53 protein-coding genes and 1 tRNA gene (2 of these 54 running past the window's edge) are annotated in these 56113 nt (G+C 60.5%); 25 read left to right on the top strand and 29 right to left on the bottom strand.

Going from position 1 to position 56113, the window contains the following annotated elements:
* Both BM413_RS13660 and BM413_RS13655 read right to left on the bottom strand, forming a co-directional pair.
* On the bottom strand, positions 1-913 hold the 5' portion of the coding sequence (locus tag BM413_RS13660; RefSeq protein ID WP_091913880.1) for a DNA-packaging protein. 371 nt of this gene lie to the left of the window's left edge; only the first 913 of its 1284 coding nucleotides appear in the window; the start codon lies at positions 911-913; its stop codon lies beyond the left edge, outside the window.
* A complete protein-coding gene (locus BM413_RS13655; protein ID WP_091913879.1) occupies positions 867-1343 on the bottom strand; it encodes a hypothetical protein in 477 nt (158 codons plus the stop codon). The genes BM413_RS13660 and BM413_RS13655 overlap by 47 nt, the downstream gene beginning before the upstream one ends.
* A gap of 289 nt (positions 1344-1632) precedes the next feature.
* On the opposite strand from BM413_RS13655, the gene BM413_RS13650 reads away from it, so the two are divergent.
* The 5 genes from BM413_RS13650 to BM413_RS13625 all read left to right on the top strand — a co-directional run bounded on the left by BM413_RS13650 (position 1633) and on the right by BM413_RS13625 (position 7167).
* Positions 1633-3792: a transglycosylase domain-containing protein gene (locus tag BM413_RS13650; protein WP_091913878.1), complete on the top strand. Its 2160-nt coding sequence runs from the start codon at positions 1633-1635 to the stop codon at positions 3790-3792.
* Positions 3793-3913: 121 nt separating this feature from the next.
* Positions 3914-4498: a DUF1214 domain-containing protein gene (locus BM413_RS13645; protein WP_091913877.1), complete on the top strand. Its 585-nt coding sequence runs from the start codon at positions 3914-3916 to the stop codon at positions 4496-4498.
* Positions 4491-5033, top strand: a complete 543-nt coding sequence (locus tag BM413_RS13640; protein ID WP_091913876.1) for a DUF1254 domain-containing protein — start codon at positions 4491-4493, stop codon at positions 5031-5033. The genes BM413_RS13645 and BM413_RS13640 overlap by 8 nt, the downstream gene beginning before the upstream one ends.
* Positions 5034-5460: 427 nt before the next feature.
* Positions 5461-5850 carry a tudor domain-containing protein gene (locus tag BM413_RS13630; RefSeq protein ID WP_244537863.1) on the top strand — a complete coding sequence of 130 codons (390 nt, stop codon included), beginning with the start codon at positions 5461-5463 and terminating at the stop codon, positions 5848-5850.
* A gap of 378 nt (positions 5851-6228) precedes the next feature.
* Entirely contained in the window at positions 6229-7167 is a 939-nt protein-coding gene (locus BM413_RS13625) for a DUF2336 domain-containing protein (protein WP_091913875.1), read from the top strand.
* Positions 7168-7187: 20 nt separating this feature from the next.
* Here the strand turns inward: BM413_RS13625 and BM413_RS13620 are convergent, their stop codons facing one another.
* The 3 genes from BM413_RS13620 to BM413_RS13610 form a co-directional block, all read right to left on the bottom strand.
* Positions 7188-7535, bottom strand: coding sequence for a DUF1491 family protein (locus BM413_RS13620; RefSeq protein ID WP_091913874.1), 348 nt, complete (start codon positions 7533-7535; stop codon positions 7188-7190).
* A 67-nt stretch (positions 7536-7602) separates the two neighbouring features.
* Positions 7603-8394 carry a peptidoglycan-binding domain-containing protein gene (locus BM413_RS13615; RefSeq protein WP_091913873.1) on the bottom strand — a complete coding sequence of 264 codons (792 nt, stop codon included), beginning with the start codon at positions 8392-8394 and terminating at the stop codon, positions 7603-7605.
* Positions 8369-10054, bottom strand: coding sequence for a sensor histidine kinase (locus BM413_RS13610; RefSeq protein ID WP_091914078.1), 1686 nt, complete (start codon positions 10052-10054; stop codon positions 8369-8371). The genes BM413_RS13615 and BM413_RS13610 overlap by 26 nt, the downstream gene beginning before the upstream one ends.
* Before the next feature lie 578 nt (positions 10055-10632).
* Between BM413_RS13610 and BM413_RS13605 the strand changes: the two genes are divergently transcribed.
* Together BM413_RS13605 and BM413_RS13600 are read left to right on the top strand one after the other, a co-directional pair.
* On the top strand, positions 10633-10968 hold the full coding sequence (locus BM413_RS13605; protein WP_091913872.1) for a DUF5330 domain-containing protein: 336 nt from the start codon (positions 10633-10635) through the stop codon (positions 10966-10968).
* A 117-nt stretch (positions 10969-11085) separates the two neighbouring features.
* Positions 11086-11511: a SufE family protein gene (locus BM413_RS13600; protein ID WP_091914076.1), complete on the top strand. Its 426-nt coding sequence runs from the start codon at positions 11086-11088 to the stop codon at positions 11509-11511.
* A 9-nt stretch (positions 11512-11520) separates the two neighbouring features.
* Here BM413_RS13600 and BM413_RS13595 read toward each other — a convergent pair whose 3' ends face one another.
* Positions 11521-12336 carry a DUF6456 domain-containing protein gene (locus tag BM413_RS13595; RefSeq protein WP_091913871.1) on the bottom strand — a complete coding sequence of 272 codons (816 nt, stop codon included), beginning with the start codon at positions 12334-12336 and terminating at the stop codon, positions 11521-11523.
* Position 12337: 1 nt separating this feature from the next.
* Positions 12338-12745 (bottom strand): helix-turn-helix domain-containing protein, encoded by a 408-nt coding sequence (locus tag BM413_RS13590; protein ID WP_244537862.1) that lies wholly within the window; start codon positions 12743-12745, stop codon positions 12338-12340.
* A gap of 218 nt (positions 12746-12963) precedes the next feature.
* Here BM413_RS13590 and BM413_RS13585 point away from each other — a divergent pair, with 218 nt between their 5' ends.
* Positions 12964-13323, top strand: a complete 360-nt coding sequence (locus BM413_RS13585) for a cytoplasmic protein (protein WP_244537861.1) — start codon at positions 12964-12966, stop codon at positions 13321-13323.
* A 7-nt stretch (positions 13324-13330) separates the two neighbouring features.
* Here the strand turns inward: BM413_RS13585 and BM413_RS13580 are convergent, their stop codons facing one another.
* The 8 genes from BM413_RS13580 to BM413_RS13545 all read right to left on the bottom strand — a co-directional run bounded on the left by BM413_RS13580 (position 13331) and on the right by BM413_RS13545 (position 19945).
* Entirely contained in the window at positions 13331-13762 is a 432-nt protein-coding gene (locus tag BM413_RS13580; protein WP_091913869.1) for a Ros/MucR family transcriptional regulator, read from the bottom strand.
* Between the two features lie 294 nt (positions 13763-14056).
* Positions 14057-14419: a monovalent cation/H(+) antiporter subunit G gene (gene mnhG, locus BM413_RS13575; RefSeq protein ID WP_091913868.1), complete on the bottom strand. Its 363-nt coding sequence runs from the start codon at positions 14417-14419 to the stop codon at positions 14057-14059.
* Positions 14416-14751: a cation:proton antiporter gene (locus BM413_RS13570; RefSeq protein ID WP_091913867.1), complete on the bottom strand. Its 336-nt coding sequence runs from the start codon at positions 14749-14751 to the stop codon at positions 14416-14418. The genes mnhG and BM413_RS13570 overlap by 4 nt, the downstream gene beginning before the upstream one ends.
* Entirely contained in the window at positions 14748-15221 is a 474-nt protein-coding gene (locus BM413_RS13565) for a Na+/H+ antiporter subunit E (protein WP_091913866.1), read from the bottom strand. Before BM413_RS13565 ends, BM413_RS13570 begins: the two co-directional genes overlap by 4 nt.
* Positions 15221-16792, bottom strand: coding sequence for a Na+/H+ antiporter subunit D (locus BM413_RS13560; protein ID WP_091913865.1), 1572 nt, complete (start codon positions 16790-16792; stop codon positions 15221-15223). Before BM413_RS13560 ends, BM413_RS13565 begins: the two co-directional genes overlap by 1 nt.
* A gap of 3 nt (positions 16793-16795) precedes the next feature.
* Positions 16796-17173, bottom strand: coding sequence for a Na+/H+ antiporter subunit C (locus BM413_RS13555; RefSeq protein WP_091913864.1), 378 nt, complete (start codon positions 17171-17173; stop codon positions 16796-16798).
* A complete protein-coding gene (locus BM413_RS13550; protein WP_091913863.1) occupies positions 17173-17592 on the bottom strand; it encodes a Na+/H+ antiporter subunit B in 420 nt (139 codons plus the stop codon). The genes BM413_RS13555 and BM413_RS13550 overlap by 1 nt, the downstream gene beginning before the upstream one ends.
* A 1-nt stretch (position 17593) precedes the next feature.
* The gene (locus BM413_RS13545) at positions 17594-19945 is read right to left on the bottom strand and encodes a putative monovalent cation/H+ antiporter subunit A (protein WP_091913862.1); all 2352 of its coding nucleotides are present in this window, start codon (positions 19943-19945) and stop codon (positions 17594-17596) included.
* 261 nt (positions 19946-20206) lie between these two features.
* On the opposite strand from BM413_RS13545, the gene BM413_RS13540 reads away from it, so the two are divergent.
* A complete protein-coding gene (locus BM413_RS13540) occupies positions 20207-22321 on the top strand; it encodes a S9 family peptidase (RefSeq protein ID WP_091913861.1) in 2115 nt (704 codons plus the stop codon).
* A gap of 26 nt (positions 22322-22347) precedes the next feature.
* On the opposite strand, the gene BM413_RS13535 is transcribed toward BM413_RS13540, so the two are convergent.
* The 4 genes from BM413_RS13535 to BM413_RS13520 all read right to left on the bottom strand — a co-directional run bounded on the left by BM413_RS13535 (position 22348) and on the right by BM413_RS13520 (position 25579).
* The gene (locus tag BM413_RS13535) at positions 22348-23295 is read right to left on the bottom strand and encodes a c-type cytochrome (RefSeq protein WP_091913860.1); all 948 of its coding nucleotides are present in this window, start codon (positions 23293-23295) and stop codon (positions 22348-22350) included.
* Between the two features lie 10 nt (positions 23296-23305).
* Positions 23306-23746, bottom strand: coding sequence for a c-type cytochrome (locus BM413_RS13530; protein ID WP_091913859.1), 441 nt, complete (start codon positions 23744-23746; stop codon positions 23306-23308).
* Positions 23747-23935: 189 nt separating this feature from the next.
* Entirely contained in the window at positions 23936-24532 is a 597-nt protein-coding gene (locus BM413_RS13525) for a superoxide dismutase (RefSeq protein ID WP_091913858.1), read from the bottom strand.
* A gap of 168 nt (positions 24533-24700) precedes the next feature.
* Positions 24701-25579 (bottom strand): branched-chain amino acid aminotransferase, encoded by an 879-nt coding sequence (locus BM413_RS13520; protein WP_091913857.1) that lies wholly within the window; start codon positions 25577-25579, stop codon positions 24701-24703.
* A 150-nt stretch (positions 25580-25729) separates the two neighbouring features.
* Between BM413_RS13520 and BM413_RS13515 the strand changes: the two genes are divergently transcribed.
* Positions 25730-26392, top strand: a complete 663-nt coding sequence (locus BM413_RS13515; RefSeq protein WP_091913856.1) for a haloacid dehalogenase type II — start codon at positions 25730-25732, stop codon at positions 26390-26392.
* 197 nt (positions 26393-26589) lie between these two features.
* Complete coding sequence (locus BM413_RS13510; RefSeq protein WP_091913855.1) at positions 26590-27327, top strand: L,D-transpeptidase; 738 nt, start codon at positions 26590-26592, stop codon at positions 27325-27327.
* A 60-nt stretch (positions 27328-27387) separates the two neighbouring features.
* Here the strand turns inward: BM413_RS13510 and BM413_RS13505 are convergent, their stop codons facing one another.
* A complete protein-coding gene (locus tag BM413_RS13505) occupies positions 27388-28920 on the bottom strand; it encodes a helicase HerA-like C-terminal domain-containing protein (RefSeq protein ID WP_091914074.1) in 1533 nt (510 codons plus the stop codon).
* Positions 28921-29165: 245 nt separating this feature from the next.
* On the opposite strand from BM413_RS13505, the gene BM413_RS13500 reads away from it, so the two are divergent.
* Positions 29166-30608 carry a methylmalonyl-CoA mutase subunit beta gene (locus BM413_RS13500; protein ID WP_091913854.1) on the top strand — a complete coding sequence of 481 codons (1443 nt, stop codon included), beginning with the start codon at positions 29166-29168 and terminating at the stop codon, positions 30606-30608.
* Complete coding sequence (gene scpA / locus BM413_RS13495) at positions 30605-32725, top strand: methylmalonyl-CoA mutase (RefSeq protein WP_091913853.1); 2121 nt, start codon at positions 30605-30607, stop codon at positions 32723-32725. The genes BM413_RS13500 and scpA overlap by 4 nt, the downstream gene beginning before the upstream one ends.
* 85 nt (positions 32726-32810) lie before the next feature.
* On the opposite strand, the gene greA is transcribed toward scpA, so the two are convergent.
* Positions 32811-33284 (bottom strand): transcription elongation factor GreA, encoded by a 474-nt coding sequence (gene greA / locus BM413_RS13490; protein WP_091914072.1) that lies wholly within the window; start codon positions 33282-33284, stop codon positions 32811-32813.
* A gap of 111 nt (positions 33285-33395) precedes the next feature.
* Here greA and BM413_RS13485 point away from each other — a divergent pair, with 111 nt between their 5' ends.
* On the top strand, positions 33396-34775 hold the full coding sequence (locus BM413_RS13485) for a TIGR03808 family TAT-translocated repetitive protein (protein ID WP_091913852.1): 1380 nt from the start codon (positions 33396-33398) through the stop codon (positions 34773-34775).
* A gap of 11 nt (positions 34776-34786) precedes the next feature.
* On the opposite strand, the gene BM413_RS13480 is transcribed toward BM413_RS13485, so the two are convergent.
* Positions 34787-35791: an asparaginase gene (locus tag BM413_RS13480; RefSeq protein WP_091913851.1), complete on the bottom strand. Its 1005-nt coding sequence runs from the start codon at positions 35789-35791 to the stop codon at positions 34787-34789.
* 78 nt (positions 35792-35869) lie between these two features.
* On the opposite strand from BM413_RS13480, the gene BM413_RS13475 reads away from it, so the two are divergent.
* A complete protein-coding gene (locus BM413_RS13475; RefSeq protein WP_091913850.1) occupies positions 35870-36658 on the top strand; it encodes a DUF3750 domain-containing protein in 789 nt (262 codons plus the stop codon).
* Positions 36659-36754: 96 nt separating this feature from the next.
* On the opposite strand, the gene BM413_RS13470 is transcribed toward BM413_RS13475, so the two are convergent.
* Entirely contained in the window at positions 36755-37498 is a 744-nt protein-coding gene (locus BM413_RS13470; protein ID WP_091913849.1) for an SDR family NAD(P)-dependent oxidoreductase, read from the bottom strand.
* Positions 37495-38661: an acetyl-CoA acetyltransferase gene (locus BM413_RS13465; protein ID WP_091913848.1), complete on the bottom strand. Its 1167-nt coding sequence runs from the start codon at positions 38659-38661 to the stop codon at positions 37495-37497. The genes BM413_RS13470 and BM413_RS13465 overlap by 4 nt, the downstream gene beginning before the upstream one ends.
* Before the next feature lie 185 nt (positions 38662-38846).
* On the opposite strand from BM413_RS13465, the gene betI reads away from it, so the two are divergent.
* The 5 genes from betI to betB are packed head-to-tail and all read left to right on the top strand — an operon-like array spanning position 38847 to position 45132.
* Positions 38847-39440, top strand: coding sequence for a choline-binding transcriptional repressor BetI (gene betI / locus BM413_RS13460; protein WP_091913847.1), 594 nt, complete (start codon positions 38847-38849; stop codon positions 39438-39440).
* Entirely contained in the window at positions 39437-40963 is a 1527-nt protein-coding gene (betC, locus tag BM413_RS13455; RefSeq protein ID WP_091913846.1) for a choline-sulfatase, read from the top strand. Before betI ends, betC begins: the two co-directional genes overlap by 4 nt.
* Positions 40963-41964, top strand: coding sequence for a threonine/serine dehydratase family protein (locus tag BM413_RS13450; RefSeq protein WP_091914070.1), 1002 nt, complete (start codon positions 40963-40965; stop codon positions 41962-41964). Before betC ends, BM413_RS13450 begins: the two co-directional genes overlap by 1 nt.
* Entirely contained in the window at positions 41957-43609 is a 1653-nt protein-coding gene (gene betA / locus BM413_RS13445) for a choline dehydrogenase (protein WP_091913845.1), read from the top strand. The genes BM413_RS13450 and betA overlap by 8 nt, the downstream gene beginning before the upstream one ends.
* Before the next feature lie 59 nt (positions 43610-43668).
* Complete coding sequence (gene betB, locus BM413_RS13440; protein ID WP_091913844.1) at positions 43669-45132, top strand: betaine-aldehyde dehydrogenase; 1464 nt, start codon at positions 43669-43671, stop codon at positions 45130-45132.
* A gap of 97 nt (positions 45133-45229) precedes the next feature.
* On the opposite strand, the gene BM413_RS13435 is transcribed toward betB, so the two are convergent.
* Positions 45230-47464, bottom strand: a complete 2235-nt coding sequence (locus tag BM413_RS13435; RefSeq protein ID WP_091913843.1) for a mannose-1-phosphate guanylyltransferase/mannose-6-phosphate isomerase — start codon at positions 47462-47464, stop codon at positions 45230-45232.
* Between the two features lie 250 nt (positions 47465-47714).
* On the opposite strand from BM413_RS13435, the gene BM413_RS13430 reads away from it, so the two are divergent.
* The 3 genes from BM413_RS13430 to BM413_RS13420 all read left to right on the top strand — a co-directional run bounded on the left by BM413_RS13430 (position 47715) and on the right by BM413_RS13420 (position 48990).
* Complete coding sequence (locus BM413_RS13430; RefSeq protein ID WP_091913842.1) at positions 47715-48050, top strand: YMGG-like glycine zipper-containing protein; 336 nt, start codon at positions 47715-47717, stop codon at positions 48048-48050.
* A 179-nt stretch (positions 48051-48229) separates the two neighbouring features.
* A tRNA-Pro gene (locus BM413_RS13425) sits at positions 48230-48306 on the top strand.
* 429 nt (positions 48307-48735) lie between these two features.
* Entirely contained in the window at positions 48736-48990 is a 255-nt protein-coding gene (locus BM413_RS13420) for a hypothetical protein (RefSeq protein ID WP_244537860.1), read from the top strand.
* A gap of 47 nt (positions 48991-49037) precedes the next feature.
* On the opposite strand, the gene BM413_RS13415 is transcribed toward BM413_RS13420, so the two are convergent.
* From BM413_RS13415 to BM413_RS13400, 4 genes are all read right to left on the bottom strand, one after another.
* A complete protein-coding gene (locus BM413_RS13415) occupies positions 49038-50657 on the bottom strand; it encodes an ABC transporter ATP-binding protein (RefSeq protein ID WP_091913841.1) in 1620 nt (539 codons plus the stop codon).
* A 4-nt stretch (positions 50658-50661) separates the two neighbouring features.
* Positions 50662-51786 (bottom strand): ABC transporter permease, encoded by a 1125-nt coding sequence (locus BM413_RS13410; protein WP_091913840.1) that lies wholly within the window; start codon positions 51784-51786, stop codon positions 50662-50664.
* The gene (locus BM413_RS13405; protein ID WP_091913839.1) at positions 51779-52702 is read right to left on the bottom strand and encodes an ABC transporter permease subunit; all 924 of its coding nucleotides are present in this window, start codon (positions 52700-52702) and stop codon (positions 51779-51781) included. The genes BM413_RS13410 and BM413_RS13405 overlap by 8 nt, the downstream gene beginning before the upstream one ends.
* 76 nt (positions 52703-52778) lie before the next feature.
* The gene (locus BM413_RS13400; protein ID WP_091914066.1) at positions 52779-54371 is read right to left on the bottom strand and encodes a peptide ABC transporter substrate-binding protein; all 1593 of its coding nucleotides are present in this window, start codon (positions 54369-54371) and stop codon (positions 52779-52781) included.
* Positions 54372-54774: 403 nt separating this feature from the next.
* On the opposite strand from BM413_RS13400, the gene BM413_RS13395 reads away from it, so the two are divergent.
* Positions 54775-55188 carry a TadE/TadG family type IV pilus assembly protein gene (locus BM413_RS13395; protein WP_244537868.1) on the top strand — a complete coding sequence of 138 codons (414 nt, stop codon included), beginning with the start codon at positions 54775-54777 and terminating at the stop codon, positions 55186-55188.
* Positions 55188-56113: the 5' portion of a TadG family pilus assembly protein gene (locus BM413_RS13390; RefSeq protein ID WP_091913837.1), read on the top strand. Its footprint extends 820 nt past the window's final position; 926 of the gene's 1746 nt are visible here — the first part of the coding sequence; its start codon is at positions 55188-55190; the stop codon falls past the right edge of the window. The genes BM413_RS13395 and BM413_RS13390 overlap by 1 nt, the downstream gene beginning before the upstream one ends.

Here is a 56113-nt window from a genome sequence, read left to right as displayed (position 1 = left end):
GCTTTGCTGCCCGCACGGTTGCATCGGCCAGCACAATAACCTGCCCCTCCTGGTCCAGCCCCGCCGCAACGATGCCACAAGCGTCCGACGTCTTGCGCGAACTAGCCGGCGGATCCACCGCAACGACGATGCGGCAAAGCTCGGGCGGTTCGGCAATCCTGACATTTTCAATCGTGACGCGCGACCAAAGAGCGTCCTCCCGGTCTTCGATCAGTTCGCCATCGAGTTCCTGCCTTCCCAGAGCGGTGCCGCCATAGCGCCTTTCCATCATCCGCAGGAACGCCGGGGACAGATTGCCCGCGTTCTCATCGGTTCTCATTCGTTCGATGACAACGCCAGGTTCCGCCAGCAGGCGCTTCAGGAGCTTTGTTGGACGGGGCGTCGTGGTGATGAGCTGTCGTGGCTGATCGCCGAGCCGCAAACCGAATTGCAGCATGTCGAAACAGGCTTCGGCATTTTTCCATTTGCCGAGCTCGTCGCACCACGCCGCCTCGAACTGCGGCCCTCTGAGACTTTCGGGATCTTCAGACGAAAATATCTGCGCCACTGCGCCGCTGTCCCAGACCAGCCGCCGCCGGCTTGCCTCGAAGCGCGGACGATTGTGACGCGATATCGTTATGATGCCGGAAGGCCCGTCGATCATCACTTCCCGGACATCGCCGAGCGTTTCGCCGACCAGCGCGATGTGCATATGTTTCTTTTCGGAAAAGGGTGAGAAACCGCGAACGAGACTATTCACCCACTCCGCACCAAGTCGCGTCTTTCCGGCGCCGCGCCCGCCGATGACAAGCCAGGTCGCGGGCTGCTGCCGCTCCAGCCGATACTGGGCAAGCCGCGCATGAAAAATCCATTCGTTCTCGATCTGCTCAACAGGTCGGCCCCTCAGGTTTTCGGCGGACCAGTTGTCTTGCATAGCCCTCAGCCAGCTCGACAATTCGTTGGTCAATTCGACGGAGAATTCCGGCCATGTCTGCATCTCGTTTTATCTGGTTCTCTTTCGCGCTATCGCTGCCGCGCGTTATTTCGCCGATTTTTTCGAGGGTACGCGTCAGCGCCGAGATCGCGTCGATGCGGGCTTTGTCCAGAAGTGTCGCGCCCTCGCCGCTGCCCATCCCGATGGCTTCGACCTCGCCGATCAGCCGATCCACCACTTTCGCCAGGCGTTCGTTCTGGCTGGCGGGTCGGGTGCTCTCGGCAGAGCGAACCCATTTTTCCCGCACGGCGCGTGCCTCTATGGTCGCGGCCTTGCAGCCTGTTGCCGCCGCCAGTTGCTCGACGGTTGCCCGCGTCTCTTCATAAATTGCGCGCGCCGTAATCCACCGTTCATGGGTGCGTGTTAACATCTGACTCTCTGGGGTTTGGTGTGCCGGAGAAAAGTGCCGACAATCTCACGCGGTGTTTACTGCCTGTTCAGGCCCGCCGGTCACACTTTTCTGACGATATAGAGATACTATCAAAGCACCGTTACGGTGTCAAGAATATATTCCTATTTCGGGTGTGATTTTTGTCGCCTTTACGGGAGCCTTGGATTTCCGGCGCCTCATCCGGTAAGATCGAGCACAAAACAATGTCGGACAACGAGCCGGCATGACATCTGGGACGTCTTGAAACGCGCATTCGGGCTACAGTCGCATGGAAGACCCTTTCGAAAAGCGAAAATCAAGAGGCCCGCGCGCCGGCAGGTTGCTGGCTATCGATGCCTGGATCGATTCGTCCCTTTACGAGGCCGGTTTCAAGGCGCGCCAGTTCTGGGAGACGATGACGATCTTCTTCCGGCGGTTTCGCGTCACCGGCTGGCGGCGCGGCATCATCGAACTTCTGAGTGAAGGCTTCACCATGGGGGCAGCCGGTTCGGTCATCCTGCTTGCACTCGCTCTGCCGGCATTTGACGAAACAACCGGCAACTGGCGCCAGCAGGACGATTTCGCCGTCACCTTCCTCGACCGCTACGGCAACGAGATAGGGCAGCGCGGTATCATCCAGCGCGACTCGGTACCGGTCGACGAAATGCCGGATTTCGTCATCAAGGCGGTTCTGGCGACCGAGGATCGCCGTTTCTTCGAGCACTACGGCATCGACTTCCTCGGCCTTTTTCGCGCCATGTCGGAAAACGTCCGGGCGAACTCGGTCGTCCAGGGCGGGTCGAGCATCACCCAGCAGCTCGCCAAGAACCTGTTCCTCACCAACGAGCGAACGGTGGAGCGCAAGATCAAGGAAGCCTTCCTGTCCGTCTGGCTTGAGACGAACCTGTCGAAAAAGGAAATCCTGCAGCTCTATCTCGATCGCGCCTATATGGGCGGCGGCACTTTCGGCATCGCGGCGGCAGCGGATTTCTACTTCGGCAAGCAGGTCAAGGACCTGAATCTCCCGGAAGCTGCGATGCTCGCCGGCCTGTTCAAGGCTCCGACGAAATACGCCCCGCACATCAATCTGCCTGCGGCGCGCGCGCGCGCCAACGTCGTCCTGACAAACCTTGTGCAATCGGGCTTCATGACGGAGGGCCAGGTCCTCTCGGCTCGCCTACACCCGGCTGACGTCGTCGATCGCGGCGACCGCAAGAGCCCGGATTATTTTCTCGATTGGGCTTTCGACGAGGTCAAGCGCGTTGCCGCAAGGTCCGGCAATCATTCAGTCGTGGCGCGCACCACCATCGACATGAACATCCAGCGCGCAGTTGAAGAATCGCTCGAGTTCCATCTGCGCCAATACGGCAAGCAATATCATGTCACCGAAGGCGCGGTCGTCGTATTGGAAAACAACGGAGCCGTGCGCGCCATCGTCGGCGGACGGGATTATGGTGCGAGCCAGTTCAACCGCGCGACGAAGGCGCTGCGGCAGGCCGGCTCGTCCTTCAAGCCCTATGTCTACGCAACGGCGATGGAGCACGGCTTCACCCCGGACTCCGTGATTTCCGACGGGCCGATCTCATGGGGTGCCTGGTCGCCGAAGAACTACGGCCGCTCGTTTTCCGGCAGGCTGACACTCACGACCGCCCTGGTGAAATCCGTCAACACGGTGCCTGTGCGCCTGGCGAAGGACTATCTCTCCATCCCGCCGATCAAGGCCATGGCCGAAGCCATGGGCGTCGAGTCCCCGCTCGAAGCCTACAAGACGATGGTTCTCGGCACGTCCGGTATGACGGTGATGGATCAGGCCACCGGTTACAATACCATGGCCGATGGCGGCTTTGCCGGAACGCGGCATGGCATAACCCAGCTCGTGACGCATTCGGGCGAGCTCATCTATGATTACGACAAGGATGCACCCAAGCCGAAGCGCGTGCTTTCCGAACAGGCGATGTCCTACATGAATTCCATGCTCGTTCAGGTCCCGGAAATCGGCACCGCCCGGCGCGCTGCTCTCCCGGGCATCCGCTCCGCCGGCAAGACCGGAACGACGCAGTCGTACCGCGATGCCTGGTATGTCGGCTTCACCGGCAACTACACAGCCGCGGTGTGGCTCGGCAACGACGATTTTTCGACCACTAAGGACATGACCGGCGGCTCGCTGCCGGCGATGGTTTGGCAGCGTTTCATGGCCTACGCGCATCAGAACATCGATCTCAAGCCCATTCCCGGCATCAAGGACCCGTTCGTGGACGCCAAGGTCGCAGCCAAGGCGGCCGAGACCGAAAAGAAGAATGCAGAGGAAGCAGCCGCGGCTGCAGAGATCGAGCGCCCGCCGGTCTTGTCCAGCACCACGACAAAGGCGCTGCGGCAGATGACCGATTTCTTCCACGCCGCGCCGGTGCTGGAAGCTCCAGCCGAACCAAAAACGCTATCGGCCCTGTGACGATAGCTCCTGAAATCACATCTGTTGCCATCTTGCCAGCATCGGGGATTGTTCTCGCCGCGCTTGCCTTGCCTTGCCCCACCGCGATATGCCGGGGCGGCATCCTTCCGTCCGGGGCATCATGCTCAAAAACTCTTTCCTCATAGTGCTCGCCCTTCTCATTGCCGTCGTCGGCGGTGGCGCCAGCGTCTGGTACGCGCTCAAGCTGCAGGAAGGCGTGGGAGCAGTATCGATCGGCGGATGGACAGCCTTCCCGGAGATCGGCACGGCCGATGCCGATCCCTATTCCAAAGCACGCGTTGCGCGCGAAGGGGTTCTTGCGCTCGGCCGTGCCGAGGGTCTTTCCTTCATCGCCCAGCGCGATGCTTCAGGCGATGCACTGCAACGCAACTGCACCTACACCGTCGAAGGCACGGTTCCGCCAGCGCGCTTCTGGACGCTCTACGCCGCCGACCAGACATTGACTGCTATCAAGGATGACAGACAGCCGGCGGCCGCGCTCCACTCCTATGAAGTGCTCAGATCGCCGGACAATTCCCTGTCGATCTCCATCGGCAATCGCCCACAGCCCGGCAACTGGCTGGCGGTTCGCGGTTCGGGTGCGATGTTCTTCGTGCTCACTCTCTTCGACACGACGATTGCAAGCAGCACAGGTATCGCCGACGTAGCGCTACCGCTGGTCAAGAAAGCCGGCTGCGATGCTTAGGCTTATTCATGCAATCATCCTTGGCCTGCTCGGCGCCGGCATCGTTCATATCGCGGTCCTGATGATGATCCCGGATTTCTCCGAAAGGGACGCATGGTCGCGCCTGGCGATGGCGGCGGATCTCTACACGGCTACTCCCTTTGCTGCCGAGACCGGCCCGACATCGACCGTAAAATCGGTCGATCCGCTATTTGAGGCGGCAGCCTGCCGTTTCGATCTGACCGACGGTGTGGTGCAGGTGCGTGCGCAGGGCGACATGCCGTTCTGGTCGGTCTCGGTCTACAACCGTGCCGGTCAGAATATCTACAGTTTCAATGATCGAACGACGACGGACCGTTCGTTGAACTTCGTCGTCCTGACGCCCGCCCAGATGATCGAGGTCCGCAAGGATTTGCCGGAAGGATTTGAGAAATCGATCTTCGTCGAGGCCCCGATCGATGAGGGCATCGTCGTGGTGCGAAGCTTCGTTCCGGACGACAGCTGGAAGCAAGTTGCCGCCAGTTTTCTTGGCAGCATCTCCTGCGAGCCGCAGTAGCCCCCTCGCCTCGAAAGCCCCTCAGTGATGAGGGGCGGGCTTCTTATGGTTCGATCCGATGTAGCTCGATATCGTACTGACGCCGGACGCCTCCAACATGGCCCGTCGCTCGTAGCGAACCCCCGGAAAAATGATCACGGACGCCTGAGTTTCTGATGGACGGTCCGTTTGGCTGGTTGCCGCTTTCCGCGGCACGAAAGACAGTATGCTGCCCATGACACGCGCTTTCCCTCTCGGTATGACCGGAGCAACTACGCAACGCCTCCATGCTTGATAAGGCCAGCAGAGAGTTAACAGACTGCTAACGTATTCCAACGCATTCGAAAAAATATGGTGCCTAAAAGAACCGGCCGACGCCAACGGTTCATCTGGCATTCAGTCGTGTTGCCATAACAACAGCGTTGTACGGTCCGCTTGGGGACTGGTAATGGGAGACCAGATTTTGATCAAGTATAGCTCTTTATTGATTGCAGCCGGCATGATGGCCTTGGGTGGCGGGGCCGCCAGCGCTCAAACGGCAGGTGATTGGGTACTCGGAAACTACAAAAACGCTGGTTACTGGTTTCCAGGCATTGCCGAAAAAGTCGAGGGCGGGACGGTCACGATCCGCTACGACGACGGTGATCGGGAGACTGTGAGCCTGGACAAGGTTCGCCCCTACGACTGGATGATCGGCATGAAGGTCCAGTGCAATTACAAGAACGCCGGTGAATGGTATCCGGGCACAATTGCATCGTTGGCCGGCGAGAAGATCGGCATCAACTACGATGACGGCGACAAGGAAACCACCAAGACCGGTCGCTGCCGGACGCAGTAAAAAGCAAGGGCAGGCTTCGTGCCTGCCCAGACCGCTGATAAAACCCGCCGATTTTTCGGCGGGTTTTGTTTTTTTGAGATTGAAGTTTTTGAGGACGCAACGGCGTTCATTCGAGCCAGTTCACTCCCCCTTAACCAAGGATATGTAGGATTTGATAAGGATTAGAGTTGGCAGCGTGTTATTCTAGTATGCTCATACTTTTCAATGCGTTAGCGTTAGCATGGAAAAGTATGCAACGCACACTGAGCTAACAGGTCGACGCTAACTTTGTCGCCAAACCGTCGAATTTTCGGTCAGGCTCCGGCAGGTTGTTTTGTAAGTGTGCGTTTTGAGTAAGGCCTAGTCCTCGTGTCATCCTCAGACTTCAGGCAACTCGCCTTGAAAGGCGAAGCGGGACGCAGCGAAAGGCTGTTTCGCGCCGCCGTGTCGGCCTTCTGCTCGCTGACACGCCCGTCGCGGCGCGACATCAAGCAGCTTGAGGTTCTGGTGCTGCCGCTTTTCGATACGGTCTCGGTCGAGGCGCGTCGCTTTGCCGCCGCCGCACTTTCGGAATGTGCCGATGCGCCTGGCGCGCTGATCCGCCGGCTTTCCAACGAAGCCGTCGACATAGCCGCCCCCCTGCTCATTCGCTCGAAAGTCCTCAGGGATATCGACCTCATCGCATTGATCGGCCGCCATGGAGTGCCGCATGCGCGTGCCATCGCACGCCGTGCCGATCTCAACCCGGCGATAGCCGATCTGGTCTGGGCACTCGAAAATCCAAAGCTGGTGCGGTTGCCCTTGCCGAAGGAGCGTCAAGCTCAAGTAGAAGCGGCCAGCAGGGCGCAGATTTTGAACGACGGCAATCCTGAACCCGTCCCCGGCATTTCCGCCGACAATGCGCGCAGACGTCTGCGATCGATGATGGTGCCGGTCCAAACTACGCCCGTTGCAACGACCGAACAGTCCGCAGGATCGCTGCGATACGCGAAGCTTCGCGACATGGCTTTGACCGGCAATCCGGCTTTCTTCCAGACAGCCCTTGCCGATGCCGGCCAAATCGACTTTCCGACAGCGAAGTCGATCACCGAAAAAGCCAACTACCCGGAACTGATCGCCGTTCTTCATTCTCTGGAATTGAGCGAAGAACAGGCGTTTCTCATCGCTGCCTGCGTCTACCCCGGAAAATTCGCCGACCCGGAATCAATCCGGCTGTTTCTGTATAGCTACCGGAACATGCAACCGGACGCTGCTCGCCAGAGCGTCAAGACGTTGAAGGCCGGGTCGTCATCCACTCCCGTGTCATTGCAGACTGTAACCCGAAGTGCTGCCGGCTGAAGACGCTGAGCGTACACGGCTCAAAGTTTCGCGATGGATATCAGCTCTTCGACCGGCGTCTGTCCGGCCTCGATCTCGACAACCCAGATGTCAGGATCGAAACGCTTTTCCTTTTCCAGGCGAGCCTCCAAAGCGGCTGTATCCTCGCCGACATTCAGTGGTGAAAAATGTCGCTCGTCCGGGCGAGCTGAATCATAGCTGGTCTGCGGTGCAGGCCCGTATAGAGCTGTTTCGCCCAGACGGTTGCGCGACATGACGAAGACTGCGCCGGCTTCCGTCGCCCCGCGCTTGACGATCGCAGCAAAGCCGCCTGCGCTGAAAACCCGGCGCAGGAGTGCGGAAACCCAGAAGTCGGTGGTGACGCGCATGGAAACAAACGGCTCAAGCTGATAAAGGAGGGCAACGCTTATCCGGTCGCCCGAATATGCGCCAGCCTCATTTCGTCAGGCCGATTTCCTTCATCTTTACATAAACGGCTTCGTCCGGCTCGCCGGTCTCGGGCAGCCCGAATAGCGACTGGAATTCGCGAATGGCCGACTTCGTCCGTGCGCCCACCAGCCCGTCAATCTCGATGCCGTCATTGCCGAAAGCCTTCAGCCCGGCCTGAATCTTCGAAACCCGAGGGCTGGGCGCGGGCGCAGAAACCGGCTGCACTGCCGGAATTGGCGTCGGCGTTTGCTGCAACGGTGCCGGGCGCGGTGCCGGCGCCGGCGTTATGCCGGCCGTCGTCGGATTTGCGCCCAGCTGACTCAACAGTTGCTGATCGACCTTGCCGGACGGCGTCAGGCCCATCTTTCGCTGGTAGGTTTCGATCGCTTTTGTCGTTGCCGGGCCCGGTATGCCGTCGACCGTGCCGGCATAGAAATTCAAATCCTTCAGGATAGCCTGAACCTGTTCAACCGCCGGGTCGCTCTTTGGCCGTACGGGCGCGGCGGGCACCTCTTCCGGACGCTCGATTTGGATTGTCGTTTCCGGCTCGAGCGAAGCGGATTCATTGCGTGCCGGCAGAAGACTGAATTCCCGCGTCGCGAAAAACGCACTGGTATGAGCATGCGGCTGGTACCAGAGCGCGTTGGCGGATACATAAAACAGCGCGACCAGAAACGCGGTCGACCCGCCCACCAGAACCGGGTTTCGGGAGATCATCCCGCCAAGGGCAAGCACGCTCCCTTCAAGCGGACCAGGCTTGGGAGCGCGTTTCTCAGGCCGTTTTGCGGAGCGCGCCATGCCCGGTCTCCTTTTTCCTGCCAGCCTCCAACGGCAGCAATGCCCCCTTCTTCGCCGGCTCCTTTTTGGCCGGGCCAGCGACGGGAAGGGTTATGGTCACAGTCGTCCCCTCGCCCAGGGCGCTTTCGATCGACATCGTTCCTTCGTGGAGCGTAACCAGCCCCTTCACCAGCGAGAGGCCAAGACCTGTTCCCTCGAACTGTCGGGTATAGTCGTTCTGCACCTGCGTAAAGGGCTTGCCCAGCCGGCAAAGGTCGTCATCGGCGATGCCGATGCCGTTGTCGCTGACCCAGAAATGCAGCCGCGAGCCGAGCCGCTTGCCGCCGACGGTGACCTTGCCGCCATTCGGCGTGAACTTAATGGCATTGGAGACGAGATTGATCAGCATCTGCTGGACCGCGCGCTTGTCGGCATGAATTTCGCCTGCTTCCGGGGCGATCTGCGTTGCAAGTGAAATCGACTTGGCTTCGGCCTGAAGGCTCATCATCGAGCGGCACATCTCGACGGCATCGGCGAAGCGGAACAGTTCGGGGTTGGTGGCATATGCACCCGATTCGATCTTCGACACATCGAGTATCGAGTTCACGACCGACAACAGATGGTGGCCGGAATCGCGCACCAGCGTGACATATTCCTTCTGCCTCGGATCTTTGAAGCCGCCGAACATCTCGTGGATCAGCATGTCCGAGAAGCCAATGATGGCGTTGAGCGGCGTGCGCAGCTCGTGGCTGACCGCTGCCAGGAAGCGCCCCTTGGCGAGTTCGAGCGTTTCAGCCGCCTCAGCCGCCACAGTCAGTTCGGCGCGCAATCCAGCCAGTTCGTCATTCTCGCGGACGAGCAGCGTGAAGCCATTGCCTTCATCGCCGTCATTCATCAGTTCGATCAGGAAAGGCCGGTAGTTGTCGCTCGCATTGCTGTTGTCGCGCTGCGGCAGGCGAATACGGGCTTCGACGGTCTGTCGCGCAGCACCATCGCGCAGATCAGCGAGCGCGCAGAGATAGCCGACCCGGTCGGAGATATGAATGCGATCGAACAGCCCCGTACCGAGCAGAAGCTCCGGTGCGAGATGCAACTTCGTCCGCGCCTGCACTGAGACATCGGCAACATCGCCACTTTGCGTCATGCGAAACACCACGCCATCGACGATATCCTCGAGCCGTGGGTGGCTTTCGTTTTGCTCGCTTTGATTCTGCGCACCGGCAAATCCACCGATGCGAGGCAGCAGCGATGCCAGATAGGCCAACGGAACCAGCCAGTGCCAGGCTGAAACCGGCGCCGTTTCGGTGAAAACGGCCGTCGTGAGAATCGCCTGCAGCGGCAGTACCGCCAGCGCAGCCACGCCACCCCACAATGCCGATCGCACTGTGCGGCGCTGCCAATAGGCCTCCAACGGCAGCGCCAATATCATGGCGGTCATCGGAGATGCGGTTCCACCGGCAGCGGCAATAAGAATGGACAGCGCAAGGAAGCCGACGACCAAAGAAGCCCTGCCGGCAATTTTGTCATCAGCCGTGGAGCCGATCAGAACGATACCGGCCCAAGCGACGCTGAAGGCGGCGCAAATCACGGTCAGCGTCGTCGCAGCACCCAACGAAGCAGACAGGAAGAAGGCGGCAGCGACAGCGGCAAAAAACGGCGCGGCCAGCAGGATGCCGACCATGCGCTGCTGACGGGCGCGCGCAAAGGCCTCGGCCGCCGAAGGGTGCACCAACCGGTCGCAGGCGGCGGCAATGGCGCCGAACACTTCGCTGGATCTGGTGGCAAACAAACTCACTCAACGCACTCGCATCTGGTCCGCTTCGCGGATCGCTTATTGATTGGCTTCGAAACTCGCATCCAGCCTTTAAAGAATGGATAAGGCACGCCCTTTCAGTACCCTGCTGATGGCGAATATCGGTACGGTGGCTGCGAAAATCCCTGCCAGTTTGTTGCATAGTAAACAGATGGTTAGGTTGCCGGATCCCTCAAAAACGAGATGCCCGGCGCACGCTGCATCCTTGCCGTCTGGAAATATCGATCAGGAACAGAAGCTTATATGGTTAGCCAAAGGTTACCAGCCTTTGCTGACATGCGATCCTCGGTACGCCGGGCATCCGATCGTTTAAAATTTTAGCAAAATTTGCGCAAAATGCCGTCGAGTTCTGCAAGCCGTCCTTTGTGCGTCCATGTCAATCTCACCTCAACAAAACGAGTCGTGCCGGAAAAGACGCATGACCGACGTTAGCAGAGGGCAAGGACATGGGCTTTCTCATCAAAATGGCATTCTGGTTTTCGCTGGTTCTTCTGGTGCTCCCGTTCGACTTCGGTGAGACAAAGAGCGACCAGCCGAATGTAAATGCCATTCAGGCATTTCTCGCCGCCCGGGAAGCGGTCGGCGATGTCAGCGGCATCTGCGAACGCAAACCGGAAGTCTGCGAAGTCGGCAAATCCGCCATGCACACGGTCGGCATAAGGGCTCGCGAAGCAGCAAAAATCGCCTTCGAGATGCTGGACAGCAAATTCGGCGAGCCCGACACCGCGACGAAAACCGGCAGCGTCCCGCCGGTCGCGCCGGAAGCACCGGCTGCCAACTAACGATTTCTCTTTGCCGCCCAGCGAGGCGGCCACACCGCAGGCCAGTCTGCCCTCTCGGCGCCTGCGGTGTCTTTCTTTTTCCGTGACGTCGCGCGGCCGCGGCATTATATCGAGCGCATGAGCGCAACTATGCAAAGCATCCGCGACGACTTCGCCTTCCTTGACGAATGGGAAGATCGTTACCGCTATGTCATCGAGCTTGGTGAGGCTCTGCCTCCCTATCCGGACTCGGCGCGCGACGATGCCCACAAGGTTCAAGGTTGCGTCAGTCAGGTCTGGCTGCTTACCGAACCCGCCGAAGGTGTCGATCCGGTCATCAATTTCCAGGGCGACTCGGACGCTCATATCGTTCGCGGGCTCGTTGCGATCATGCTTGCGCTTTTTTCCGGCAGGCGCGCCAGCGAGATCATAACGACAGACGCCGAAGCCGTTTTGCGTTCTCTCGGCCTCGACGAACATCTGACGCCGCAGCGCGCAAACGGGCTTCGTTCGATGATCAAGCGCATCAAGCGCGACGCCGAGGCTGCGCTGCAGCCGGCCTAAGCCGGCTCGTCACCTGTCCAGCACCGGGCGATAGTCTTCACTGCCCCAATGCAGCATTCTTTTTGCCGGGCTCGGCGTGACTGACTGCGGACGATAATGCCTGCTCAGCACACCGAGCGCGGTCTTCAGGACAATCTTGGCTGAGCGAACCGGCCATCCGCGCTCCAGTTCCACTTGTTCCAGACCCTTCAGGAAGCAACATACATCGATGAGAACGCCCGAAAGCTCCGGGCCAACGACTGTGATTGCCCGATCAACCCGCTGGCGCGCCGCCAGTGCCGAGTCGGTCAGTTCCGCGATCCCATTTCCGCCCCCGCGCTTGCCGGAAGCCACGCTGGCTACCCAGTTCGCACCCAGCCGCGGCATGATCTGACCGCGCGTGTAGTCCGAACGCAGGCGCTCACCCGCCTCGAATTCAGCCAGCGACAGGAAGGACGCACCCGTCCTTGTCTTGCGGCGCATCAACTGCCCAAGCGGCGATTCGGAAAGATTGACCGTCGCCAGCGCAGAAATGCCGTCGACTTCAATCACCCTCGTTTCAAACTCGCGCTGCCGCTGCTGAGAGGCGGTTTCATCGGCCACTACTGCCTGTGTTCCAGCAGGACGCGCCGCGACAAGCCTCACCTTGTCATCGCGGCGGGCGACCACGCCACGGCCGATCAGATCGACAAGAGCCTCCCGATCCACGGCGATCGTCCCGTGCTCTTCGCCTTCGAGCAGAAGTTTTCCGCCGACCGCCGTTTCCTGAACCAGGGCGGGGCCTCTGGACAGAAAGCGTAAGATCCGCCGACAGCCTTCATTGTCTTCGATCATCTGATGCGTCATTTCAAAAACTCGCTTTGTTGCCGAACGCTGCCAGTGCGACCCGCTCGGTAAGCGCGACCATGCGATCGAAGTCCGCGTCATCCCGCAAATCCTCGACCAGGTGACAGGCGTACATGACCGTGGTGCGGTCGCGCCCGAAGCCGGCTCCTACGTCGCGCATCGTCACGCTCAACGCGACATGCGTGACATACATCGCGATGTGCCTGACCCGCGACACGCCGAGGCCACCCCGACCCGGACTGCGCAGTTCCTTGCTCGACACGTTGAACAAGGCAGCCGTGATATCCATCATGCCTTCGCACAATTCGATAATGCGTTCTTCCCGCCGCCCACTGCTCGACGTCAGCGAGACGCGTGGGGGCTCCGTCTCTTCCTGGTAATTTCTGGATACTGCCGCCGTGAGATGCACTGAACCTTTCCCTCCGCATGTAGGAATAAGTTCTTATATCTGCACTCGACGGGAATGTGAACAAAAGAGGAACATTTTTAGTGGGCAAAAATACCCATCACATTGAAATAGCGTTGTTTTTTTCTAATCGGAAAAAATAAAAAGCCGATTTTTATCCCCCTCATTGGGAGGCGGCGGATAGTGCGTTCAACCGGGGTCAACAAAGGAAACCCACTTGAATGAACGACATTCGCGCTGAATCACAGGCATTCCGTGCCCGCCAGATGGCCGAGACGGAAAACGCCCGGCAACTCGCGGCACTTCATCTCGCCTGCGGCATCGATTTGAAAACGGCGCTGAGCGCTGCCCCTGAACCAAGGCTTCGGCTGATAATTCGCTTGGAAAGGGCGATCGAACGCGAGCGTCTCAAGGGCATGCGCAGGCATTGGACCTACGATCTGAACCGCCACATCGCGTTGAAGCAGGTGCTCGACCGGCTGCGCGATGCAGGACTGCCGCCTCGAATGGTTGCTTCCCCTGCCCCATGCCGGACGCAGAAACGCAGACGGCGCCCGAAGGCGCCGCCGAAACTGTATTGATTGCTGTTTATTTACTGGCCGTCTTGCGTTTGCGGCCCAGGCCCATCTTCTTGGCCAGCTGCGAACGAGCCGCTGCATAGTTCGGCGCGACCATCGGATAGGCAGGGTCCAGGCCCCACTTTTCACGATACTGGTCGGGCGACAGACCATAGTGGGTCATCAGGTGACGCTTGAGCGACTTGAACTTCTTTCCGTCTTCAAGGCAGACGATGTATTCTTCATGAACCGAGCGTTTCGGATTGACAGCAGGCTTCTGCTTGTCGGTCTGCGGCTGCTCTACAGCTCCACCAACACGACCGAGCGCTGCATGTACGTCGGCGATAAGATTTGGCAGTTCGCCAACCGGAACTGGATTATTGCTGACATAAGCAGCAACCACATCGGCTGTCAGCTCAATTAGCATTTCGGAATTCTTGGTAGACGTATCGGTAATGTCCATATTCTTCTGGCCCCAGGGATAAGTTTCAAAAACGCCCCTTTTTTTGATTTTGTGGGGCTTTGCGGAATTTCACGACAGGCAAGACCATTACGACTCGCGTCGATCCTTCTTAATGACCTTCACCGCAAAGTAAGTCAATTAAATATTTTCTCATCTATTGTTTTTGACCTTGGTCAGTCCAGATAATCACACTAAATATCTTTAGGATACTGACATCCCCCACCCTTAAGTAGGTGAAAGCTCAGCAGCATCGTCAAATGCCGCTTCTGCACTATATTTTTTATTGCCAGTGGATCAATTTCGCGTGATTTTTTTCGTCTTCTGGACGAAACCTTCAATATCATCCCGAACGGACTTGTCCCACATGCGATAACCGGAAGCATGTGCAGCCTTTGCAAGCAGATGCGAAGATATCGGCACAGTTAACAGGAAGAATATCACGCCTGCGATCGCCCTGGTCGATATGGCAAGATCCTGCGATTGAACGGCAAGCGCTATCAACATGACGCACGATCCCAACGTGCCGGCTTTGGAGGCTGCGTGCATCCGCGTGTACAGATCTGGTAGCCGAAGCAGGCCTATCGATGCGATCAAGGCAAAAATAGCGCCGATTACGATCAGAATACCTGCAGCATAATCAAGCAACGGTTCGATCATCGCTTCCCCCTCCTGGGTCGGCTTTTGGCGCCCTTCGGACCGTCGAAATCCTTGGCTCCGCGGCTCAACACGAAGCGCGCGAAGGCGACCGTGGCAAGAAAACCGACGAGCCCGAGCGCAATCGCAATATCGACATGAAAGGCATAGCCGGTCTTGATGCCGAGAACAGCGATGAAGCCGATGGCGATGGCCACCAGCATGTCGAGCGCAAGAATACGATCCGGAAGCGTTGGTCCGCGCAGTACCCGCAAGACCGTCAGCAGAAAGGAAAGACTGAGCAACGCCAGAGCGACGATCACGCAATAGGCCAGGAAGTCTTCACCAGAGATCATCGGAACGCCTCCAGTATCTTGCGCTCAAAACCCGTCTCGATGTCCTTGATCGCCGCTTCCGGGTCGGAACAGTCGATCGCATGGACGTAAAGCAGGCGCTTGTCGTCCGAAACATCGACCGAGAGCGTGCCGGGCGTGAGCGTAATAAGGTTTGCCAGCAAGGTTATCTCGAAATCGCGATCCACCTTCAAAGGATAGGCGAATATGCCGGGTTGCAGTTCCATCCTGGATGAAACAACGAGCCTAGCCACGCGCCATGCAGAAAGAATCAGTTCTTTGACGAACAGCAGAGCCAGCGAAAGCACCTTGCCGGGGCGAAAGGCACTGCGAAACGGCCCCCTTTGTTCTCGAACGAGATAGAGCGTCAGGCTTCCGAGGACCAGGCCGAAGACGAGGTTCGGAAGGGTGAAGGAGCCGGTTACGGCCGCCCATGCGAGAGCGAGCAGGATTACGCCGAGATAGATCGTCATCAGCCGCCTCCCGCCGGAAATACCGCACCGATATAGCCGGCATTGTTCAGAAGCCCGCCGGCGGCAATGTCTGCTATTTTGATGAACGGCTCGGGATACACGCCCAAAACGACGATCGGGACCATCAAGGCCAGCAGCACACCGTAGCCAAGAACCGGTGACGCCGTATCGGTCGCCAGCGCCTTCGTTGCACCCGCACCTTCCCGCTCCCGCCAGAATGCCAGAATGAACACGCGCCCCAAGGCGATGGTCGTGAGGAAACCGCTCAGCAGAACCGCACCGGCAAGCAACCATTGATTTGCCTCCAGCGAGGCTTTTACGAGCAGAACCTTCGGCCAGAGGCCCGAGCCCGGCGGCAGGCCCGCAACGGCCAGCGCCAGCACGAGTGCAATCGCAGTCAACAGCGGCGTGCTTCGATAGAGCCCGGCAAGTTCGCGCAGGGAGAAACTGCCGCCAAGTTCCTTCATCATTCCGGCCAGCAGATAAAGCGCCGTCATGACCAGCATGGAATGCACGGCGTAGAGGATCGCGCCGGAAAGGCCGGTCTGCGTGCCCAACGCCAATCCGGCCAGCATGACACCCACGCCGGAAATCACCAGGAACCCGAAGATGCGCCGCGTATCCGACTGCGCCAGCGCGCCCATGACACCAAGCACCATGGTCAGGACCGCAACCCAGCCTATGAGATCGGCCAGAACACTGCGCTCAACCGGGAAAAGCATCACCAGCGTCCGCAGAAGTGCGTAGACACCGATCTTGGTGAGCAGTCCGCCGAACAGGGCAGCCGTTACGATGCGGGGCGTGTGATACGAGGCCGGCAGCCAGAAATTCACCGGAAATGCCGCCGCCTTCATGCCGAACGCCAGCAGATAGAGCGAGGCCAGGGTCATCAATGGAGCAGTCGCGCGCAAACCTTCGGCCTTGCGGGCGATATCTGCCATGTTGAGCGTGCCGAAGGTGCCGTAGAGATACCCGGTGGCGATCAGGAACAGCGTCGTCGCCACGAGGTTGAGGATCGCGTATTTGGTCGCGCCGTCGATCTGCGCCTTTTCGGACCCCAGGATCAGCAGCCCGAACGACGAGATGACGAAAACCTCGAACCAGACATAGAGGTTGAAGATATCGCCGGTTAGGAACGCCCCGCTGACGCCCGCCATCAGCAGCATCAGGAACGGGTAGAAGCCGTATCGCCTGCCGGAAACATTGATGTCGCGGATAGCAAAGATCGCGCAGATGAACGCGACGATGCCCGACGTCAGCGCAAATGTCGCGCCCAAAGCATCCGCGGTGAAGGAAATGCCGAAAGGCGGCAGCCAGCTTCCCATCGTCATCGACAGCGGGCCGTTTGCCAGCACGTGTAGCAGCAACGCCACTTCCGTGCCGACCATTGCGCCGAGACCGACCAGCGCGACGATGCCATGCCAGCGCATTTCGTGGCGGAACATCAGCAGCAGCGCACCGAACACGATCGGGATAACGACCGGCGCAATCACCAGCCAATCCGCGGCCGTCACCGGCGTGGTGATCATGGCAGCCGTTACGTCGACGATTTTTCCGGCTTCACCCGCCATAACTCAATACCCCAGCGGCGGAAGGGTTTCGCCTTCCGGTTCGGCGACGCGCATGCCGTCTGTGTCGTCGGTGCCGATCTCCTGATAGGCGCGGTAAGCCAGGACCAGCAGGAAAGCGAAGAAGGAAAAGGAAATCACGATCGCGGTGAGGATCAGCGCCTGCGGCAGCGGATTGGCCACCGGTCCCGGCGGCACGTCGAAGCCATGCGGAATGATCGGGGGCACTTCACGCGTGATCCTGCCAACGGTGAAGATCAGCAGATTGACCGCATTGCCGAAGATAGCGATGCCGAGAAGAATGCGGATCACGTGTTTCGACAGCATCAGATAGATGCCGACCGCAAAGAACAGTCCGACCAGTACGGAAAGAACCGTCTCCATCAGTCATCCTCCCTTTCTTCAAGGGCAAGTGCGATGGAAGTGATCGAGCCGACCACGACCAGATAGACGCCGATGTCGAAGAACATCACAGTGGAAAGATCGACGGTGATGCCGAAGAGGCTTGGCGACGTCCAGAGCCCGGTCAGGAACGGCACATGGAGCACATAGGACAGCAGTCCGGAAAGTGCCGCTAGAAACAGGCCGAAGCCCGAAATCGCCATTGGGTGGAAATACATTGCTCTCCGCACCTCCGGCACCCCGAAGGCGATACCGTAGATTGCAAAGGCCGAAGCCGCGATCAACCCGCCGATGAAACCGCCGCCCGGTTCGTTGTGGCCGCGCAGCAGCACGAACACCGAGAACAGCAGCATCAGGCTGGTCAGATAGGGCGCGGCTGTTCGGAAGATCAGCGTTCGCATGTCAGCGCCTCCCTTTCCGTTTGGCCGGGACAGCCTGATCCTTGGTGCGGATGCGGATCAGAGCCAGAATCGCCAGTCCGGTGATCATAACCACGGCGATCTCGCCCAGCGTATCCAGTCCGCGGAAATCGACGATGATGACATTCACGACATTGCGGCCATGCGCGATGACCAGAGAATAGTTTTTGAAGAACGTGCTCAGCGTCTCATCGAAGGGAAGCTGCGTGACCTTGAGCAGCAGCATGCCGAATGCCAGGCCGCAAGCGCCAGCGACGCTGATATCCAGCACCTTCTGACCCGTCGGCCGATGGTCGGAAACGCTAAGCCGAAGCCGCGTCATGACGAGCGCCAGGATAACCACCGAGAGCGTTTCGACCATAAACTGCGTGAACGACAGGTCGGGCGCGCCCATCAGCATGAACAGAAGCGCGACCGCAAATCCCTGAATGCCGAGCGAGACGATCGCAGTCAGACGATCCTGAGCATAAACGACAGCCCCAAGGCCTATCACCGCGATAGCAACCACGGTCCATTCGTAGAACCACAGGTCCGGAAACACCGGCATGGAAGGCAATTCGTCGAACAGCACCATCGGCACCAGAAGCGTCAGCGCAACCGCGATGAAGGTCACAGTCATGTAGATGTCGAGCCGGCCGCTCTGGACAACTTTCGTCACGCTGAACGACAGCCGCAGCAGCCCGCGTATCGCCTGATCGAAACCCCGATCCGGCCCCCAGCCGATCGCCTTCAGAACCGAAGCCATGCTCGCGCGCAGCCGGTCCAACGACAGATAAGCACCGATACCAAACGCGATGGTCAGGACCGAAAGAAGCAGCGGCATGCCGATATGCGGCATGGTCGAAATGTCGATCTGCAGGTCCTGCCCGGAGACCGCACTTGCCATCGGGCTCGAAAGCAATCGATGCGCAACGGTCGAAAACAGTCCAGCCAGCAGCCCCGAAAGAGCCAAGACGACGGGGCCGAGCCACAGCAGGACGGGGCCTTCATGCGCGTGCTTGGGCGTCTTGGCGGGCGCGCCGATAAACGGCCTCAGCCCCACAGCAAAGGCGATTGCAAACATCAGCGCGTTGCCGACGATCGCCACGATCGTCACCAAAGTGGCCCAGCCGCCCCCGAACGCAACCGCGGCATAAATCTCTTCCTTGGCCAGAAAGCCGAAGAACAGCGGCAGGCCGCCCATGGATAGTGCCGCAAGGATCGCGGCCGCGAAGGTAATCGGCATCGCGCCGCGCAAGCCGCCAAGCAAGCGAATGTCGCGCGTTCCGCTCTCATGATCGATCAGGCCGGCCACCATGAACAGCGCGCCCTTGAACATGGAGTGCGCGATCAGATAGAGCACGGCCGCCTCAACGGCCTTTTCCGAACCGAGGCCCGTCAGCATGACAAGCAGGCCCAGCGAAGCGACGGTGGTATAAGCGAGCATCAGCTTTAGGTCGGTCTGTCTGAGCGCGAGCAGCGTTCCGACCAGCAGCGTCACGCCGCCGAACAGCGGTAGTATCGTCTCCCACGCAGCCGTGTCGCCCATCACGGGGTTCATGCGCATGACGAGATAGACGCCGGCCTTCACCATCGTTGCCGAATGCAGGTAGGCCGACACCGGCGTCGGTGCCTCCATGGCGTTGGGCAGCCAGAAATGGAACGGAAACTGCGCGGATTTGGTGAAAGCGCCGCCCAGAAGCAGAATGAGTGCTGCCAGATAGAGCGGGCTGTTTCGCATGGCATCCCCCGACGCCAACAGCCCCGAAAGATCGTTCTGGCCGCTCGCCGCCCCGATTACCAGCAGGCTGGCTAGCAACGACAAGCCACCCAGTCCGGTGACCACCAGCGCCTGCAAGGCAGCACGGCGCGAGGCTTCGCGAGCGTGGTCGAAGCCGATCAAAAGGAAGGACGTGATCGAGGTCAGTTCCCAGAAAACGAAAAGCATCAGGAAGGAGTCGGCAACGACCAATCCCTGCATCGCGCCCATGAACATCAGTATGAAGGAAAAGAACCGGCCCTGGTGCGGATGCCCTTTGAGATAGCCGCCGGAATAGAGAACGATCAGCGTGCCGATGCCAGTGATGAGCAGGGCAAACGTCAGCGACAGTCCATCGATATACCAGGAGAAGCGGACACCCAGGCTCGGTATCCAGTCAAAGCCGCCGGCAATCGCCGCTCCTTCGGAAACCGGCCCTGACATTCCGGCGAAATGCGAGAACATCCAAAGAGGCGCAAGCGCCAGAACCCAGGCGGCGTTGTGCTTCAGCAGTCGGGTCAGGAATGGTGCTGCCGCAGCGGCCAGAAACGGCAATATCAGCGCAAAAAATGTCAGCGGCCGTTCCCCCGTTCCCATCCCGTTGCCCGGCGCGGGCGACCTCGATATGCCAGTGCAGATTTTTGAATGACAGTGGAATAGACGGGGGGCAGCGTCCGGGCAAGTCTTTCCCGGCAAAAGTCCGCCGTCATCCCCGCGATCATTGTTTGAAGGTCGGCTTCTTCATGTCTACCTATCGCAGGACGTACGCAAATCTAAAAAGGCCTTTCTTCTGGCTCTTGAACGCAGCCTGTTCGCCGTGTTCAGTCCTACCTGAGAATCCCATCAAAGCGAGACGCAATGACCAACTCCAGCATATTTCCGAAAATCGAGGCACCGCAGACCGAAGAGCGACCGGTGACGGACACGCGCCATGGCGTGACCCGAACCGACGAATTCGCCTGGCTGCGCGCCGAAAACTGGCAGGAGGTGTTTCGCGAGCCGTCCACTCTCGATCCGGCAATCCGCGATCATCTCGATGCCGAGAACGCCTATCAGTCGGCTTTGATGGAAGACACGGTTGAACTCCAGAAGCGACTGTTCCAGGAAATGAAGGGCCGCATCAAGGAGGACGACTCCTCAGTGCCGATGAAGGACGGGCCGTTCGCCTATGGCTCATCCTTCAAGATCGGCGGCGAGCAGCCGCGCTACTTCCGCACGCCGCGTGACGGCGGCGCCGAGGAAATCATCCTCGACGGCGACGCTGAAGCCGAAGGCAAGCCCTATTTCCGCATCGGCGGCGTCGACCATTCGTCCGACCACAAGCGCCTGCTCTGGGCATACGATGACAAGGGGTCAGAGTTCTTCACGCTCCACGTCCGTGAATTGTCGGACGGCAAGGACATTTCCGACCAGGTCACCGATACCGGCGGCTCGGGCGTCTGGAATGCATCGGACGATGGGTTCTTCTACACGCGCCTCGATCAGAATCATCGTCCGTCGAAAATCTTCTTCCACGCCCTCGGCGACGATCCGGCCAATGATCGCCTTGTCTTTGAAGAGACCGACCCCGGCTTCTTCATGAATGTCGGCGGCTCGCGCCGCAACGACTGGATTTTCATCGGCATCAACGACCACGAAACGTCGGAATACCGGCTCCTCAGCATGGCTGACCCGCATGCCGAGCCGCAGCTGGTGGCGGCCCGCGAGACCGGCCTGCAATACGACCTTGAGGAAGGCGGCGACATCTTCTTCATCTTGACCAATGCCGACGGCGCCAAGGATTTCAAGATCATGACCGCGCCGGTAACCGCCCCCGGCCGCGCTAACTGGAAGGAACTGGTGCCCCACGAGCCCGGCCGCCTCATCCTGTCGGTCCTCGGTTATCAGGATTTCATGGTTCGCCTGGAGCGGAAGGAAGGCTTGCCGCGGATCGTCGTGCATGACCGCAAGACCGGCGAGGAGCATATGATCTCCTTCGAGGAGGAAGCCTTCTCGCTCGGCCTCGGCGGCTCCTATGAGTACGACACCGATGTCATCCGCTTCTCCTATTCGTCGATGACAACGCCAACCCAGCTCTTCGACTACAATCTGCGCACGCGCGAGCGGGTTCTTTTGAAGACGCAGGAAGTTCCCTCCGGCCATAATCCGGAGGACTATGTCACTCGCCGGCTGATGGCGCCGGCGCATGATGGCGAGCTCGTCCCAATCTCGCTCATCTATCATCGCGACACGCCGCTCGATGGTTCGGCACCGTGCCTGCTCTACGGCTACGGCTCCTACGGCATCGCAATTCCAGCCTCCTTCAACACCAACTGCCTGTCGCTGGCCGATCGCGGCTTCGTCTATGCCATCGCCCATATCCGCGGCGGCAAGGACAAGGGCTACGCCTGGTATGACGACGGCAAGCGCGTGAAGAAGACGAATACCTTCCTCGATTTCATCGCCGCCGCGCGCCATCTGGTGGCCGAGCGCTACACCAGCCACGACCGCATCGTCGCCCAAGGCGGTTCCGCCGGCGGCATGCTGATGGGCGCGATCGCCAACATGGCGCCGGAAGCTTTCGGCGGCATTATTGCGGAAGTGCCTTTCGTCGATGTCCTCACCACCATGCTCGACGATACACTGCCGCTGACCCCGCCCGAATGGCCGGAATGGGGCAATCCGATCACGTCGGAAGCCGACTACAAGACCATTGCCGCCTACTCGCCCTATGACAATGTCGGCGCTCTTTCTTACCCGCCGATCCTGGCGGTGGCCGGCCTCACCGACCCGCGCGTCACCTATTGGGAGCCGGCGAAATGGGCGGCACGCCTGCGCAAGCTCAAGAAGGACAATAACCCGGTTCTGTTCAAGATCAACATGGATGCCGGCCACGCGGGTGCGTCTGGTCGTTTCTCGCGACTGGAAGAGATCGCCTACAACTATGCCTTCGCGCTGAAAGTAACCGGCAAGGCAAAAGCCGAACCGGCGTAAGCCTCAAAATCCAGCCGGCGAGCAGATCAGTTCGCCGGCTGCTGGCGCGGCGGATAGCCGTTCGGGTGCGGCGGGATCGCTTTCAGATAGGCGGCGATCGCCGCGCGATCTTCCTTGGTCAGCTTCGCCATGTTCCGCTGGACCTCAGCCATGGTGCCCCCGGCGGAATCGAAATCCGGCGTGAAGCCGGTTTCGAGATAGTCCGCGATTTCACTCTCCGACCATGTAATACCGCCCTCGCCCGACGTGAGATTGGGCACGATGCCATTCCCCTCCGCAGCGGCCGCACCCGCCAGCCATTGGCTCTTCTCGGTTCCGCCGATGAGGTCGCGCGGGGTATGGCATTCGCCGCAATGTCCCGGACCTTCGACAAGATAGCGCCCGGCAACCTGCGCTTCGGTCGCGCTGTCGTTAAGCGCAACCACAGGCTCAGGGCTCACATAGAGCTGCTTCCAGAGGCCCAGCCCGCGGCGGATGTTGAAGGGGAAGCTCAGCGAATGGTCCGGCGCCTTGCCGGCAACCGCCGGCAGCGTTTTCATGAAGGCATAGAGGTCGGCGACATCCGAGGTCTTCATCCGCGCATAGGAAGCGTAGGGAAATGCCGGATAGAAATGCTCGCCGGAGGGAGAAACGCCTTTCAGCACAGCGTTCGCGAAATCCTCGGCGGACCACGCGCCGATGCCGTCCGTCGTGTCCTGCGAGATGTTCGGCGCAACGAAAGTGCCGAACTGCGTTTTCAGTTCGACGCCGCCGACGAGTTCGAGCTTGGCATCGCCTTCGGCCTTGGGACGGGCGTGGCAGGAGGTGCAGCCCCCTGCCCAAAAAATCCGCTCGCCCTTCACAGGATCGCCCGATCCGAGAGCCGCCGCTTCAGCCGCATCGAGGCGCACCGGCTCGGTCAGGATCCAGAAAGCCACCGCGCCGACGCCGCAAAGGAGAACGGCTCCGACGGCCAGCTTTCCGACGATACCCATCCGAAGGCGATTAGCTCTTCTTGATGCGGAAGGTTTCGTGGCAGGTGCCGCAATTGGAGGTCACCTTGCCGAATGTGGTCTTGAAGGAATCGAGATCGGTCGGAGGCGCAGCAACGGCTGCAGCCGTGTCAGCCTTGAACTTGTCGACCGCAGCCTGAAAACCTGCAGTGTCTTCCCAGATTTTCGGAGAAACCGTCGTCTTTTCGCCCGTTTCGCTTCCCTTCGGGAACATGGCGGCGACATCGATCTTCTGGGCGTCGTCGCTCAGCGTCTTCAGCGCTTCCAGCACCAGTGCTGCGTCGAACGGCTTTTCGCCCTTCATGATTGGCGCGATGCTTCCGACAGCCTTGCCGTTTGCCTTCATGAGGGCCTGGCGGTCGGCGATCGGATCGGCAAGAGCCGCCGAACATGCGAGCGCGAGCGCCGAGACGGCGAGGATAAGCTTCTTCATCAATAGTCCTCCGGTTGCAAACTGGCTGCCTGGGATTTTCAACGCGCAAGGTGGACGAAAACATCCCGCCATGCTCTTCACGCTTGCGTGATCTTGCCGTGACCGCGGGATTGCATGAAGCCGGCAAACATAAAGAAAAACCCCGGACAAGCCGGGGTTTTTCGAAACTCTGAGAGCGGTCTCTAAGGCTTATGCCTTCTCGTACAATTCGAGCACGTAGTCCCAGTTGATGAGGCTGTCGACGAACGCTTCGAGATATTTCGGGCGGGCGTTGCGATAGTCGATGTAATAGGAATGCTCCCAGACGTCGACGCCGAGGATCGGCGTTGCGCCGTGCACGAGCGGGTTTTCGCCGTTCGGCGTCTTGGAGATGGCCAGCTTGCCGTCCTTGACGGAGAGCCAGGCCCAGCCGGAACCGAACTGCGTCGTGCCGGCAGCGATGAAATCGGCCTTGAACTTGTCGTAGCCGCCAAGGTCGCTGTCGACTGCCTTCTGCAGCGCGCCGGGCAGCTTGGTGCCGCCGCCGCCCTTCTTCATCCAATTCCAGAAATGGAGGTGGTTGTAGTGCTGGGCTGCGTTGTTGAAGAGGCCGGCATTCTTGCCGAACGACTGCTTGACGACTTCCTCGACCGACAGGTTTTCCATGCCGGCTTCAGCGGCAAGCTTGTTGCCGTTGTCGACATAGGTCTTGTGATGCTTGTCGTGGTGATATTCCAGCGTCTCCTTGGACATGAAGGGCTGGAGAGCCTCATAGTCGTAGGGCAATGCGGGCAATTCAAAAGCCATGGTCGTACTCCTTCGTTGGCAATTTCCGGCAATCTCTTGCCGGACAGACATATGGTGGAATTGTTTTCGAACAACCCCTGAACTGGTGTGCGGTTCCTTCTAGATCATCGCGCCCGAAAGTGTCAGCCTGTTTTCTTCACAGAAGCCGGTTCCATCGGAAAAATATGCTCACTTGGCGGGCGTCGAATGCGCCCACTCCCAGTAAAGCTCGCGCGCCTTTTTGGCTACCGGTCCCGGCTGCAGATCGCGATCCTCGATCCGGGTGACCGGTACGACCTTGGAGTGGTTGCCCGTCGAGAATATCTCGTCGGCCTGGAGGAAATCGCGCACCGACAATGCCTTTTCGGTGGTGCGGAAGCCATATTCGGCCAGCAGTGAGATGGTGCGGGCGCGCGTGATACCTGACAGGAACGTTCCATTGGCCGCCGGCGTGAAGACATGGCCATCCTTGACCAGGAAGACGTTCGACGAACCGGTTTCGGCGACATTGCCAAGCATGTCGAGTACAAGCGCATTGTCGAAACCGCGCATCTTGGCCTCGAGAATGGCGCGGCCATTGTTCGGATAGAGGCAACCCGCTTTGGCGTTGGTCGGCATTGTCTCGATCGTCGGCCGGCGGAAGGGCGATACGGTGAGCGAAAACCCTTCCGGCGGGATCATCGGCGATTCGTACAGGCAAAGGCAGAACCGGGTCGAAGCGGGATCGGCCGGCACGCCCATATAGCCGCCATGCTCGGCCCAATACATCGGGCGGATGTAGACGGCGGTCTTGCCGTCGAATTTCTTCAGGCCGTCCAGCGTCAAGCCCACGATTTCATCCTGGCTTTTCGACGGCTTCAGCCCCAGCGAAATCGCGGATGAATTGACCCGTTGCGAATGCAGGTCGAGATCTGGCGAAACGCCTTCGAACCAGCGCCCGCCGTCGAAAACACTGCTTCCAAGCCACATCGCATGGCTGCGGGGCCCGAGAATCGCAACGTTGCCCTCATGCCAGTCACCGTCGACATAGGTCCAGGTCTTGCTCTGTGCGGCAGCTGAAAGTGACATGAATTATCCGCCTTCTTTAGGAGTGAGCGGCATCGAAGACGCTTTGCTCGCCTCCGTCAACCACCGCAGACCGGGAAAAGTTGATGCCAGCCGACCCGCACCTTAAGGTGACTCGCTGCGTTATCGCGGCATTGGAGAATGAGAGCATCGATGCGCCACCACGCCTATGTCTTCGACGCCTATGGCACTCTGTTCGACGTGCATGCCGCCGTACGCCGCCATGCCGACAAGATCGGCCCCGACGGCCAGTTATTTTCGGAAATCTGGCGCGCGAAACAGCTGGAATATTCGTGGACGCGGACGCTGATGGGGGCATATCTCGATTTCTGGCAGCTGACCGAACAGTCGCTCGACTTTGCCTTTCTCAAGGTGCCCTCTGCCGACAAGAAACTCAGGCAAGACCTTCTTGACGCCTATTGGCGGCTCGATTGCTATCCGGAGGTTCCAGCCGTCCTGAAGGCTTTGAAAGCCGACGGTGCGCGGCTTGCCATACTGTCCAACGGCTCACCGGCGATGCTGGAAGCAGCCGTGAAATCGGCGGCGCTAGATCAGGTGCTGGACGACATCTTCTCCGTCGACACCGTGCGCCGGTTCAAGACCGACCCTTCGGTCTATGATCTCGTCACCACAGGCTGGCGTCTTTACCCGGATGCCGTTTCCTTCCAGTCGTCGAATCGCTGGGACATTGCGGGTGCTGCCAAGTTCGGTTTTCGCACAGTGTGGATCAACCGAACCAACCAGCCCGACGAATATCGCGACCTTGCCCCAGCCCTTATCCTGCCATCGCTCAAAGGGCTGTTGACCGGAGACTGACGGCCCCGCCGTGGCCGATATGCCACATGGCGCTGCCGTCACATCTTCGCCCTTTTTTCTTCACCGTCAGGCCAGAATCGAAACCGCTTATCGCGCTCGAACTTTGGGGGATGGAAAGCGTTCCGCTCGCGGAGCGTTCACGGAATTTTGCGACGCTGTTAACTATCCTTTTCAGCGCCGGGATTTAAAAGGGCATCATGACTGACACACTCTCCTCCATTCGCTTAAATCGCCGCGGCTTTTTAGGGGCGGCAGCCGTAGGTGCTGCTTCCCTCGCCGTTTCCGCATGCAGCACCGTCTCGCGCGGCGCCTATGTCGACGGACCGCCGCCCGAGGCTCCGCAGCTCAGCGTCGATTCGTCTTTCGGCGACTACGCGATGATGTACGGCCCCGTCACTGACGAGGGTTTCGAAATACCAGCCATCCCCTTGAAAAAGATGAACAAGCGCTTCCTGCGCCAGGTCGTGCAGGACCCGACGGGCGAGCGCCCGGGAACGATCGTCGTCGATACGTCGAATCACTTCCTCTATCTGGTCCGCGAAGGCGGCGAAGCCATGCGCTACGGCGTTGGCCTTGGCCGCGCCGGCTTTGAATGGTCCGGCCGCGCCGTCATCCAATGGAAGCGCAAGTGGCCGACATGGACGCCGCCGGACGAGATGATCGGACGGCAGCCGGAACTCGCCAAATATAGTGCTGCCAATGGCGGCATGCAGCCGGGCCTGATGAACCCGCTCGGTGCGCGCGCGCTCTATATCTTCCAGAACAATCAGGACACGCTTTATCGCCTGCACGGCTCGCCGGAATGGAGCTCGATCGGCAAGTCTGTTTCGTCCGGCTGCGTTCGCCTGATGAACCAGGATATCATCGATCTCTACGATCGCGTCCCGAACAAGACCCCGATCCTGGTTACCGGCGGTCTCGGCGGCGTCGCCTGACAGCTCCGAACCGAGCACTCACTTCAAAGGACCGGCCTTGGCCGGTCCTTTTGTTTTAGATCACCGCTTCAGGCTTCCGAGAATCCCGCGCACCAGCGCGCGTCCGAGCGAGGAGCCCACTGACCGCACAACTGATTTGATCGCCGCTTCCGCGACAGTTCGGCGACCGGAAGCGCGCGGCTGCGCAGTACGGCGTCCCGTGGGTTGTTTTGAACCGCCACCGCCGAAATCCGGCAATGTCCAGCCGCCGCCGCTGGCTTGGGTTTCGCCCTGAGGCGCGGTCTGTCCCTGCTTGGCCCGCGCCAGCAGAATTTCGTAGGCCGATTCGCGATCGACCATCTGGTCGTACTGGCCTGTCACCGGGCTGGCATTGATGACCTTGCGGCGTTCTTCCGGCGTCAGCGGGCCGATGCGCGAGGATGGCGGGCGGATCAATGTCCGCTGGACCATCGAGGGAACGCCCTTGTCTTCGAGCGTCGAAACCAGCGCTTCGCCGGTGCTGAGATTGGTTATCGCCTCAAACGTCTTGAAATCCGGGTTGGGCCGGAACGTGTCGGCCGCGACCTTCACCGCATTCGTTTCGCGCGGCGTATAGGCGCGCAGCGCATGCTGAATGCGGTTGCCAAGCTGGGCGAGCACCGTTTCCGGCACATCCAGCGGGTTCTGCGTGACGAAATACACGCCCACGCCCTTGGAGCGGATAAGCCGAACGACCTGCTCGACGCGGTCGAGCAGTGCCTTCGGAGCTTCGTTGAAAAGCAGATGCGCCTCATCGAAGAAGAAGACGAGACGCGGCTTTTCCGGATCGCCGACTTCCGGCAGTTCCTCGAAGAGTTCGGAGAGCAGCCAAAGCAGGAAAGTGGAATAAAGCCGCGGGTTCGTCATCAGCTTGTCGGCTGCCAGAACATTCACCGCGCCACGCCCGTCCGGTGTCGTGCGCATGATGTCGGGAATCCGCAGCGCCGGCTCGCCGAAGAAATTCTTGCCGCCCTGCTGTTCCAGAACGAGCAGCGAGCGCTGAATCGCGCCGACTGAGGTCTTGTTGACGTTGCCGTAGCGCGCCGAAAGCTCTTCCGAGCGTGTGGCCATGTGGGCCAGCATCGACTGCAGGTCCTTCATGTCGAGGAGAAGAAGCCCCTCCTCGTCGGCGATCTTGAAAGCTATGTTGAGAACGCCTTCCTGCGCGTTGGTAAGGTTCATCAGCCGCGACAGCAACAGCGGCCCCATTTCCGTGACCGTGGCGCGGATCGGATGGCCCTGTTCGCCGAACAGATCCCAGAAGATCACCGGCGTTTCGCGGAACTCGTAAGGGTCGAGCTTGACCGCTTCGGCGCGCTTGAGCAGAAAATCCTTCGGCTCGCCAACCGCTGCAATACCAGACAGATCACCCTTGATGTCGGCGCAGAAGACAGGAACGCCGGCGTTGGAAAAACCTTCGGCAAGAATCTGAAGTGTGACCGTCTTGCCCGTGCCCGTCGCGCCCGTGATCAGGCCGTGCCGGTTTCCATATTTCAGGAGCAGACTTTCGGGTCTTTGATAGCTGTCATCAGGCTTACGGCTGGCCCCGATGAAAATGCTGTCTTGCTGCGCCATATTCTCCAGCTCTCCAAAAACCAAGTCGACGCCCGGCGCGAAAAGCCAGGAATCCAGAAAGGTATAGTTGCGTGGTTGCAGCGTCACAATGGCAATCGCGCAAATTGGCCGATTGAGGGTTGCAGTCGGCGTTGTGGTTTGGCAATCGGAAAAGCCGTTGTGCGTGTGTTTGCATTGCGACACAACGCCGGTGGCCATAATGTTCGGGCTCTGCTCGGATAAGGTCGGGAGAACAGGGAACACGTATGGACGCCCGAGCGATTTTCAGTGATGTCGAATTCCAACCGGCCGACCGCGAGCGTTGGACAGCGCTGGCGCAAAAAGCGCTTTCCGGCGCTTCGTTCGAAGAGACGCTTGTTTCGCACACAGACGACGGAATCCGCATCGACCCGCTCTACGAGCGTGCGCAAAGCGCGGAGTTTCTGTCGCGCCAGAATGCGGAAGCGCCATGGATCATCACGCAGCGCATCGACGATCCGGACCCCAAGCGAGCGAACAGGCAGGCACTGGAAGAGATAAACCAGGGCGCGAACGGGCTTTCGCTGGTATTCGACGGCGCGCCGAATGCATTCGGATACGGCCTGCCGGGAACCGCCGAAGCGCTCGATGCGGTTCTGGAAGGCGTGGTGCTCAACCGCACCTATCTGCGGATCGACGTGCATCCTTCCAGCCGGGCCATGGCCGACTGGCTGGTTGCGATCCTGACCAAGCGACGCGCCGATCCGGCAAAGCTCAATCTCTCCTTCGGCATCGATCCGGCAGCGATCTTTGCCGGCACCGGGCGGCTGCGCATGTCCATCGAGGCGCTCCAGGCATCCATGCCGCAATCGCTGGCGCATTTCTTCGCGCTTGGCGTTCCGGGCGTGCTTCTGGAGGCGGACGGCCGCGTGCTGCACAATGCGGGTGCTACGGAAGCACAGGAACTCGGCGTCATGCTGGCTTCCGCCGTGGCTCACCTTCGCCTGTTCGAAGAAGCGCGCCAGGCTTTGCTCTACGCCGCCCCGCATATCGGCTTCTCGCTCAGCGTCGATCAGGATCAGTTCCTGTCGATGGCCAAGATCAGGGCGTTGCGAAAACTCTGGGCTCGGGTACAGCAGGCTTGCTCGATTGCGCCTTCACAAGCGGCCATTCACGCCGAAACGTCCTACCGGATGATGACCGTGAAAGACCCGGAGACCAACATCCTGCGCACCACGTTGGCCAGCTTTGCGGCAGTTGCCGGTGGCGCGGACTCAGTCGCCATCCTGCCCCACACCATCACCCACGGCTTGCCGGAAGGCTTTGCACGACGCATTGCACGCAACACCCAACTCATCATGGCGGGTGAAAGCCACATCGGCTTCGTCGGCGACCCGGCATCCGGTTCCGGCGGCGTCGAGGCCTTGACCGCTGCCTTGTGCGAGGCCGCCTGGCAGGAATTCCAGGTGATCGAGGCTGAAGGCGGCATACTCAGGAGCCTCGCCAATGGGCTTATCCAGAAGCGGGTCATCGAGGCGCGCAACAAGCGGATTGCCGAATACAAAGCCGGAAAGCGGGCAATCGTCGGTACCACCGTCTTCCCCGTGAAGTCCGAACGCCCCGTCGAAACCATCAAGGCAGACCGTCACCCGGCGCCGACGGACGGCACGGTGTTTTGTGAAGCATTGCCTGCTGAAAGGCTCGACGAATTGATCGGAGCCGCATCATGATACCCGATTTTTCAAAGCTAGCCTGGTCCGAGCCGCCGTCCGGCAAGTCTGGTGCGGATGCGAAAATCTGGCAGACGCCGGAAGGCATTCCCATCAAGCGCCGCTACGGTCCCGAAGATCTCGCCGGCTTGCCGCACCTCGACGGCTATCCCGGCAGCGCGCCCTACATTCGCGGCCCCTACCCGACCATGTATGTCCAGCAGCCCTGGACGATCCGCCAGTACGCCGGCTTCTCGACGGCGGAAGAATCCAACGCCTTCTACCGGCGCAATCTGGCGGCGGGCCAGAAGGGCCTTTCGGTGGCTTTCGACCTTGCCACTCATCGCGGCTATGACAGCGATCATCCGCGCGTTGCCGGCGATGTCGGCATGGCCGGCGTCGCGATCGATTCCATCCTCGACATGCGCCAGCTGTTCGACGGCATTCCCCTCGACCAGATGACCGTGTCGATGACCATGAACGGCGCGGTTCTGCCGATCATGGCGCTCTATATCGTGGCCGCCGAAGAACAGGGCGTCGCGCAAAAGGATTTGGCCGGAACCATTCAGAATGACATTCTGAAAGAGTTCATGGTGCGCAACACCTACATTTACCCGCCGAAGCCTTCGATGCGGATCATTTCCGACATCTTTTCCTACACTTCGCACCATATGCCGAAGTTCAACTCGATCTCGATTTCCGGCTATCACATGCAGGAAGCCGGAGCGACGGCGGATCTCGAGCTCGCCTATACCATCGCCGACGGCATAGAATATGCCCGCGCCGGTGTGGCCGCAGGCCTGGACATCGACAAGTTCGCGCCGCGTCTGTCCTTCTTCTGGGCGATCGGGATGAACTTCTTCATGGAAGTCGCCAAGATGCGGGCCGCACGACTGCTCTGGGCCGGCCTGATGCAGAAGAACTTTTCGCCGAAGGACCAGCGCTCGCTGTCGCTGCGGACGCATTGCCAGACCTCCGGCTGGTCGCTGACGGCGCAGGATCCATACAACAACATCATGCGCACCATGATCGAGGCGATGGCCGCGACGCAGGGACATACGCAGTCGCTGCACACCAATTCCTTCGATGAAGCGCTGGCGCTGCCGACCGACCATTCGGCACGCATCGCCCGCAACACGCAGCTCATCCTGCAAAAGGAATCCGGCACCACCCGTATCATCGACCCGTGGGGCGGCTCAGCCTATGTCGAGCGGCTGACGCATGATCTCGCGGCGCGGGCTCTTTCGCACATCGAAGAGGTCGAGGCGCTCGGCGGCATGGCCGCTGCTACCGAAAAAGGCATTCCCAAGCTGCGCATCGAGGAAGCCGCCGCCCGTACCCAGGCAAGGATCGATTCCGGTCAGCAGGTGCTTGTCGGCGTCAACGCGTTCCAGCCTGAGACGGACATCGAGGTCGATGTCCTCAAGATCGACAACGCGGAAGTGCGCGCGCGTCAGTTGTCCAAGCTTCAGCAGCTGAAGGGTACGCGCGATGTCGCCGCCGTCGAAAGCGCGCTCGACGCGCTGACCAAGGCAGCAAGCGGCAACGAAAACCTGCTCGAATTCGCCATCCGGGCGGCACGCGCCAGAGCCACAGTGGGCGAAATCTCGCTTGCGCTCGAAAAAGCCTTCGGCCGCCATGTCGCCACCGTACAGACGATCTCCGGCGTCTACCGTTCAGAGATCGGCGAAAACCCGACTGTCGATCGCGTTCAGGAAAAGGTCGAGGCTTTCGAGAAGAAGACCGGCTCCAAGCCGCGCATTCTCGTCGCCAAAATGGGACAGGACGGGCATGACCGCGGCCAGAAGGTGATTGCAACCGCCTTTGCCGACCTTGGCTTCGACGTCACCGTGGGCGCGATGTTCCAGACACCGGAGGAGATCGCCAAGCTCGCCGTCGACCGCGATGTCCACATCGTCGGCGCCTCGTCGCTCGCCGCCGGCCATCTCACGCTTGTTCCCGAACTGCGCGACGCGCTGAAGAAACATGGCCGCGAAGATATCCTGATCGTCGCCGGCGGCGTCATCCCGCCGCAGGACTATGATGCGGTGCTGAAAGCCGGCGCCACCGAAATCTTCCCGCCCGGGACGGTCATCCCGGAAGCGGCGGAACGGTTGTTGGATGGGCTGCTTTCATAAGGACGCTGCAAGGCACAAGTGTATAGTGGTGCCTTGCCAAAGCCTCCAAGATCACACGATCAAGCTAGGATTCTGAAGCTGCGCTTCAGCCGCCGATGCTCAGTTTCACGATCTCCCATTCCTTGCCGTTGACCGTGGCGATGTCGCCGACGGATTTCCCGAACAGCGCAACGGCCATCGGTGAGACATGCGAGATGGTGCCCTTTGCCGGGTCCGCTTCGTCCTCGCCGACGATCTTCCAGTGCACTTTCTTGCCGTCGTCGCCTTCCAGCGTCACGCCCATGCCGAAGCGCACCACATCGCTGTCAGGCTCCGGCACTGAAAGTTCCGCGCTTTCGCGCCGTGCCGTCCAGTAGCGCAGGTCTCGCGAAACCAGCGCAAGCCGTTCGCGGTCGGCCTGCCGCTCCGCCTTGCCGAGTTCCTCGCGCAATTCGGCAAGCTCTGCCTCGATAAGCGCAAGGCCGTGTTCTGTCACGAGATTGCGGTGAGAACTGATCGGCCGCTCGCCAATGTCGGCGATGGCTTCGTTGTCATCCTCGCGTGTGAAAGCTCTGCTCATGAAAGCGAGCTTAAGCGCTGGCTTGACATCCGACAAGCAATCCCTTGGCCGTATAAGGTGCTATTGGCATGGTTCATGCTGCGACGATCGGATGAAATGGAAGCTGTGCCAATGCTGAACAGACGCCGCTTTCTTGCCGGCACAGCCGGCTTTGCCGTTGGCGGACTGACCGTGCCGCTCAGTGCCACGGCGGCAAGCATCGCCGGCGTCGAACTCGCGTCCATGCGCGGCTCGATCGATGCGACCGAGCTTGGTGTTCGGCCCGGCGCATTCGAGGACCAGAGCAACGCATTTTTCAAAATGCTACAGAGCGCCGCCGATCGCGACATGCCGGTCTTCCTCCCTCCGGGTACCTATGTCGTTTCAAATCTTGCTTTGCCGCGACGCGTCCGCCTTACCGGCGTGCCGGGCGCCACGCGCATCATCTATGGCGGCGGCGGTCATCTGTTCGCTGCCGAAGATGCAGAGATCATCGACCTATCCGGCCTCGTGCTGGATGGCGCCAACAAATGGCTTGGCGACTACACGCAAGGTCTCGTCGATCTGCGCCGCATCAGCCAGCTTTCCATCGACAATTGCCAGATCATCGCCAGCGGCAAGAACGGTATTTCGCTGGAAGCAGCATCCGGCCGCATCGAACGATCGACCATTTCAGGTGCAGCTGACGCCGGCATTTATTCCGTCGAAGCCGGGCGCATGCAGATCGCCAACAACACGGTCACCGACTGCGGCAATGGCGGCATTCTCGTCCATCGCTGGCAGCCGGCCGAAGACGGCACCATTGTCACCGGCAACCGCGTCGAGCGGATTGCCGCGCGCAATGGCGGTACCGGCCAATATGGCAACGGAATCAATGCCTTCCGCGCCGGCAATGTGATGATCGCCAACAACATGGTTTCGGATTGCGCCTTTTCCGCCATCCGCGCCAACAGCGCAAACAATGTCCAGATCGCCGGCAACACATGCTCACGGCTTGGCGAAACCGCGATCTATTCCGAATTCTCCTTCGAGGGCGCTGTCATCACCGGCAACATTGTCGATGGCGCAGCCAACGGCATCTCGATCGTCAATTTCAACGAAGGCGGACGCCTCGGCGTCTGTTCCAACAACATCGTCCGAAACATGTCGAAGCAAGGCCCCTACCCGCCTGATGCAGCCGGCTTTGGCATAGGCATCGGCATCGAGGCCGACACTGCGGTCACCGGCAATGTGGTGGAAAACGCACCGTCCTTCGGCATCAATATCGGCTGGGGGCCATATTTGCGCAATGTCACTGCCACCGGCAATGTCGTCCGCAACGCCGGCACGGGAATTGCGGTAACCGTTGTGGAAGGTGCCGGCTCGGCGGTCATTACCGACAATATCATCGACGGCGCAAAGAATGGCGCAATCGTCGGTCATCGCTGGCTCGACGCCGCCACCGGCGACCTTGCTTCAGGCGGCAATGGCGGCTTCGCGCATCTAACCATCGAGCGCAATCACGCAAGCTGAACAGCGAACCGTTACGCCAGAGCCGCTGCCGGACGCAGGCTGCCGACGGTAATGCCGTTCCAGTTGACGAGCGTCGGATTGGCAAGCGTGCTAAGCTTTTCCGCCAGCGCCTCGTCCTTTGCCAGAAGCTTCGCCAGAACCGCCGCAACCATCACTTCCGCCGCGCGCCCGGCGCCATCGTCGCATTTCAGCGCGATGCCGAGGCCGAGTTCGGGCACTGCGGCGCAAAAAACGCCTTCCGCGCCAATCTTGACGAAGATGCGCCCCGGCGCAGTTTCCATGAGTTTGGTGTCCGACCGCTCGGAGCCGGCAACATAGAAGGGCTCGGCCATGCAGGCTGCAAACAGGCGCTTGGCCGCCGTCGCGCGCGCAGGCGCAAGTCCTACTCCCGTCGCCATCCTGGCAAAGCCATGCGCGATGTTCCTGAGTGGCACCGCATAGGTCGGGATCGAGCAGCCGTCGGTGCCGCGATTGTCGGCATTGTGCGCTGCGCCGGTAACCCCTTCCATCGCCTCGCGCACCATTTCCTGGTAGGCATGCCCGGCCTTCACATAGCCATGATGTTCGATGCCGGCATGGCAGCAGGCGCAGATGAAACCGGCGTGCTTTCCCGAGCAATTGTTGTGAAGGGCGCCCGGCGAACCGCCGGCTCTTGCCAGTGCGGTCGTGGCATTCTGATAGGACGGCCAATGCGCGCCGCACTCCAGCGCCCCCTCGTCCAGACCGGCTTTTACCAGCATGGCCCGAGCCAGTTCGACATGCTCCGTCTCGCCATTGTGCGAAGCGCAGGCCAGCGCCAATTCCTTGTCACTAAGGCCGTAAGCATCCGCAGCCCCGGTCTCGATGAGCGGTAGCGCCTGGATCGCCTTGACGGCAGACCGCGGAAAGACGGCCTGCGAGGTATCGCCGATCTCCAGAACCGCCTTGCCGTCGGCATCGAAGATCGCGACCGATCCGCGATGCACGCTTTCAACGATATCACCACGCAGGACTTCGACGAGAACCGGATCTGTCATGATTTCACCGAAATTGAACTGGTCTTGTTGGCAACGCACCTATTCGGTTCGCCGCTTCAACGCAAAGGTTTTCGCTAGATGAGATTTGCCGCCCGGTTGTTCCTTTTCATCGGGATCGTCTTCATCTTGCCGACACTGGCGACTGCGGCCTGGTGGAGCTTGCAGGATCGACCCTCCACATGGCGGGAGGCAACATGGGGAAGCTCTGGCCTGCTTCAGCCCGCAAGCGCCGACGACACGGCAGCCGTCTACATAATGGCCGCGCGCACGGGCGGTATGAAAGGCGCGTTCTCCCTCCATTGCTGGATCGTGGTCAAACGGCCAGGAGCCACCGAATACGAACGCTATGATAAGGTCGGCTGGGGTTCTCCCATCCGGAAGAACGCCTATGCGGCCGACGCCTACTGGTATTCCAACGCGCCTGAGATCGTGCACCAGCTTCACGGCGCCAGTGCGGAGGCGGTTCTTGCCGGCATCGATACAGCGATTGCGGATTATCCCTATTCGAAAGCAGGCGACTATCACATCTGGCCCGGACCGAACTCCAACAGCTTCGTCGCGCATGTCATTCGATCGGTGCCCCAGATGGGAGCCCGCATGCCTTCCAACGCGGTCGGCCGCGATTATGCGCCGGGTGCAGCCTCTTTCGGCTGGGACCGGCAACGCCATGATTTCAAAGCCACGCTCGGCGGGCTGTTGGGCATTGCCGCAGGAGCCGAGAGCGGCATCGAACTCCAGTTCCTGGGTCTGGTGGCAGGAATGGATTTTGCGCGGCCAGCACTTCTCATACCCGCCTACGGCCGGCTCGACCTCTGGCGCACGGAAACACGGATCGCCAGCGGAACACATTCCGTGCTGATAGAATAGACTTCTTCCGAACAGCGTCATGTTCTGAATCGGATTATTGGTCCATCTCTTTGTTTATACAGGACTTTCATTGAACCCAGCATACGCTGGAGACATCTAGCTCTCGCCGTGGACACCTGCAGAAAGAAACCCGCCATCCACAGCCAGTGTGTGGCCGTTGACGAAGCTGGCCTCGGGGGAAAGCAGGAAGGCGACCGCTGCCGCTATCTCTTCCGGTTCCCCATAACGGGCCTGCGGCACATGGCCGATCCACAGCCGCCGCTCCTCGGCTGAATGCCGGCCCGAAACCACGGCAGCCTCCATCGGCCCCGGTGCTACACAATTCACCCGCACGCCACGATTGCCGAATTCCAGCGCGAGCACTTCCGACATCATTTTCAGGCCGGCCTTGGAAGCACCATAGGCGAGATGCCCGCGATTGGCGCGCATGCCGGAAACCGAGGCGATGTTGACGATGGAGAGCGTCGCGCCCATGCGTTCCAGCGATGCCTTCGCCGCGATGAAAGCGCCGACCAGATTGACGTCAAGCAGTTCGCGCAGCAATTCGGCGCTGGTGTCCTCGGCCGAAACATCGCGGGAAATGCCGGCCGAATTGACGAGGCCACCTATCAGTCCCAGCCGATCGACCACCTCGTCGAAGGCATTCGCGATTTCTTCCTCGTCGGTGATGTCGGCCTGAAGGAAGATGGCGTTTTCGTCGACGAACAGGTCTTCCGCAGTCAGCAGCGCCTGCTCGTCGGCATCGATGATCGCAACCGGCCAGCCGTCGTCCAGAAGACGGCGGGCGATCGCTGTTCCGATGCCCGACGCGCCTCCGGTGACGACGGCCGAATGCTTCATCTGATGCGGTCCAGGATGGACACGTAGTTTGCCACCGCAGCACCGCCCATGTTGAAGATGCCGCCCAGCTTGGCATTCGGGATCTGGATGCCACCGGCCTCGCCGGTCAACTGCATCGCGGTCAGCACATGCATCGAGACGCCGGTAGCGCCGATCGGATGGCCTTTCGCCTTCAACCCACCTGATGGGTTGACCGGCAGCCGGCCTTCTTTCTGCGTCTGGCCTTCCAGCGCGACCTTGCCACCCTCGCCGCGCTTGGCCAGGCCCATGGCCTCATATTCGATCAGTTCGGCAATGGTGAAGCAGTCATGCGTCTCGACGAAGGACAGGTCGTCCAGCGTCACGCCGGCTTTCTTGAGCGCGCGCGCCCAGGCTTCCTCGCAGCCCTCGAACAGCAGGATGTCGCGCTTCGACATCGGCAGGAAGTCCTGCACGTGCTCGTTGGCGCGGAAAGCAACGGCGCGGCGCATCGAAAGCGCCGTCGTCGCGTCGGTCAGCACGATCGCAGCTGCGCCGTCCGAAACGAGCGAGCAGTCTGTGCGCTTCAGCGGGCCGGCGACGAATGGGTTCTTTTCGCTCTCTGTGCGGCAAAACTCATAGCCGAAATCCTTGCGCATATGCGCATAGGGATTGTCGACGCCGTTCCGGTGGTTCTTTGCGGCGATGTAGGCCAGCGCGTCCGACTGGTCGCCGTGACGCTGGAAGTAGGCAGCCGCGATCTTGCCGAACTGGCCGGCGAAGCCCGCCGGGATGTCGGCCTCTTCCTTCATGTAGGAGGCGCGGATCAGGTTCTGCTGGACCTGCGGTCCTGGCGTGGTGGTCATCTGCTCGACGCCGACGACGAGCACGACGCGGGCAGCCTTGGCCTCCAGCGCCCGGATGCCCTGGCGCACTGCGGCCGAGCCGGTCGCGCAGGCATTCTCGACGCGCGTTGCGGGCTTGAAGCGCAGCCGATCGTCAGCCTGCAGCACGAGGCTGGCGGTGAAATCCTGCGGCGAGAAGCCGGCATTGAAATGGCCGAGAACGATCTCGTCGACATCATCCGGCCCGATGCCGGCATGGTCGAGTGCATCATTCGTTACCTTGACGATCAGGCTCTCGACGGTCTCGTCCGCAAGCTTGCCGAATTGCGAGTGAGCCCAGCCCACGATGCATGCAGTCATAAATTCCTCCATCAGCAGGTCGCATGTTGCGACATTTGCGGTTTGAATCCAACGGGCAGATTTCTGTTCAAGTATGAACTTATTTTGCACTGCGGTAAAGCGTCGTCGCGCGGTCGATCCTGCCTGCGGATTTTATGTTGATTGATCAGTCAATAAAAAATAATGTCCCGGCAGGAGTATCTCAAGTGCCCAAACTCGGAATGGAACCGCTGCGCCGCAAGGCGCTGATCGACGCGACGATCTCGGCGATCGGCGAGCGCGGTTCGCTGGATGTCACCATGTCGGAAATCGCCGGGCGCGCCGGCGTATCATCCGCGCTGGCGCATCACTATTTCGGTGCCAAGGACGAGCTTCTTCAGGCGACGATGCGGCACATCCTATCCGAACTGAACGCCGATGCGCGCGCCGCATTGCGGGATGCTCGGGACGCCAGGGAACGCGTTCTGGCGATCATCGCGGTCAATTTCTCCGACAAGCAGTTCCAGCCTGAAATCATCGCCGCCTGGCTCGCCTTCTATGTCGAGGCGCAGAAGGCACCCGCGCTGCGCCGCCTGCTGCGCATCTACGCGCGGCGGCTGCATTCCAACCTGATGAGTGGCCTGTCCGGGCTGATGGCGCGAAATGAAGCGGGGCACGTCGCAGAATCAATCGCCGCCCTGATCGACGGCCTCTACATTCGCCGTGCACTCAAGGACGGCACGCCCAACGCCGCAAGTGCTGTCGCCCTCGTCGAAGACTATCTCGAAACGAAACTTCTCCAGCACAAGAAGGCTTCATGACCGGTCGGCCCAATATCCTCATCATCATGGTCGACCAGCTGAACGGAACTCTGTTTCCGGATGGCCCGGCCGACTTCCTCCACGCGCCGCACCTGAAGGCGCTGGCCGCGCGCTCGGCCCGCTTCCGCAACAACTACACCGCCTCGCCGCTCTGCGCGCCGGGCCGCGCTTCGTTCATGAGCGGTCAGTTGCCGTCGCGCACCGAGGTCTACGACAACGCCGCCGAATTCGTCTCTTCGATCCCCACCTATGCCCATCATCTGCGCGCCGCCGGCTATCACACCTGCCTGTCGGGCAAGATGCATTTCGTCGGGCCGGACCAGATGCACGGCTTCGAGGAGCGTTTGACGACCGACATCTACCCCGCCGATTTCGGCTGGACTCCGGACTACCGCAAGCCGGGCGAACGCATCGACTGGTGGTATCACAATCTCGGTTCCGTCAGCGGCGCGGGTGTGGCCGAGATCACCAACCAGACGGAATATGACGACGAGGTCGCTTTCCACGCGACGCAGAAGCTTTATGACCATGCCCGCGCTTCGGACGACCCCCAGCGCCGCCCCTGGTGCCTGACGGTTTCGTTCACCCACCCGCATGACCCCTATGTCGCGCGACGCAAATACTGGGACCTCTACGACAACTGCCCCGCGCTCGAGCCTGAAGTCGGTTTCATCCCGAGGAACGAGCAGGACGCCCACTCGCAACGGCTCTATCTCGCCAGCGACTATGACAGCTTCGACATAACGGCGGAGCAGGTGCGTCGCTCGCGGCAAGGCTATTTCGCCAACATTTCATATCTCGACGATAAGGTCGGCGAACTCATCTCCGTGCTCGAGCGCACGCGCATGCTGGACGACACCATCATCGTCTTCTGTTCCGACCATGGCGACATGCTCGGCGAGCGTGGCCTGTGGTTCAAGATGTGCTTCTTCGAAGGCGCGGCGCGCGTGCCGCTGATGATCGCCGGCAAGGGCATCAATCCCGGCCTGATCAATGCACCCGTTTCCAACCTCGATATCTGCCCGACGCTGTGCGATCTCGTCGGCATCGACATGAGCGCGATCATGCCGTGGACCGACGGGCAGTCGCTGCTACCCTTGATCCGGGGCGAAGCGCGCACCGCGCCGGTTCTCATGGAATACGCCGCCGAAGGCTCCTACGCGCCGATGGTAGCGATCCGCGAGGGAGGCTACAAATTCACCCATTGCGAGATCGACCCGCCGCAACTGTTTGATCTTGAATCGGATCCGCTGGAGTTGACCAACCTCGCAGCCGATCCGGCCCATGCCGGACTGATCGCGGCCTTCATGGAAAAAGTCCGTGCTCGTTGGGACACGGCGGCGTTCGATGCCGCCGTGCGCCAGAGCCAGGCCCGGCGCTGGGTGATCTACCCGGCGCTGCGCAACGGCTCCTACTACCCGTGGGAATTCCAGCCGCTGCAGAAGGCGTCCGAGCGCTACATGCGCAACCACATGAACCTGGACATTCTGGAAGACCAGAAGCGTTTCCCGAGAGGCGAATGATGACGAAGGTATTTGTTCCGACGCTAGACCATCTGAAAAAGGCCTATGCCGTCACCTCGCAGGCGACGCAGATCACGCCACTTCTGGAATCGCGCTTTCTCGCCGAACAGACGGGTGCCGCGCGCGTCTTCGTCAAGCCGGAATCACTGCAATGGGCCGGCTCCTTCAAGGTGCGCGGCGCGTATTGGCGGCTAAAGCAGCTTTCGCAGGAAGAAGCCAAGCGCGGCGTGGTCGCCTATTCCTCCGGCAATTTCGCCCAAGGGCTGGCAGCGGCCGGTCAGGCCCTCGGCATTCCGGTGACCATCGTCATGCCGATCGATGCACCGGCAGCAAAGCGTGATGCGACCGCCGGCTATGGCGCCAAGGTGGTGCTGACCGATCATGGCGATCGCGCCCGCGAGGAGGTCGCCGCCGAACGCGCCCGGCAGATCGCCGGGGAGGAGAATCTCGCCTTGCTGCACCCCTTCGATGATCCCGAGATTGTTGCCGGTCAGGCCGGTACGGGTCTTGAAGCGCTGGAGCAGCTCGCGGCCAAGGACGCCAGCGCCGACCTGCTGTTCTGCTCCATCGGCGGCGGCGGGCTCATTGGCGGCGTCGCACTCGCCTTCCATTATCTATCGCCGAACACCGCCATCTACGGCGTCGAGCCGGAAGGGTTTAACGGCATGGGCACGTCGATCGACCATGGCACGATCGAAACCATGCCGCTTGGCGGAAAATCCATCTGCGACGGGTTGATGGCGCGCAAGCCGGGCGAGGCTCCCTTCGCGGCGATGAGCCAGGCCGGCATGCGCGGCATTACCGTCAACGATGCTTCGGTGCGCCGCGCCATGAAGACCGCTTTCGAGCGGCTGAAGCTGGTGCTCGAGCCCTCGGGTGCTGCCTCGCTCGCCGCCCTGCTTCACGGCGGCGTCGATGTAGCCGGCAAGACCGTTCTTGTTGTCGCCACCGGCGGCAATGTTTCCTTCAGCGATTTCATGAAGCACACCGCAGATGCTTGAAGCAGATTTCGTCATCGTCGGCTCCGGTTCGGCCGGCTCGGCCATGGCCTACCGCCTGTCGGAGGACGGCAAGCACTCGGTCATCGTCATCGAATATGGCGGCACTGATTTCGGGCCGTTCATCCAGATGCCGTCGGCACTGTCGATCCCGATGAATATGAGCCGCTACGACTGGGGCTTTTCCAGCGAGCCGGAACCGCATCTCAACGGGCGGGTGCTGGCGACGCCGCGCGGCAAGGTCATGGGCGGCTCCTCCTCCATCAACGGCATGGTCTATGTGCGCGGCCACGCCCATGATTTCGACCATTGGGCCGAGGAAGGTGCGAACGGCTGGAGCTATGCCGATGTCCTGCCCTACTTCAAGCGGATGGAAACTTCGCATGGCGGCGAGGACGGCTGGCGCGGCACCAGCGGGCCTCTCAACATCCAGCGCGGCCCCCGCAAGAACCCGCTCTATTCGGCCTTCGTCGAAGCGGGGCATCAGGCCGGTTTCGAGCTGACCGACGACTATAACGGCTCGAAGCAGGAGGGCTTTGGGGCCATGGAGCAGACCATCTTCGGCGGCCGGCGCTGGTCGGCTGCGAATGCCTATCTGCGCCCTGCCCTCAAGCGCAAAAATGTCAAACTGATCAACGGCTTCGCGCGAAAAATCGTCATAGAGAATCAACGCGCCGTCGGCGTTGAGATCGAAGCTCGCAAAAAGATTCAGATCGTTAAGGCAAGACGCGAAGTGATCATTGCGGCCTCCTCGATCAATTCGCCCAAGCTGCTGATGCTGTCCGGCATCGGCCCAGCCGCGCATCTCAGGCAGCACGGCATCGAGGTGGTGGCTGATCGTCCCGGTGTCGGCCAGAACCTGCAGGATCATATGGAGCTTTACATCCAGCAGGAATCGACCCAGCCGATCACGCTCTATTCCGTGCTCAATCCCTTTTCCAAGGCGATAATCGGCGCGGAGTGGCTGTTCTTCAAAACCGGTCTCGGCGCCACCAACCACTTTGAAGCTGCAGCCTTCGTGCGCTCGAAAGCGGGCGTCGACTATCCCGATATCCAGTATCATTTCCTGCCCGGCGCCATCAGCTATGACGGCAAGTCGGCGGCGAAATCGCATGGCTTCCAGGCCCATGTCGGGCCAATGCGCTCGAAGTCGCGCGGGGCGATCACGCTGCGCTCCAGCGATCCATGGGCTACGCCCGAAATCCGTTTCAACTACATGTCCCACCCCGATGACTGGGAAGACTTCCGTCACTGCATCCGCCTTACGCGAGAGATCTTCGGCCAGGCCGCCTTCGATCCCTATCGCGGCAAGGAAATCTCCCCCGGCAGTCACGTCCAGACCGACGAGCAGCTTGACGACTTCATCCGCGAGCACGCCGAAAGCGCCTACCACCCCTGCGGCAGCTGCCGCATGGGCCGCGCAGACGACCCGCGCAGCGTGGTCGACCCGGAATGCCGCGTCATCGGCGTCGAGGGCCTGCGTGTGGCGGACTCCTCGATCTTCCCGCGCGTCACCAACGGCAATCTCAACGGCCCCTCGATCATGACCGGCGAAAAGGCTGCCGATCACATCCTTGGCCGCACCCCGCTTGCTCCGTCCAACCAGGAGCCATGGATTAACCCGCGCTGGCAGGTTTCCGACCGCTGAGCCATAGATTGCATGATGCGCCTTGACCGGCCATGCTGATAAAGAATCCGGAGACGACAATGCGCGCACAGCCGAAAGCCTCGCACTACATCAATGGCCGTTTCGTCGACGACGAACGCGGTGCGCCGCTTCAGGTTGTCTACCCGGCAACGGGCGAGACGATAGCGACGCTGCATTCCGCAACGCCCAACATCGTTGAGCTGGCCATAGAGGCCGCGCGTGCCGCACAACCGGCCTGGGCGCGGCTGAAGCCGGTCGAACGCGGCCGCATCCTGCGCCGCGCCTCCGACTTATTGCGCGCCCGCAACGAGCAACTCGCAAAGCTCGAAACGCTCGACACCGGCAAGGCAATCCAGGAAACGCTGGTGGCCGACGCGCCTTCCGCTGCCGATTGCCTTGAATATTTCGGCGGCGCGATCGCTGCCTATAATGGCGAATTCGTCGATCTCGGCGGGCCGTTCGCCTATACGCGGCGCGAGGCGCTTGGCGTCTGCGTCGGCATCGGCGCCTGGAACTACCCGATCCAGATCGCCGGCTGGAAGTCGGCCCCGGCGCTCGCCATGGGCAACGCCATGGTGTTCAAGCCGTCGGAAAACACGCCGCTCTCCGCGCTCGCCTTGGCCGAAATCTACACCGAAGCCGGCCTGCCGGACGGGCTGTTCAACGTCGTGCAGGGTTACGGCGATGTCGGCGCTGCCCTCGTCGAGCACGAGGTCGTCGCCAAGGTCTCGGTCACCGGTTCGGTGCCGACCGGCCGCAAGGTGCTGTCGCTTGCCGGCTCCAAGATGAAGCACGCGACGATGGAACTGGGCGGCAAATCGCCCCTTATCGTGTTTGATGACGCCGACCTCGAAAATGCCATCGGCGGCGCGATGCTCGGCAATTTCTATTCGACTGGCCAGATCTGCTCCAACGGCACCCGCGTCTTCGTCCAGAAGGGCCTGCATGACCGGTTCGTGGACCGGCTGGTCGAGCGCACCAAGAAAATCCGCATCGGCGACCCGCTCGACCCGGAAACGCAGATGGGGCCGCTGGTCAACAAGGCGCAGCACGAGAAGGTTCTGGGCTATATCGAGATCGGCAAGCAGGACGGCGCGACGCTCGCTTGCGGTGGCGGTGTTCCATCGCTGCAAGGTTTTGAAGGCGGTTGCTTTGTCGAGCCGACCGTCTTCACCGGCGTGACAGATGACATGCGCATCGCCCGCGAGGAAATCTTCGGTCCGGTGATGAGCGTGCTTTCCTTCGACAGCGAGGAAGAAGCGATCGAGCGCGCCAACGCCACCGAGTTCGGGCTCGCGGCCGGCGTCTTCACCCGCGACCTGCAACGAGGGCATCGTGTCATTGGCGAGTTGCAGGCCGGCACCTGCTGGATCAACGCCTACAATCTCACGCCGGTTGAAATGCCCTTCGGCGGCGTCAAGCAATCCGGCATCGGCCGCGAGAACGCGCTTGCCGCTCTCGGCCACTACTCACAGATCAAGTCGGTCTATGTCGAGACCGGTAACGTCGAGAGCCCTTACTGAGATTCACTCTCTCTCCATCGTCATCCCGGGCGGAGCATGAGCGAAGCGAATGCGCGAGCCGGGACCCATGCCGGAACGTTGAAAGCTTCACGGTGCTCTAACTTTCTGCCGTGCTGTCCAGATACTGCATCAGCGCGCAGGTAAGATGATAGAAGATGCTGGCCGGCACGTCGGTGGCCAATGAGCGGCCGCGCTCGTCTATGCGGTCGATCCACAGGCCGAGCGGCGCTGGATCGATATGCCAGCGGAAAAGCCGCCCGACGCGCGCCTCTACCTCGGGCTTGAGGTCAGGTCCGCCACTGCCGTCGAGCGCGATTGCGGCCTTGATCGCTTCCGCCTGCGGCCAGCTTCGCGATACCTGATCGAGCGGCAAGCCCTGCCGCGACACAGCGCCGTAGGCGAGCCCCGTCGAGCGATTGAGGCCATTGGCAATCGCGGAGGCATAAAGCTTTCTGGCGTAAGCTGTAAGATCGTTGCGCCCGCTTTTGACGGCATAATCCACCAGCAGCGAGGCCCATTCGAAATGATGGCCGGGCTCCGTCCATGTGCCATGCTCGCCCGCTACAGGCCGCCATTCGTCATCGAAATACTCGCCCAGCGTCCAGCTATCGGCATCGAAGAAGTGGCCACGGAAAAGATCGATAATCCGCGCAGCACGCCTGAGATGGCCGCGGTCGCCCGTCGCCGTGTGCCAGGCAAGGAACGCTTCCAGCAGATGCATATGCGGGTTGGAGCGCCGCATACCCTCGCCTTCCGCCGTCTCCAGAAAGCCGGTCAGCCTGTGGTCTTCCAGATGCTCGTCGATGAAGGCGAAGGTTTCTTCACCAAGCCGAAGCGCGTCCGGATTGCCGCACATATGTGCATGGGCCAGCGCCAGCAGAACGCAGGAATGGTCATAGGCATCTTCGGTCGCATCGGCGACGCTGCCGTCGACATTCATGGTGCGCACCCAACCGCCACGGTCGGTGCGTCCCCTCCCCGTCATGAAATCAAGGCCGTGCGTGATCAGCGCATCCGCCGGCCCGTCCCACCCGCGCGCCTTGGCAACCGCGAAGGCATAGACCTGGCGCGCCATGGTGCGCATGCGCTTCGGCTTCATCAGCGGCGTGGCGTTGAAGGCCAGCGCCTCGTGAAAGCCGCCATGCAGCTCATCGACGCCGACGGTCGACCATAGCGGCAAAGTTTCCTCAAACAGCCAGTGATGCACACGCCGCCGCCATGCGCCGCTCACCACGACGCGATCGGCCGACGGCGTGAATTTGGTCTCGAGCCTGCCGCTCTTCTCCAGCTGCTCGACGATCTTCTTGACGTTCTGGCTACGGCTGACAGGCGCGACGAAGGTTGCGTCGGCAGTCGCCACGATGGCGACATCCTTCAGCCCGATCGCCGACAGCAAGCGGCCCTCGCTGCGGATATAGGAATTCTGGCAATCTATGGCGACGACATCGCCGACGATAACATTTCCATCGATGTCCGAAGGGCTGACATCCAGCAGCGATTGCCAGGAGCCAAGATCGTTCCAGCGGAAGCTGGCAGGCACCATGGCGATGTCCGTCGCATGTTCCATGATTGCATAGTCGATCGAGATCGATGGAACCTTCTCGTAGAGTTCGAGCGGCAGATAAAGGCCGGAAAGGTCGTTCGTGGCTGCAAGGAATGCCTCCTCGGCCGCCGCCCATATCTGCGGCTGGAACTTCCTGAACGCATCCCGCATGGCGCTGGCGCGAAACAGGAAGATGCCGGTGTTCCAGAAGAAATTCCCAGCAGATAGATAGGTCTTTGCCGTCTCCAGATCAGGCTTTTCGACAAAGCGCGAGACATCGACAACGCCTTGCCCTCTGGCTGCGACCTCGATGTAACCATAGCCGGTTTCCGGCTGGGTGGGCCGAACGCCGAACACGACCAAGCGCCCGTCCTTGGCCGCGGGAACACCCCGCTCGATGGTGTCCCAGAACTGTTTCTCGGTGGAAATCTCATGATCGGAGGGCACGACCAGCACGATACCATCGCCGAAAGCGGCAAGCGTTTGCAACGATGCGATCGCGACAGCTGCCGCAGTGTTGCGCCCGGTCGGTTCGAAAATCGCCGTTCCACCAGCGAGCCCGATGGAACCGGCGTCTGCATGCACGCGCGTGGCATGGCGTTCCGACGCGATCAGGAAGACAGGCGCCTCCCCTTCTGGCCGCGCCTTCAGGCGCCGCAAGGTCTTGACCAGCATGGAGCCGTCGCCTGACAGGTCGTGGAACTGCTTTGGATTGTCCTCGCGCGACAGCGGCCATAGGCGCGAACCGACGCCGCCGCTCATCACGAAACTGACGATCCGTTCTGTCATGCCTGTCTCGCGATTCGGTTCATCATCCCTCGCCCGCGACAGGATCGCGAAGCGTTGCCTTGATTGTCACAGACGGCCTCTCTTATGCAACCGTTCAGTTTTTCAGCCATGACAAAAGGCTTGCCGCGGTCCGGCCGGTGACAAATGCGGGATCGACGCAATCTGTGAAGACCGAACATTTGCAACGATCTTGCTTCTGCCGCATTGAACAGTCAGGGCAAGGGTGGGGCTTTCGACGGAGAGGTGAATTATGGAACTTCGTAAAATTACTGTGGTTGCAGCAGCGCTTGCCGCAATGACGCTTGCGGGCTGCGCCACCAGCGAGCAGCAGCAGCGCGCGGGAACCGGCGCACTGATCGGCGGTGCTGGCGGCGCGCTGGTTGGCCAGGCCATCGGCGGCAACACGCGCAGCACGGTCGCGGGCGCGGCCGGCGGTGCACTGCTCGGCGCGGCAGTCGGTACCTTGACCACGCCATCCTCATCCGCGCCGCAGCGTCGCGGCCAGGATATGTGCCGCTACCGCGCCGGCGACGGCAGCGTCTACACGGCACCTTGCGACGACCGCTACTACAACGGCAACTACTAATGCCATCCCGCCCGGCGGGCATTCGTCTCGCCGGGCCTTCTATCCAGAAACGATCTGCCCGTGAGGCTTTGCTCTGCTTTTGCCTCGCTGATCGTTTGTCGACTTTTTTCTTTGCATCGCCTGGATTTGGCCCTTGCGCTGCCAGAGCGAAAACAATAGAGAAACCAGCGAACTGGGGACGGAGTGTAGCGCAGCCTGGTAGCGCACCTGCTTCGGGAGCAGGGGGTCGCAGGTTCGAATCCTGCCACTCCGACCAGTTATTTCCCGAAATTCCCGATCCGAAAACGCCGCAGGCGCTTTACGCGCCCGCCAACGGCTGGCGGTTTTCGCCTGGAAATGCCCCTGCCCGCAATCTCACCATTCTCCGGCCCTTCCATATGGCTTCGATCTGAGCGTCGCAGCCCGGGGTGCGTCGTTCATGTCACAGTCAGGCTGAATGCGACATTTTGCACATCTCCTATGCACGAATTTCAATTGTCGAATCATTGGGCAGGTCATATGTTTGGGTTGCTGGTGATCGACCTCCTCCCCGAAAGCCAGCATCAATGCAGTGCACCTCCTCCCGCGCTGCATCTTAAATAGAGCCCGCCGCACCTCCTCCCGCGGCGGGCTTTTTTTCTGCCCTTTCGAAAACGTGATCGCAGCTGCTGCTGACTTCGAAGACCGCTCGCGGTTATGATGCGGCATGATCACGAACGCCTACCAGTGTCGCGCAGTTTTGATTGCGGTTTTCGCCGCCGTGCCGTTTGCGGCTGCGGCGGAAGACGCCCATCCGCTTCCGGGCGTCTCGCAGCCGGAACCGATCGTTCAGGATCTCAAGCCTGAGCCGAATGGCGAGCCGGCAACACCGGGCACGTTCAAGGTCGGCAACTTCGACGTCAAAATCTCAGGCAGCGTCATTGTCGACGTCGGCGTAAACGTCAGAAAGCAGCCGCGGTAAGCAGCCTCGGTTATTAGAGCGCATCGATTTTTAGAGATCGACGCACCCTAGCTTGCGATACGGAATTTCTTCACATCGATCGCCGCGGCCATCAGCGTCTGCGTATAGGCTTCACGCGGATGGTCGAAAATGTCGTCGGTCAACCCTTCCTCGACGATCTGCCCCTGCTTCATGACGATGATGTAGTCAGCCATGGCGCGAACGACGGCCAGATCGTGGCTGATGAACAGGTAAGACAGTTCATGGTCGGCCTGCAGCTTGCGCAAGAGATCGACGATCTGCTTCTGCACGGAACGGTCCAGCGCCGAGGTCGGTTCGTCCAGGACAACGACCTTCGGTTTGAGAATCATGGCGCGGGCAATGGCAATGCGTTGGCGCTGGCCGCCTGAAAACTCATGCGCATAACGATTGCGCATATTCGGATCGAGACCCACTTCCAGCAACGCCTCGACCGCGCGTGCGTCGCGCATTTTTGAAGACAGCGACGGTTCGTGGACAAGCAACCCCTCGGTTATCACCTGCCCGATCGTCATGCGCGGCGACAGCGAGCCGAATGGATCCTGAAACACCAATTGCAGTTCGCGCCGCAGCGGACGCATCGCCTCACGATCCACGCCCGATATTTCACGCGCGCCGAAGCGGATCGAGCCCTCACTCGGCAGGAGGCGCAGCAGCGCCCGCCCGAGCGTTGACTTGCCCGAGCCGGACTCGCCGACGATGCCGATCGTCTGGCCACGCTTCAAAGCAAGAGAGATGCGATCCACGGCTTTCAGAAACAACGGTGGCCCGGCCAGAAATCCGCCACCGATCTTGAAGCTCACCTCGACATTGCGGCCTTCGAGCAGAACCGGGGCGCCGGCGGGCGGAGCAGCCTTTCTGCCAGTCGGCTCGGCCGCCAGCAGCATCTTGGTGTAGGGATGCGCGGGTGCGGAAAACAGCGCTTCCGTCACGCCCTCCTCAACGATTTCGCCGTATCGCATGACATAAACGCGATCGGCAAAGCGCCGCACGATGCCGAGGTCGTGGGTGATGAAAACAATGGCCATGCCGAATTTGCGCTGCAGTTCGGCCAGAAGCGTCAGGATCTGCGCCTGCACCGTCACGTCGAGCGCCGTCGTCGGCTCATCGGCAATCAGTATGTCCGGATCGTTGGCGAGCGCCATGGCGATCATCACGCGCTGGCGCTGGCCGCCCGACATCTCGTAGGGGTAGGATTTCAGGCGGCGTTCCGGATCAGGTATTTTCACCAGTTCGAGCAGCCGCAGCGCTTCCTTGCGCGCTTCGGCCTTGCCCAGCTTGCGATGACGCCGGATCGGTTCCATCAGCTGGTTGCCGATGGTGTAAAGCGGATCGAGCGAGGTCATCGGTTCCTGGAAGATCATCGTGATCTTGCGGCCGCGCACATCGTTCAGGGCTGACTTGTCCAGGGCAAGCAGATTGCGCCCACGATAGTCGACCGCGCCTGTCGCCTCGCCATTGGAAGCGAGCAGGCTCATCGCCGCCATCATGGTCTGGCTCTTGCCGGAACCGGACTCACCGACGATGGCAACCGTTTCGCCGGCATTGACGTGAAGATTGATACCTTTCACAGCATCGACCTGACCGTCCAGCGTGCGGAAGCGCACGCGCAGGTCCTTGACGGCAAGTATGGGTTGGGAAGTGGTCATCGGCTCACCGGTCCTTCGGATCGAGCGCGTCGCGCAGGCCGTCGCCGACGAAATTCAGGGCAAACAGCGTGGAAACAAGGAAGAAGGCGGGAAACAGCAGCAGCCAGTTGGCCGTGCCGATATTCTTCGCACCCGCCGAAATGAGAACGCCCCAGCTCGTCATCGGCTCCTGGACGCCAAGCCCTAGAAAGGACAGGAAGCTCTCCAGGATGATGACCTGCGGCACGAGCAGCGTCATGTAGATGACGACGACGCCAAGCAGATTGGGAACGATGTGGCGTTGCAGGATGCCTCGTCTCGTCACCCCCAGCGCCTCCGCAGCCTGCACATATTCCTGTCGTCGGATGGATAGCGCCTGGCCGCGGACGATGCGCGCCATGTCGAGCCACAGCACCGCCCCCACCGCGAGGAACATCAGCACGAAGTTTCGCCCGAAGAACACCACCAGCATGATGACGAAGAAGATGAACGGCAGCGAGTAGAGCACATCGACGATGCGCATCATGACCTCGTCGATCTTGCCGCCGGCAAAGCCGGCGGTCGCGCCATAGAGCACGCCGATGGCCACAGCCACCACGCCCGCCAGCAGGCCGATCGCCAATGAAACACGTCCGCCCATCAGGGTGCGCGACAGCAGGTCTCGGCCGGTATTGTCCGTGCCGAACAGGAAATATTGCTGCTTGACCGTAGCGCTCAGCACCATCTTCAATCCGTCGGGCGACTTGCTCTCGACCTTGGCATTGTCGAACGTGTCGGAGCGGTCGATGTAACGGGTGTTGCGTTCGTCGATTTCCTTCGAAGACGTCACGGTCACGTAAACCTGCTCACCCTCCTGATGCCACTCTTCCACGTCCACGCGCATGCGTTTGACGGTATCGCGCAGTGCCGTCTCGATCATCTCGGGCTTGGGATAGGCCGAAAAGCTCGGCGGCGTGCGCACATAGTCTGCATAGATCGTGGTGTATTGGTGCGGCACGAAATACGGCCCGAACACGCAGATGATCGCCATGAAGATCAGGTAGTAAAGGCTGACCATCGACGCCTTGTTCGACTTCAGGCGCGCCCAGGCATCACCCCAGAAGGAGCGGCCGACGATCGGCGCAGGTGCGACAGCAGCTATCTCAGTCATAGCGCACCCTCGGATCGACGACGGCGTAGAGAATGTCGACGATCAGGTTGAACAGGATGGTGAAGATGGCAATCACCACGACCGTGCCCATCACCAGAGTATAGTCGCGATTGAGCGCTGCATCGACGAAATAGCGGCCAACGCCCGGAATAGCGAAAATCGTCTCCACGATGATCGAGCCCGTCAGCAACGCAGCCGCCGCCGGCCCGGCATAGGATACGATGGGAAGCAGCGCGCCACGCAGCGCATGCTTGACCACAATCGACCAGTCGGAAAGGCCCAGTGCGCGCGCCGTTCGAATATGATGCGAGCGCAGGGACTCGATCATCGAGCCGCGCATCAGACGCGCAACGATGGCGATCTGCGGCAGCGCAAGCGTCAGGACAGGACCGATCTTGTTGATCAAGGCACCGTCGCCCCAGCCGCCGATCGGCAGCAGCTTCCAGGTCAAGCCGAACAGAAGCTGAATAATGGGCGCGATAACGAATGTCGGGATGGTGCTGCCGGCGGTCGCCGTTGCGATGACGGCGTAGTCGCCCGCCTTGTTCTGGTTCAGCGCCGCTATGATGCCGAGCGTGCTGCCTATCAGCAGAGCCAGGGTCAGCGCGGAAGCACCGAGCTGGATGGAAATGGGCAGGCCTTTGGCAAAGAGTTCGCCGACGGTGAAGTCAGGCAGGTTGTAACTCGGGCCAAAATTGCCGTGCAGCAGGTTCTGGAGATAGTGCCAATATTGCAGCCAGAGCGGATCGCCCAGACCGAACTGGGCTTCGAGATTGGCTTTGACTTCCGGGCTTAGGCCCCGCTCCTGGTTGAACGGGCCGCCGGGCGCGACGCGTATCAGGAAAAACGCCAGGGTGACGATGACGAATAGCGTCGGTATGGCGGTTAGAAGCCGCCTGAAGACATAGAGCAGCATGGTGTTCCCCGCTGTCACTGAAAAGCTGAAGCCGCCGCTTCCCCAGGCGGGAAGCGGCGGGTCGGCTGTGGCGGGACTATTCCTTGCTGATGAAACGCGACGGATGCCGATCCATCACATTGTCCTCGAAGCCTGCGAGCTTCGGCGACACGATGTTGTGGTAGTTGTAGTAGAGCAGCGGGATGTTGCCGACATCATCGATCAACACCTTTTCCGCTTCGCTCAGCAGCTTGAAGCGTTCCTCGGGCTTGCCGCCTGCAGCGGTTGCCGCATTCATCAACTCTTCGAATTTCGGGCTGTCGTAATCCGAGTAGTTGTGGCCATCGGCCTTGCGCGAGATTTCGAGGAAGGTCTCCGGATCGTTGTAGTCGGCGATCCAGCCGGCGCGCGCTACGTCGAAGTCACCCTTCTGCTCCAGGTGGCCGTAGTGTGTCTTGGTGTCGGTGTTGAGCAGCGTCACCTCGATGCCGAGCGGCTTGAGCTGCTCCTGGATGGCGACCGCCGTGTTCTTGTGGTTCTCCGACGTGTTGTAGCGGATTTCCATCTTCAGCGGCTTGTCCGGGCCGTAGCCGAGCTTCTCAAGGATCTTCTTGGCCGCGTCCTCGCGGTCGATCTGCGATTCTTCAGCGAAAGCGGCTGGCGAGGTCGTGTAGCCTTCGATGCCTGAAGGCACCATCGAATAGGCCGGAGCCATGGAGTTGCTCCACACCTTCTCGGCGAGGAAATCACGGTCGATGGCCATGGAAACGGCGTTGCGCAGCTCGACATTGTCCCACGGCGCCTTGCTGGTCTTGATCGCGTAGTAGTAGGTGCCGAGATACGGCGCGACGCGGACCTGATCGCCGAACTTTGCCTTCAGGTCGGTGAGCTGTTCGGTGGGCAGATCGTCATAGCTGTCGAGTTCGCCAGCCTCGTAGCGCTTCATCGCCGATGACCGGTCTTCGGTCGGGATGTAGTTGACGACGTCGATCTTGACGTTGGCGGCGTCGTAGAACTTCGGGTTCTTGACCAGCTTGATATGGTCGTTCGGAACCCACTCGGCCAGCGTGTAGGCGCCGTTGGAAACGAGATTGCCCGGCTTGACCCAATCGGCGCCGAACTTCTCGATCGCCGCCTTGCTGACGGGGTATGTCGACTGGTGGGTCAACACCTCGAGAAAGTATGGCGTCGGCGCGACCAGGGTGATCTCGAGCGTGTTGGCGTCGATTGCCTTCACGCCAAGTTCTTCCGGCTTCATCTTGCCGGCATTCACTTCCTTGGCGTTCTTCACCTTCTGCAGCATCGAGGCGTATTCAGCCGCGGTCTTCGGATCCTGAAGACGCTGGAACGCGTAGACGAAATCCTCGGCCGTCACCGGGCTGCCGTCCGACCATGTTGCGCCACTGCGCAGCTTGAATGTGTAGACGGTGCCGTCATCCGACACGGTCCAGCTCTCAGCTGCACCCGGAATGACCTCCGACTTCGCATCTTCCGTCACCAGGCCCAGGAACATGTCGCGCAGAACGTGGGCTTCATAAACGGTCGAGGTCTTATGCGGATCCAGCGATTCCGGCTCGGCGGCACTGCCGCGGTTATAAACAACCTCGGCCAAGGAGGGGGCTATCATCATGCCGCCCGCCATCGACAGGCTTACGGCAAATACCGTCGCCTTCAGAAATTTCTTCAGCATCTTCGTCACTCCCAGAATGTCGTCGCCCCTCAGCGTCGACAAATTGCCAGTTAAGCCCCAAGGCAGAACTCGTTCCCGCCTCGTTGAGCGAGCCAGCGGTCTCTTCGGCCGCCGTTCTGGGAGCTGACACTAGCGACGGAGTAATTTTATTTCAACAGGCTCTGAGGGTCACCCAAAGGAAGGTCGCAAGAAGTCGCCGCACGTGGTCACGGGCCCTGCAAGTGCAACAAAACGTTTGCCGATGAAGAATTGTTCTCCCCAAAAAGGTCACAGGACTTAACCGTTCCTTAAACAACCATAGGTTACATTATAGAAGTTGAAATATAGCAGTGTCCCACAGCTTTCGATGGTGAACGGCGTGGACGACAATAAAGAACTATCACAGGCACGGGCTCACATCAGTTTGAGTCTGCTGCGAGACCGGAAGGGGACTTCGGCGGTCGAATTCGCCCTCCTTGCTCCCATCTTCATCATGCTTTTTCTTGGCATGGCCGCGTATGGCATATACTTCGGGGCCAGCCATTCCGTTCAGCAACTTGCCGCCGACGCGGCCCGTACAGCGATCGCTGGATTGAACGCCACAGAGCGCAGCACGCTCGCCACAAACTTCATTCGCCTCAATGCGTCCGGCTATCCCTTCGTCGATCCCAAAAAGGTGACCGTCAACGCACGCGATAGCGCTGCTGACGGCAGTCAGTTCGTGGTGGCGGTGCAATATGACGCAAGCACCCTGCCAATCTGGAAGTTGTTCAAAGGTCTGCCACTGCCCGGCATGACCATTTCCCGTCAATCGACAATCCGCGTCGGGGGGATCTGATGCAATACTGCGCGCAGGTACGAAAAATATTTTTTGGAAAAAGTTTTTGTTCGAGTATTTCAGGCAATATCGCCATTATGACTGCGCTAACAATGCCGGTTGCGGTGGTTATAGCGGCCGTTGCCATCGACGAAGCTTCTTTGTATTCCGAGCGCCGCGAAGCACAATCTCTGGTTGATATCGCTGCAATTACAGCGGCTGCCAATCTCTCGAAGGCAGAAGCCGCCGTCACCGCCACCTTTCGCGACAACGGCATCACCGACATTGTCGTCGGCAGCGTCGGCACGCAACCACCCGCAGGGGTCAACGGCATCAAGCCAACTGTTACGATAACGCCCGGCCGCTATGTTGCCAACGCGTCGGCGGCGGTTGGAACACGCTTTCAGGCTGGCACGCAGCCCTACAATGCAGTCAAAGTCACATTCAAGAAAACCGGCGCACGCTATTTCGCCGGCGCACTCATTGCGCCACCGACTATTGCCACACAGGCAATAGCCGGAACCAAGACGGAAGCGGCGTTCTCCGTCGGCTCGCGGCTGGCGTCTCTCGATGGCGGTGTCCTCAACTCCTTGTTGACCGGACTTGTCGGCGGCAATGTGAATTTGAGCCTCATGGATTACAATGCGCTACTCAGTGCCGACGTCAGCGTTTTCTCATTCCTGGATTCGCTGGCGACAAAACTGAACATCAAGGCCGGCACCTATTCGGATGTACTGAATTCAACTGCGACCGTTGGCCAAATCGTCTCGGCGATGGCCGCTATTCCCGGCCAGCAGAATGCTGCGAAAGTTGCTCTCGAGAAGATCGCCGGAGTGGCTTCCGCCAACGTGACGGTACCGTTGAAGAAAGTTTTGGGCCTTGGTTCGGCGGCCAGCCTGGGGCTTGGCCAAAGACCGGCAGGCCTTTCTGCAGATGTCAACGTCCT

The sequence above is a fragment of the Mesorhizobium sp. YR577 genome, from assembly GCF_900116595.1.
In the GTDB taxonomy this organism is placed as follows: Bacteria; Pseudomonadota; Alphaproteobacteria; order Rhizobiales; family Rhizobiaceae; genus Mesorhizobium_M.
Note: the sequence above shows the minus strand (reverse complement) of the source record. Positions and strands in the feature narration are given on the sequence as shown.

What these genes read in the sequence shown, in the direction of transcription:
- BM413_RS13655 (WP_091913879.1), bottom strand. Translation starts at nt 1,343, where the DNA reads ATGTTAACACGCACCCATGAACGGTGGATTACGGCGCGCGCAATTTAT.
- BM413_RS13650 (WP_091913878.1), top strand. Translation starts at nt 1,633, where the DNA reads ATGGAAGACCCTTTCGAAAAGCGAAAATCAAGAGGCCCGCGCGCCGGC.
- BM413_RS13645 (WP_091913877.1), top strand. Translation starts at nt 3,914, where the DNA reads ATGCTCAAAAACTCTTTCCTCATAGTGCTCGCCCTTCTCATTGCCGTC.
- BM413_RS13640 (WP_091913876.1), top strand. Translation starts at nt 4,491, where the DNA reads ATGCTTAGGCTTATTCATGCAATCATCCTTGGCCTGCTCGGCGCCGGC.
- BM413_RS13630 (WP_244537863.1), top strand. Translation starts at nt 5,461, where the DNA reads ATGGGAGACCAGATTTTGATCAAGTATAGCTCTTTATTGATTGCAGCC.
- BM413_RS13620 (WP_091913874.1), bottom strand. Translation starts at nt 7,535, where the DNA reads ATGCGCGTCACCACCGACTTCTGGGTTTCCGCACTCCTGCGCCGGGTT.
- BM413_RS13615 (WP_091913873.1), bottom strand. Translation starts at nt 8,394, where the DNA reads ATGGCGCGCTCCGCAAAACGGCCTGAGAAACGCGCTCCCAAGCCTGGT.
- BM413_RS13610 (WP_091914078.1), bottom strand. Translation starts at nt 10,054, where the DNA reads ATGGTCGGCATCCTGCTGGCCGCGCCGTTTTTTGCCGCTGTCGCTGCC.
- BM413_RS13605 (WP_091913872.1), top strand. Translation starts at nt 10,633, where the DNA reads ATGGGCTTTCTCATCAAAATGGCATTCTGGTTTTCGCTGGTTCTTCTG.
- BM413_RS13600 (WP_091914076.1), top strand. Translation starts at nt 11,086, where the DNA reads ATGAGCGCAACTATGCAAAGCATCCGCGACGACTTCGCCTTCCTTGAC.
- BM413_RS13595 (WP_091913871.1), bottom strand. Translation starts at nt 12,336, where the DNA reads ATGACGCATCAGATGATCGAAGACAATGAAGGCTGTCGGCGGATCTTA.
- BM413_RS13585 (WP_244537861.1), top strand. Translation starts at nt 12,964, where the DNA reads ATGAACGACATTCGCGCTGAATCACAGGCATTCCGTGCCCGCCAGATG.
- BM413_RS13580 (WP_091913869.1), bottom strand. Translation starts at nt 13,762, where the DNA reads ATGGACATTACCGATACGTCTACCAAGAATTCCGAAATGCTAATTGAG.
- mnhG (WP_091913868.1), bottom strand. Translation starts at nt 14,419, where the DNA reads ATGATCGAACCGTTGCTTGATTATGCTGCAGGTATTCTGATCGTAATC.
- BM413_RS13570 (WP_091913867.1), bottom strand. Translation starts at nt 14,751, where the DNA reads ATGATCTCTGGTGAAGACTTCCTGGCCTATTGCGTGATCGTCGCTCTG.
- BM413_RS13565 (WP_091913866.1), bottom strand. Translation starts at nt 15,221, where the DNA reads ATGACGATCTATCTCGGCGTAATCCTGCTCGCTCTCGCATGGGCGGCC.
- BM413_RS13560 (WP_091913865.1), bottom strand. Translation starts at nt 16,792, where the DNA reads ATGGCGGGTGAAGCCGGAAAAATCGTCGACGTAACGGCTGCCATGATC.
- BM413_RS13555 (WP_091913864.1), bottom strand. Translation starts at nt 17,173, where the DNA reads ATGGAGACGGTTCTTTCCGTACTGGTCGGACTGTTCTTTGCGGTCGGC.
- BM413_RS13550 (WP_091913863.1), bottom strand. Translation starts at nt 17,592, where the DNA reads ATGCGAACGCTGATCTTCCGAACAGCCGCGCCCTATCTGACCAGCCTG.
- BM413_RS13545 (WP_091913862.1), bottom strand. Translation starts at nt 19,945, where the DNA reads ATGGGAACGGGGGAACGGCCGCTGACATTTTTTGCGCTGATATTGCCG.
- BM413_RS13540 (WP_091913861.1), top strand. Translation starts at nt 20,207, where the DNA reads ATGACCAACTCCAGCATATTTCCGAAAATCGAGGCACCGCAGACCGAA.
- BM413_RS13535 (WP_091913860.1), bottom strand. Translation starts at nt 23,295, where the DNA reads ATGGGTATCGTCGGAAAGCTGGCCGTCGGAGCCGTTCTCCTTTGCGGC.
- BM413_RS13530 (WP_091913859.1), bottom strand. Translation starts at nt 23,746, where the DNA reads ATGAAGAAGCTTATCCTCGCCGTCTCGGCGCTCGCGCTCGCATGTTCG.
- BM413_RS13525 (WP_091913858.1), bottom strand. Translation starts at nt 24,532, where the DNA reads ATGGCTTTTGAATTGCCCGCATTGCCCTACGACTATGAGGCTCTCCAG.
- BM413_RS13520 (WP_091913857.1), bottom strand. Translation starts at nt 25,579, where the DNA reads ATGTCACTTTCAGCTGCCGCACAGAGCAAGACCTGGACCTATGTCGAC.
- BM413_RS13515 (WP_091913856.1), top strand. Translation starts at nt 25,730, where the DNA reads ATGCGCCACCACGCCTATGTCTTCGACGCCTATGGCACTCTGTTCGAC.
- BM413_RS13510 (WP_091913855.1), top strand. Translation starts at nt 26,590, where the DNA reads ATGACTGACACACTCTCCTCCATTCGCTTAAATCGCCGCGGCTTTTTA.
- BM413_RS13505 (WP_091914074.1), bottom strand. Translation starts at nt 28,920, where the DNA reads ATGGCGCAGCAAGACAGCATTTTCATCGGGGCCAGCCGTAAGCCTGAT.
- BM413_RS13500 (WP_091913854.1), top strand. Translation starts at nt 29,166, where the DNA reads ATGGACGCCCGAGCGATTTTCAGTGATGTCGAATTCCAACCGGCCGAC.
- scpA (WP_091913853.1), top strand. Translation starts at nt 30,605, where the DNA reads ATGATACCCGATTTTTCAAAGCTAGCCTGGTCCGAGCCGCCGTCCGGC.
- greA (WP_091914072.1), bottom strand. Translation starts at nt 33,284, where the DNA reads ATGAGCAGAGCTTTCACACGCGAGGATGACAACGAAGCCATCGCCGAC.
- BM413_RS13485 (WP_091913852.1), top strand. Translation starts at nt 33,396, where the DNA reads ATGCTGAACAGACGCCGCTTTCTTGCCGGCACAGCCGGCTTTGCCGTT.
- BM413_RS13480 (WP_091913851.1), bottom strand. Translation starts at nt 35,791, where the DNA reads ATGACAGATCCGGTTCTCGTCGAAGTCCTGCGTGGTGATATCGTTGAA.
- BM413_RS13475 (WP_091913850.1), top strand. Translation starts at nt 35,870, where the DNA reads ATGAGATTTGCCGCCCGGTTGTTCCTTTTCATCGGGATCGTCTTCATC.
- BM413_RS13470 (WP_091913849.1), bottom strand. Translation starts at nt 37,498, where the DNA reads ATGAAGCATTCGGCCGTCGTCACCGGAGGCGCGTCGGGCATCGGAACA.
- BM413_RS13465 (WP_091913848.1), bottom strand. Translation starts at nt 38,661, where the DNA reads ATGACTGCATGCATCGTGGGCTGGGCTCACTCGCAATTCGGCAAGCTT.
- betC (WP_091913846.1), top strand. Translation starts at nt 39,437, where the DNA reads ATGACCGGTCGGCCCAATATCCTCATCATCATGGTCGACCAGCTGAAC.
- BM413_RS13450 (WP_091914070.1), top strand. Translation starts at nt 40,963, where the DNA reads ATGACGAAGGTATTTGTTCCGACGCTAGACCATCTGAAAAAGGCCTAT.
- betA (WP_091913845.1), top strand. Translation starts at nt 41,957, where the DNA reads ATGCTTGAAGCAGATTTCGTCATCGTCGGCTCCGGTTCGGCCGGCTCG.
- betB (WP_091913844.1), top strand. Translation starts at nt 43,669, where the DNA reads ATGCGCGCACAGCCGAAAGCCTCGCACTACATCAATGGCCGTTTCGTC.
- BM413_RS13435 (WP_091913843.1), bottom strand. Translation starts at nt 47,464, where the DNA reads ATGACAGAACGGATCGTCAGTTTCGTGATGAGCGGCGGCGTCGGTTCG.
- BM413_RS13430 (WP_091913842.1), top strand. Translation starts at nt 47,715, where the DNA reads ATGGAACTTCGTAAAATTACTGTGGTTGCAGCAGCGCTTGCCGCAATG.
- BM413_RS13420 (WP_244537860.1), top strand. Translation starts at nt 48,736, where the DNA reads ATGATCACGAACGCCTACCAGTGTCGCGCAGTTTTGATTGCGGTTTTC.
- BM413_RS13415 (WP_091913841.1), bottom strand. Translation starts at nt 50,657, where the DNA reads ATGACCACTTCCCAACCCATACTTGCCGTCAAGGACCTGCGCGTGCGC.
- BM413_RS13410 (WP_091913840.1), bottom strand. Translation starts at nt 51,786, where the DNA reads ATGACTGAGATAGCTGCTGTCGCACCTGCGCCGATCGTCGGCCGCTCC.
- BM413_RS13405 (WP_091913839.1), bottom strand. Translation starts at nt 52,702, where the DNA reads ATGCTGCTCTATGTCTTCAGGCGGCTTCTAACCGCCATACCGACGCTA.
- BM413_RS13400 (WP_091914066.1), bottom strand. Translation starts at nt 54,371, where the DNA reads ATGCTGAAGAAATTTCTGAAGGCGACGGTATTTGCCGTAAGCCTGTCG.